Raw genomic sequence first — 54,005 nt, forward strand, 5'->3', positions numbered from 1 at the left:
GCTGCAGCGGCAGCTTGCCGCCGATGAACCCCATCTGCTTGGCGAGGTCCGGGCGCGCGCCGGTGGCATAGAACTGCAGTTCGTTGCGCACGGCGCCGCCGAGCAACTGGTGCACCGGCTCCTGGCGCAGCTTGCCCATCAGGTCCCAGAGCGCGAGGTCGACCGCGGAGAGCGTGTTCAGCACGATGCCCTTGCGGCCGTAGTAGAGGGTCGACTGGTACATCTGGTCCCAGATCTTCTCGACGTCGGTGACGCGGGCGCCTTCGATGAAGCGCGCCAGGTGCTTCTCCACGATGAAGGCCCCCGGCTCGCCGCCGGTCGTGACCGCGAAGCCCACGGTGCCGTCGCTCGCCTCGACTTCCACCACCAGCGTGCCGAGCACGTTGATGCCGAAGCTGCGGCGGCTCTGGCGGTATTCGGGGTACTTGCTCATCGGCGTCGAGATGTGATCGTCGATCCAGTGCCCGTCGGACTGGTCGTGGTAGTCGGCCCCGCCTCCACGCAAGGTGTAGGCGCGAACCTGTTTGATGGTCTGGGAAGTCATGGGCAGCACCTTTCTTCCGGGGTCAATGCGCCCAGCGCAGAACCATCGCGTCGAGGTTGCGGGCGATTTCGATCAGCCCGGCTTCGGTCGCGGGATGCAGCGCGGGGATCGGATGCCGCGCCATGTCGCAGCGGATGATTCCGCCGGCCTTCATCAATGCCTTGCTGGCCAGCAGGCCGCATTGCCGGTTCTCGTAGTTGATGAGGGGCAGCCATCGCTCGTAGCCGCGCATCGCCTGTTCGCGGTTCCCCGCGAGGTAGTCGCGAATGATCGGTTGCAGGCCGTCGGGATAGCCGGCGCCCAGGATGCCGCCAGTCGCACCGGCTTCCAGGTCGGCGAACAGCGTGATGGCCTCCTCGCCGTCCCACGGTCCCTCGATGGCATCGCCGCCCAGGCGGATCAGCTCGCGCAGCTTGCCGGCCGACTGCGCCACCTCGATCTTGAAATAGCAGACCGCCGGCACGTCGTGCGCCAGCTGCGCCAGAAAGGCAGCGGACAGCGGCGTGCCGCTCATCGGGGCGTCCTGCAACATGATCGGTATGTCGAGGCCGTCGGCCACGCGCCGGTAGAACTCCCCCACCCCGGACTCGCTGGCCCGGATGGTGGCCCCGTGGTACGGCGGCATGATCATGACCATGGCCGCTCCGGCCTGCGCGGCGCGTTTGCTGCGCTCGGCGCAGATCTGGGAACTGAAGTGGCTGGTGGTCGCGATGACCGGCACGCGTCCGGCCACATGCTCGAAGATCGTGGCGGTGAGAATTTCCCTCTCGCGGTCCGACAGGGCGAATTGCTCCGAATAATTGGCCAATATGCACAGCCCGTCGGCGCCCGCTTCGATGATGAAATCGATGCAGCGCTTCTGGCCGTCGAGATCGAGTTCGCCCCGCTCGTCGAAAATCGTCGGGGCGACCGAAAATGCGCCGGTATACCGCGCCTTGCGCTGTCCGGAGCGCATCATTGCAGCCACCCGAGGGACGCCGCCGCCTTGACCGCCTCGGGAATGATCAATTTCTCGTGTGGCTCGAAGATCGGTCTTGGCAGATCGCTCGGCTTGTAAAAACCCGAAGGTGTGCTGCTCGTCAATTTGCCGCTGCGGTAGCGCGTGATATAGAGCAGCGACAGGTAATGCCCCCGCTTGGATTCGCTGAATTCAAGGATCTTGATGAATTGGGGCCCGTCGGCTACCACGCCTGATCCCAATTCGTCCTTGCACAGCCGTTCCCAGGCGTTGTCGATGGATTCATTGAAATTGTGCATGACACCGGGGTTGTGCCATTGCCCTGCGAAGGGCTCGTCGGGCTGCCTCTCTTTGCTCGGCCGCTGGGTCAGCCAGACATTGCCGTCTTCATCGAAGATCACCAGTTCGGTGGATATTTTCTTGTAGGTCTTTACAAATTCCTCGTAAAGCCGCTGCGGCAATACCCTCGCTCCTACGTCGGAGCGAATTCTTTGCAAGATGGAAATTTCTTCATCTATCAGTGCTTCATTCCAAGACATTTTCATTCATCCTGTGACGTAGGGTTAAAGAAGGTCTCCTCTGTGGCACCCCGTTTGCGAATGGCGGTAATCGAATTATTCTTCGTAATGAAATAGGTTTAAAGGGCCTGTTTTGCTTGAAATAACCGCAACATTATTTAGCAACATATATGCCATGTGCTGCACCGCAGCAGAGCAAATGAATGACGCCTGAGTGACGTAAATCAATTGCCACATCGGGCTGAAAAGTTATGTCACCTCGATCTTTCTCATTTCATTCTCTGGATCGAATAGGGGGCAGGTGGCTCTACTTTTTCGGCGGCCGGGACAACCCGGTTTCATCCAGGCGAGGCGCTGTTCGGGGTACCGCGCGTGCAGGCTTCGCGTGCGCCGGGTGCGCTCTTTTCCTGCACCAAAACACGACCTGAAGCTGTATTGCGGGGCTTGCACTGCACCGGGAAAAGCAGGCACCCGGGTGTGCGGCAGTGCTCATTCGCCGCATGCCGGCAGCATTGGCTCCGACGCGGCATTCGCGTCGCGCCGCTTGGGTCGGCCGGGAATGGGCTTGGCCAGCAGGGCTTGCGGCCCGTCGCGCCGGTAGTCCGCGACCCAGCGAAACACCGTCCGGCGATTCAGGCCGTAGACCAGCGCGACCTGGGCCACGCTGCACCCTTCGTTCACGGCTGCAACCGCCCGTTGCCGCAGGGTCTGCAGCAGTCGGTGGTCCAGGCTGCGGGCGTCAAACTTGGCATTCATGATCGACAGCCTTGCGCAAGGCGGTGGATCGGAGCGCGCCCCAGATACCCAGGCTCTGCAGCACGAGCAGTGCGGCGAACGGGAGCGAGACCGACAGGTTGGTGCCGACCGGAAGATGGCCGACCAGCGCGGAGCTGGCACCGGCGCAGATCATCATTCCGCAGCCCAGCAGGCTCGCGGTGGCACCGGCCCGGTCGGGGTACAGCGTCATGGTCAGTGCCACGACGTTGGAGAACAGCAGGCCCTGGCCGAAGTTCGTCAGCATCACACCGGCCAGCAGGCTCGGCAGTACCAGCGAGCCGGGTGTGCAGAGCATCGCGAAGATGCCCAGCACGCAGGCGGCGAGGCCGGCCAGCATCAGGGTGCGGCCGCTCACGGTGCGGATGAGCGTGCGGTTGAGCAGCGTGCCGGCGAGGTAGCAGATGCCCGCGAGCAGTGCGGTGGTGCCGAAGTAGGAGGGGCTTTGCTTCAGCCGATCCTGGATGACGAAGGGGCCGATGATGTTCCAGATCAGGAAGACCGACAGGCTGCATCCGAGCGCCAGCGTCGCCGACAGGAACCGCGGGTTGCCCAGGATCAGCACATAGCCGCCGAGCGACTGGCGCAGGGTCTTGCGCCGGCTGGGTGCGAGCGACTCCTGCAGCCTGAAGCTGAGCGCCAGCAGCAGCGCGCTGTAGCCCGCATACAGCGCGAAGTTCCAGCGCCAGCCCGCGTACTGCTCGATCAGGCCGCCGATGAAAGGCGCCAGCACCGGGCCCAGGCCCCAGGCAAGGCTGAGGTAGACCACCGCCACATAGAAGCGCTCGCCATGGATGTTGTCCACCAGCAGCGCACGCGCCACCACCTGGCAGGCGCCGATGGCAAAGCCCTGCATCGCCCGGCCGATGAGCAGCTGCGTGATGTCGCCGGCCAGCATCGCGACAAGGCTCCCCGCAATGAAGAGCCCCAGGCCCGGCAGGATGGCCGGCAGCCTGCCGCGCCCGTCGGCGATCAGGCCGAAGAAAAGCTGGCCCAGCGCGTAGGCGATCAGCGTGATCGAGATGCTTCCCTGCATCACGATCGCACTGACCCCGAACTCGCGCCCGATGGAGGGCATGCTGGGTGCGTAGAGGTCGATCGCGATGCCGCTGACGCTGTTCAGCAGCGGCGCGATGACGATGACGAAGTTCTCGTAGGACCTCGCCTGCTGTTGCTGCGTGGATGCCGGGTTCATGGCCGTTCCTCCTCGGTAAAGAGTGCGGGGCCCGGGGCCGGGTCGCGACCGCCGGGCTGATGTCTGGCATGCCTGGCGCGCGCGCTTTTCACGGCGACGGCCTGCCCAGATAGAGTTCCCGCACCTGCGGGTCGTGCATGAGCGAGCGGGCCGCACCGGAGAGCGCGACGGTGCCCATCGACAGGATGTAGGCGCGGTCCGAGATGCGCAGGGCCTCCATGGCGTTCTGCTCGACCATCAGGATCGTGACGGCCTCCTTGCGGCGGATCTCCGCGATGGCCTCGAAGACCTCCTGCAGCATCTTGGGCGAGAGCCCGGCCGAAGGTTCGTCGAGCAGCAGGATGTGGGGCCGCGGCATGAGCGCGCGCGCCAGCGCCAGGATCTGCCGCTCGCCGCCCGACAGCGAAGCTGCACGCGCGCCGAACTTGCGCCCGAGCATCGGGTACAGCGCGCAAAGCTCGCGCATGCGCTGCTCGCACTGCGTGTTGCCCAGGTAGTGGCCGCCGACCAGCATGTTCTCGCGCACCGTCAGCGCGCTGAAGACGTTCTCTGTCTGCGGCACGAAGCCGAGGCCGCAGCGGCGGATCTTGTCGTGCGCCGGCATCCTCGAAACGTCCTGGCCCTCGAGCAGCACCGCGCCGCTGCGCGGCGGCACGAAGCCGGCAATGCTCTTGAGCAGCGTGGACTTGCCGCAGCCGTTCGGCCCGAGCAGCGTCACGATCTCCGCCCTTGCGGCGTGCAGCGTGATGCCCTTGAGGATGTCCACCTCGGCCGTGTAGCCGGCGACGACTTGCTTGACCTCGATCATGGGAGCGCCTCCTCGAGTTCGGGCTCCTCGGCGCGCCCGAGGTACGCGCGCACCACTTCCTCGTTGCGCACGAGTTCGTCGGGACGGCAGTCGGCGACGATGCGCCCCCGGTCCAGCACGACGCAGCGCGTGCAGACCTCGCGGATGAACTGCATGTCGTGCTCGACGATCAGCATCGTCATGCCCTGGGCATTGAGGGCCTGCAAGGCGAGCACGATGTCGCGCCGCAGGTTGGGGTGCACGCCCGCCGTCGGTTCGTCGAGGATCAGCAGCCGGGGCTGCGCCATCAGCGCGCACACGATGCCAAGCAGCTTCTTCTGCCCGCCGGACAGCGCGGCCGCCGGCAGGTCGCGCACGGGGGCCAGCAGCAGCTGGTCGAGCAACTCCCCGGCTTTCTTCAGCGCGGCCTGCTCGGTGCGGCGCGCCGCTGCGCTGCGCGTCAGCGTGGCCCAGATGCCGTGGTGCGCGGTGGCGGCCGCAACGGCCACTTCGAGCACCGACATCTTGCGCGGCATCGACGGTAGCTGAAAGGTGCGCCCGATGCCCGCCGCGACCACGCGGTGAACCGGCAGCCCGTCGATGCGATTGCCGGCCAGGCGGATCGCACCCCGGTCGATCGTCTCGAAGCCGTTGATGGTGTTGAGCAGCGTGCTCTTGCCCGACCCGTTGGGTCCGAGCAGGCCGACGATTTCGCCGGATGCGACGTTGAAGCTCACGTCCTGCAGCACGTGATTGCCGCTGAAGGCCTTGGCGACGGCCTTCACGTCGAGCAAAGCGGAATTGGATGCAGTGCTCATGGCATCTTCCGGATCTTTTCCGGCACCAGCCCCTCGCTGCGCCACATCAGGCAGGCCAGCAGGATGAGCCCGATGAGGCCCAGGCGCAGCGCGCCGGCCTGGTCCGAGCCGAAGCCCAGCACCTGCCTGGCGAAGGGCGCCAGCACGTTCGCCGCCTGGACCAACAGCACGCCGATGAGCACTCCGGCTGTGCTGCCGACGCCGCCGATCATCAGCATGGTCCACAGCAGGAAGGTCTCCGCGGGGAGCATGTAGTCGGGGCTCACGAAGCTCATGTAGTGGGCATAGAGCGAGCCTCCGAGCGCCGTGATGGCGGCGCCGGCCATGAGGGTGCGCGACTTGAGCGAGCGCAGGTCGTAGCCCATGCAGGCCGCGAGTTGCGGCTCCTCCCGCATGAGCCGCAAGGCACGGCCGAACCGGCCATTGCCCAGCCGACGGCACAAGAGGGCGCACACCGTGACAACGATCGCGACCAGTCCGAGGAAAGCCAGTCCGCTCCATGGCCTGCCCAGGCCGTCGAAGAGCGAGGGAATGGCGCTGATGCCGTTGGCGCCGCCCGTGAGCCAGTCCTCGTTGGTCGCCGCGGTGCGCAGGATCTCGGCGATCGCCAGCGTGGCGATGCCCCAGTAGTCGCTGGCCAGCTTGTTGCCGATGCGCGCGATGCACCAGCCCAGCGCCATGGCCGCGAGCACGCCGAGGGCGGCCCCTGCCAGCGGCGGCCATCCGAGCGAGAAGGCGATGCCCGTTGCGTAAGCGCCCAGTCCGGCGAAGGCGATCTGGCCGAAGTTCATGAGGCCCGCATAGCCCGCCTGCAGATTCAGGCCCAGCGCCATGAGCGCGTAGATGCCCGCGACGGTCAGCGAGAAGACGAGAAAGTCAAACACGGCGCACCTCGCGGTCGAACAGCCCGTAGGGCTTGAACAGCAGCGCCAGCAGCAGGATGAGGAAGGAGGCTGCGTTGATGTAGGTCACAGGCAGAAACTTCATGTCCACGCCGAAGAGAAAGCCGAAGTTGAGATTGGTGACGGCGGTCTCGGTCACCGCGATGAGCAGCGCGCCTGCAATGGCGCCCATCGGGTTGCCCAGGCCGCCCAGGATGGCCGCGGCGAAGACCGGCAGCAGCAGATCGTTGCCCAGGTTGATGTGAGCCCCCGTCGACAGCGACAGCATGCTGCCCCCCAGGCCCGCCACCATGCCGCTCGTGAAGCTCACGAGAAAGGTGATGCGCTCCGCGTTCAGCCCCGATGCATTGGCCAGTGCGGCGTTGTTGGTGAGCGCGCGCATGGCGCGGCCCAGCCGGGTGTAGAACAGCAGCAGCGTCACCAGCACCAGCAGCACCACCGTCGTGCAGACGAAGTAGAACTGCGTGTACGAGATGTGGGCGCCGGCGATGGTCAGCGGTGCCGTATGGCCGAGCTTGAACATGCGCGGAAACGAACCCGCCAGGCCCTGCATCAACGCGATGGCGAGCATGGAAACCGCCAGCGAGCCGACCATGGAAATGGACGGTCCCGCCCGCAGCAGCCGGCGGAAGACCAGCAGGTGCAGGCCCAGCGCCAGAATGCCCGTGACCACGCTGGCGATCAGCAGCGAGCCGATCAGCGGCGCGCCCGCGGCATGCAGCGCATAGCTCGCGTAGGCCCCGAACATCGCGTACTGCACGTGGGCGATGTTCGGGAACTTGACCAGCCCGTAGAGCATGCTCAATCCGAGCGTGACCAGTGCGAGGTCCGCTGTGCGCAGGAGGGCGTCGATCAGGAACTGGAACATGTCAGCAGCCTTGTGCGGTGTGCGGCTTGATCAGCGCTGCGCGATCTTTCCGTTTTCGTACTTGAGCCGGTCGTAGGGCGGGTTGAGCCGCTGCCGGTTGGCATCGAAGCTGATGACGCCGGTGACGCCGGCGTACGACTGCCCGATCTCCTTGAGGGCTGCCTGGATGGCGGCCGCATCGACCGACTTGGCCTTCTCCATCGCGGCCGCGGTCATCAGCACGGCGTCGTAGCCATAGCCTGTGTAGGCGGTCTTGAAGCCTTCCTTGTATTTCGCCGCGAAGGCTTCGGCATAGGCCTTGCCCGCCGGGCCCTGCACCGAGCCGAGCTCCATGCCGAGTTGCCCGTTCGCGATCTCGGGCGGCGTGTCCGACACGCACATGCTCAGGAGAATGGCATACCAGGGCGTCTTGCGCAGGCCCAGGTCGTGCGCTTCGCGGTTGATCACCGCGGCTTCCTGGCCGTAGGCGGTGTAGACGAAGGCGTCCGGGCTGCTGCGCGACATCTGTTCGAGCTCGCGGCGATAGGTGGACTGCCCCGCGGCATAGAGAACCTCGGTGACGACCTTGCCGCCCAGCTTCTCGAAGGCCTCCTTGTAGCCCTGCAGCACGCCCTGGCCGTAGGCATTGTTGGGCGCGATCACGGCAACCTTTCGGTAGCCCAGCGCATAGGTGTCGGAGGCCGAGAAGCTGTTGGCGTAGTTCTCCAGCCCGAGCAGCCCGAACGAGGTGGGACCGAGGTCCTTCAGCTTGATGCTGCTGCTGTTGATGTTGAGGTGCGTGACGCCTTCCTTGACCAGGTACTGCCCCACGGGCAGCGTGATGCTCGAGGAGTATTCGCCCATCACCACGGGCACCTTGTCCACACCGACCAGCTTGCGCGCCGCGTTGAGCGCCGTCGTCGCGTTGCCGCCCGAGTCCTCGACGAGCACGTTGAACTTCTTGCCGAGCACGCCGCCCTTGGCATTCACCTGGTCGACGCCCAGCATGATGCCGCGGCGCACGTCCTCGCCGATGGTGGCGCTCGCACCCGTGAGGGAGAGCACCGCGCCGACGTTGACCGTGCCCTGGGCCAGGGCTGCGGAAGAGCCGGCCCCGAGCAGCAGCGCGGCGAGAAGACTGGACGAAAACTGTTTGATCACGGCGTACTCCAGGTTTTGAAAAGAATCGGAAAAGGGCGCGATGGCGCGGGCCACCTACACGTGCCCTGCATACAGCCGCACCACGCTGCGCTGGATGAACTGGACGATGTCTTCCATGCGGTGCGCCACGTGGCCGCTGATGACGTCGCGGCACAGCGGCGCGTCGCGCAGCAGCAGGGCATCGAGCAGCGCCAGGTGTTCTTCTTCCATGGCCTTGCTCTTGCCTTCGAGATCGCTCCAGCGGAAGTAGTGGATGCGGGCGTTGACGGCCTGCAGCGACTTCGCGATCTCCCGGTTGCCGGAGAGCCGGGCAATCGACAGGTGAAACTGCTCGTCCGCTTCCAGCAACTGGTAGGTGGACATCGCGGCCGTGTGCTGCATCACGTCGATCCATGCGTCGCGCGCCTGAACGATGTCGTCATGCGTCGCGCGCTGCAGCGCCAGATTGACCGACGCCAGCTCGATGGCCCCGCGCAGCTCGTAGAGGTCGAAGACCTCCTGCCGTTCGAGTTGCCGTCCGTAGAAGCCGCGGTTGGGCACCAGCGTGAGCATGTTCTCGGCCACCAGGCGGTGCAGTGCCTCGCGCAGGGGCGTGCGGCTCACGTCCAGCTCCTCCGCCAGTTCGCCTTCGTTCACGCGTTCGCCGGGCTTGATCCGGTAGACGATGACCATCTCCTTCAGGCGCTTGTGAACGTCGTTGACGGTCATGCCGGCGCGGCGCAAGGTGCGCGGCAGGGTGCTCAGGACGGCTTCGGATCTGCGATTCATGGCACGTAAGAATGAGAAGTCAGACTTCGAACAGGCGTCCGAAGCGGGGAAGGGAATCGCGCACTCCGGCCAGGCGCAGCGCGTGCCATGCCATGGCGCAGTTGCTCGAGACCACGGGCTTGCCGAGCTCTTCCTCGACCTCGCGTGTCAGGTTGGCCATGCGCAGGCTGGTGCAGGCGACGAACACCGCATCCACGTCAGACTCGGCGCCGGCCGCAAGAATCGCCGCGCGCAGCGATGCGCGGTCGATGCGCGCCACCTCGCTGTCGTTGGCATGGTTGAAGGTCGCGATGCGCGGCACCTCGATGCCACCGGCCTCGATGTGCTGCTTGAACACCTCGTTGATCGAATGCACGTAGGGCGTGATCAGCGCGGTCCTGCGCACGCCCAGCGCATGAAGGCCGGCCATGGCGGCAGTGATCGGCGTGGTGCAGGCCACGCCCGGGCGTGCGTCGCGAATCTGTGCGAACACCTTGTCCTCGCCGATCACGATCGAGCCCGAGGTGCAGCCGAAGGCGACCACGTCGAGCTCCACGTCGGGCACGATGAGCCGCGTGGCCGGCGTGATGTGCGCCTCCATCCGCGCGAGCGAGGCCAGGCCGATGTCGGCCGGGCTCGGCAGGCGTGCCTCGAAGTACGCCACGCCGGGCAGCTGCATGATCTGGCGCCACTCGTGCTCGATGGTCTGGTCGGTCTCCAGCACCACCAGGCCGATGGCGGCTCGCGCCATCACGCCTTCGTCCATTTCGAACGGCAGGATCGTGTAGTTCTCGCCCAGGGTCGCTGTGTGGTTCATCGCAAGGTCATTCCCGTGATGTCGATGGCCGGCGTGCGGCCGTTCATGATGTCGGTCACGATCTGTGCCGTGCCGCAGGCCATGGTCCAGCCCATGTGGCCGTGGCCGGTGTTGAGGTACAGGTTGTCGTGCCGGCTCTTGCCCAGGATGGGCGTGCCCTCGGGGGTCATCGGACGCAGGCCGGCCCAGAAGTCGGGCTTGTCGTAGTCCGCGCCATCGGGGAACAGCTGCCGGGCCGCGCGCAGCATCGGGCCGAAGTCCGCCGGTGCATGCCGCGTGTCGTAGCCGCTGAATTCCGCCGTGGCGGTGAAGCGCAGGCGGTCGCCGAAACGGGCCCAGGCCACGAGGTTGTTCTCGTCGACGCCGGCCAGCGAAGGGGGGCGGTGCCGCGTGTCGGTCGGGAAGGTGACCGAGTAGCCCTTGACCGGGTAGATCGGCAGCCGGTAGCCGAGCGGGCGCGCGGCAATGGGCGAGTAGCTGCCCATGGCCAGCACGTAGTCGTCGGCGGCAATGGCGCCCTGGTTGGTGTGCACGGCGCGGATGCGGCTGGCATCGGCCTCGATGCGCTGGATGTTCGCATCCATCACGAAGGTCACGCCCGCAGCGCGGCAGCGTTCGGTGAGGGCCCGCGTGAACATGCGCGCATCGCCGCTCTCGTCGCTCGGGCAATAGATGGCGCCGGCAATGTGTGGGCGCGCGTCTGCGAGCGCGGGTTCCTGCGCCACCACGCCGTCGCCGTCCAGCAGCTCCAGCCGCATGCCGCCGTCGGCCAGGATCTGCATGTTCGCCTTGCCGCGTGCGAACGAGGCTTCGTCGCGGTACAGGTACAGCGCGCCGCGGCTGATGCGTTCGTACGCCAGGTCCTGCGCGGTCGTCAGCTGCTGCAGCAGACTCTGCGAGTAGCGGCACAGCACCAGCTTGCGGCTGGTGTTGAGGCGCGAGCGCTCGGCCGTGCAGTTCTGCATGAACTTCCACAGCCACGTCCACATGCGCGGATCGGGGTTGAGCTTCAGGCGCAGCGCCTGGCTGTCGTCGCGCAGCGAGCGCCAGAGAATGCCCGGCGCCCGTGGCGACGCCCACGTGTAGGAGTGCCCCGGTGCCACCATGCCCGCATTCGCATAGCTGGTTTCCGCGGCAGGCAGCGGTTGGCGGTCGATCACCGTCACCTGCCGCCCCTGCGCGGCAAGATACCAGGCGGTAGCAACACCCGCCACGCCGGCGCCGAGGACCACGGTATGCATTGCGGGTGCTCCGTCAGACGGCTGCGATGACGCCGATCTCGACCGTGTAGGGCGGGAAGGCCAGTGCCGATTCGACGCAGGCACGCGCAGGGGCGTGGCCTTCCGGAACCCATGCATCCCACACCGTGTTCATCTCGGCGAAGGTCTTGTGGTCGGCAAGCCAGATCGTGGCCTGCACGATGCGCGTCTTGTCGCTGCCTGCTTCTTTCAGCAAGGCATCGATCTTGGCGACGATCTGTGCGGTCTGGCCTGCGACGTCGGCGGTGGTGTCGCCCGCCACCTGGCCTGCGAGAAAGACGAAGCCATTGGCGATCACGGCCTGGCTCATGCGTGCGTTGGTCTGGAGTCTCTGTATGGGCATTGCGAGTCTGTCCTTGGATGGGATGTGCAAAGTGAATTCACTTGCTTATTCACTTGCACACAAAAACCATGCCAAATTTGCCGCGCCGGAAGTAGTGCCACCGCCTGTGGGAATCGCGTGCAGGAGGAAGCCAGCCATGCGAAACGACTCGCTGAATGGCATTACTTTTTGCGAGAGGTGACGGATCGCGATCGGGGGGCGCGCATGCACCGTCGGTCGTGCACTCGCATCCTGCGGAATGCACCAGGGGAGCACCTTTTGAGTGCTCCTGTCAGGTCAATCGCGCTGCGTCGAGCAGCATCGCGACGAGGCTTTCTTGTCTTGCGCGAGGTGCCGAGATTTTTTTCGAGGAAGTAGAGCCATGCATCGATGCGCGTCACCTGAATGCGCATTCGCTCGCTGCGACTTCGGTGTTGACACTACTTTTCAACGCGTCGATTCACGCCGTCGCACAGGCCGGTTTTGGCATGCTTTTTGTAGGTGTGCACACATCTGAATCAACAAGTGAGTTCAACCTGCCATGATTCTGATTACCGGCGGCGCCGGCTTCATTGGCGCCAATTTCGTACTCGACTGGATCGCCAACGGCGACGAGCCGGTCGTGAACCTCGACAAGCTGACCTACGCAGGCAACCTCGAGACACTCGCGTCGCTCAAGAACAACCCGAGGCACATCTTCGTGCAGGGCGACATCGGCGACAGCGCTTTGGTCGACCGCCTGCTGGCCGAGCACAAGCCGCGTGCAGTCGTGAACTTTGCCGCCGAATCGCACGTGGACCGCTCCATCCACGGCCCCGAAGACTTCGTGCAGACCAACGTGCTGGGCACCTTCCGCCTGCTCGAATCCGTGCGCGGCCACTGGAGCGCGCTGCCGGCCGAGCAGAAGACCGCCTTCCGCTTCCTGCACGTGTCCACCGACGAGGTCTACGGCTCGCTCTCCAAGACCGACCCCGCCTTCACCGAAGAGAACAAGTACGAACCCAACAGCCCCTACTCGGCCAGCAAGGCCGCCAGCGACCACCTCGTGCGCGCCTGGCACCACACCTACGGCCTGCCGGTGCTGACCACCAACTGCTCCAACAACTACGGCCCCTTCCACTTTCCCGAGAAGCTCATCCCGCTGATGATCGTCAACGCGCTGGCCGGCAAGAGCCTGCCCGTGTACGGCGACGGCATGCAGGTGCGCGACTGGCTCTACGTGAAGGACCACTGCAGCGCCATCCGCCGCGTGCTCGAAGCCGGCAAGCTCGGTGAGACCTACAACGTGGGCGGCTGGAACGAGAAGCCCAACATCGAGATCGTCAACACCGTGTGTGCGCTGCTCGACGAGCTGCGCCCCAGGGCTGACGGCAAGCCCTACAAGGAACAGATCACCTACGTCACCGACCGCCCCGGCCACGACCGCCGCTACGCCATCGACGCGCGCAAGCTCGAGGCCGAGCTCGGCTGGAAGCCCGCCGAGACCTTCGACACCGGCATCCGCAAGACCGTCGAGTGGTATCTGGCCAATGGCGAGTGGGTGCGCAATGTGCAAAGCGGCGCCTACCGCGAGTGGGTCGAGAAGCAATACGACGCAGCACCTGCGAAGGCCGCGGCATGAAGTTGCTGCTGCTGGGCAAGGGCGGACAGGTCGGCTGGGAGCTGCAGCGCAGCCTGGCGCCCCTGGGTGAACTGGTCGCGCTCGACTTCGACAGCACCGATTTCAACGCCGACTTCAGCCGCCCCGAGCAACTGGCCGAGACAGTATTGAAGGTTCGCCCCGACGTGATCGTCAATGCGGCGGCGCATACGGCCGTCGACAAGGCCGAGAGCGAGCCCGAGTTTGCGCGCAAGCTCAACGCCACCTCGCCGGGAATCGTGGCCGAGGCGGCCCAGCAGATCGGTGCGCTGATGGTGCATTACTCCACCGACTACGTCTTCGACGGCAGCGGCACCAGGCCCTGGAAGGAAGCCGATGCGACCGGCCCGCTCAGCGTGTACGGGCGCACCAAGCTCGAAGGCGAGCAACTGGTGGCGCAGAACTGCGCCAAGCACCTGATCTTCCGCACCAGCTGGGTGTACGCCGCGCGCGGCGGCAACTTCGCCAAGACGATGCTACGGCTGGCGAAGGAGCGCGACAAGCTGACCGTCATCGACGACCAGTTTGGCGCGCCCACGGGTGCGGAGCTGCTGGCCGACGTGACGGCGCATGCCATCCGGGCGACGCTGCAGGACCCTGGGAAGGCGGGGCTGTATCACGCGATTGCCGGCGGTGAAACGACATGGCATGGCTACGCGCGCTTCGTGCTCGAGCAAGCCAAGGCGGCGGGTGTTGAACTCAAAGCCGGGCCGGAGGCCGTCGAGGCCGTGCCGACCAGCGCCTTCCCGACCCCGGCCAAGCGCCCGCACAACTCGCGCCTGGACACCACCAAGCTGCAGGCCACGTTCGGCCTGCGCCTGCCGCCCTGGCAGGAAGGCGTCGCGCGCATGCTGCGCGAGACGCTCTGAAGAGTGAATTCACACGAGAAGAAACGCATGACCACAACGCAACGCAAAGGCATCATCCTCGCTGGGGGCTCGGGCACCCGCCTGCACCCCGCCACGCTGGCACTCAGCAAGCAGCTGCTGCCGGTGTACGACAAGCCGATGATCTATTACCCGCTGAGCACCTTGATGCTGGGCGGCATGCGCGACATCCTGATCATCAGCACGCCGCAGGACACGCCGCGGTTCCAGCAACTGCTGGGCGATGGGAGCCAGTGGGGCATCAACCTGCAGTACGCGGTGCAGCCCAGTCCTGACGGGCTGGCGCAGGCGTTCATCATTGGCGACAAGTTCGTGGGCAACGATCCCAGCGCGCTCGTGCTGGGGGACAACATCTTCTACGGGCACGACTTTGTGCATCTGCTCGCGGATGCCGATGCAAAGCAGTCGGGTGCCACCGTGTTTGCGTACCACGTGCAGGACCCTGAGCGCTATGGCGTGGTGGCCTTCGACGCCAAGGGTAAGGCCAGCAGCATCGAGGAAAAGCCGCTCAAGCCCAAGAGCAATTACGCAGTGACGGGGCTGTACTTCTACGACAGCCAGGTTGTCGACATCGCCAAGGCTGTGAAGCCAAGCGCGCGTGGGGAGCTGGAGATCACCGCGGTGAATCAGGCCTACCTGGAAGCCGGCAAGCTGAACGTGCAGATCATGCAGCGTGGCTATGCATGGCTGGACACGGGAACCCACGAAAGTCTGCTCGAAGCTGGCCAGTTCATCGCCACGCTGGAGCATCGCCAGGGATTGAAGATCGCGTGCCCGGAAGAAATTGCATGGCGCAACGGATACATCGACAGCGAAGTGCTCGCCAGGCTGGCTGCGCCGCTTCAGAAGAACGGTTATGGCAAGTACCTGAGTCATCTGCTGGCCGAAGAGGTTCGCTCATGAAGGCCATCCCGACAGCCATTCCCGACGTACTGGTGATCGAGCCCAAAGTGTTCGGCGACGCGCGAGGCTTCTTCTTCGAGAGCTTCAACCAGAAGGCCTTCGACGAGGCCGTTGGCCGGCATATCGATTTCGTTCAGGACAACCACTCGCGCTCGGTCAAGGGCGTGCTGCGCGGGCTGCACTACCAGGTCCGGCAGCCGCAGGGCAAGCTGGTGCGGGTCGCGCAAGGCGCGGTGTTTGATGTGGCGGTCGATATCCGAAAGTCGTCGTCGACGTTCGGCCAATGGGTAGGCGTCGAACTGACGGCGGACAACCACAAGCAGCTGTGGGTGCCCGCGGGATTCGCACACGCTTTTCTGGTGCTGAGCGAAACGGCAGAGTTTCTCTACAAGACCACCGATTACTACGCGCCGGCACACGAGCGCTGCATCGCATGGAACGACCCAGGCCTGGCGATCGCGTGGCCGGATACCGGCGTCAGCCCGCAGCTCTCGCTCAAGGATCTGGCTGGCACGAGACTGGAAAACGCAGAAATCCCTTAGAACGCCTCCGTCATCCCATACGCCCGCATCTGCGCCTCGAACCGCGCCACGTCGTGGCTCAGCACCACGAGGTCGTGCGTCACGCCCTGCCAGTCCTTCACGTGCTTGCTCAGCAGCGCCTCAGGGCGGAAGCCCAGGGCCTGAAAGACGGCGATGGCGCTGCGCTGGTCGACGGTCATGCGGGCGACGAGTTTTTCCGCTCCGCGCTCGATGGCCAGCGAGCAGGCCTCGCGCGCGAGCCGCTGGCCCAGGCCGCTGCCGCGCTGCTCGGGCGCGGCCAGCACGCGCAGTTCGGCGACGTGGCTGGACCACGAGTGCGGATCGCGGATCACCGCCGCGCAACCGAGCACCGCGGCGTCGCGCACGGCGAGCACGCTGTCGATGTCGCCGCGCTCGATGGCACGGACCCAGGCGTTCATCACCTTGGGCTGGGTGATGTCGCGCGGCAAAAAGAGCAGGTCGTGCGCGGGCAGGGCCTGTGCGAAGGCCAGCACGGCGGGCGCGTCGTCCGCGGTCATCAGGCGCAGGACGATGTTGCCTTCGCTGCTCGTCACGGTGCGCGGATAGGTCCGCGAAAAGGAATCGGAAACGGCGGTGATGGTCATGTCGATCGCACTCCAAGCCATTCGTCGAGTTTGGGCCACAGCCTGCGCACTGCGTTGGGGCCGGCGGCCAGGCTGACGTGGCCGCCCTTGAGCACCACTTCTTCCTTGTCGGGCGAGCCGATGCCGGCGATCAGCGGCTGCCCCGCTTCATAGGGAACGATGTGGTCGTGCTGCGCGAGCGCGTGCAGCACCGGTACCTTGATGTTCTTCAGCAGCACCTTGCGCCCGCCGAGCACCAGTTCGCCCTTGTGCAGCTTGTTGCCCCACATGAGCTCCTTCACGGTCTGGCGGAAATACTCACCGGCCAGCGGCAGCATGTCGGTGCCCCAGCGGTCGAACATGCGGTACGACTTGACGAACTCGTCGTTGTCCATGTTGTCCCACAGCTGCACCACGCCCGCGCTGCGGCCCGCCGGGCGCAGCATGTCGAAGGAGGCGAAGAGCATCTCGGGCGGCACGTTGCCCACGGTGTCGACCAGCCGGTCGACGTCGAAGTAGCGCTTGTCCGACCAGGCGTGGAACATCTTCATGTGGCTGAAGTCGATCGGCGTGGTGAAGAGCGCGAGGTTCTTCATGGGCCCGCCGGGGTGTAGCGCCGCGTAGAGCGTGGAGAGCACACCGCCCATGCAGTAGCCGATGAGCGTGACGTCTTCCTCGCCCGAGCGCTCCTGCACGCGCCGCAGCGAGTCGGGGATGAAGTCGAGCACGTAGTCTTCGATGCGCAGGCGCTTCTCGTCGGAGCGCGGCGCGTTCCAGTCCATCATGTAGACGTCATAGCCCTGCAGCAGCAGGTGCTCGACCATGCTCTGGCCCGGCGCCAGGTCGAGGATGTAGCCGCGGTTGGTGGTTGCCATGACGATCAGCACCGGCACGCGGTAGATCTCGTCGACCATCGGGCGGTAGTGGTACAGGCTCAGCGTGCCGCGCCGGTGGATTTCGTCCTTCGGCGTCTGGCCGACGGTGGGCGTGGCCGAGGTGAGGAAGTCCAGGCCCTTGATGTTGCGCTGGATCGCGCGCTCGATCTCTGCGCCGATGTCGGGCAGGGCGAAGGCATCGAGGGCGGTGGTCATGTGGGGCGCTTTCCTGCTGGCTTGCGCGTGCGGGCCGGCTTCGCTGTTGCGGCCGGCGGCGGGTTCGGCGGCTGGCGCGTGCGGCGCGGCTTCGGCGCAGCGGCTTGCGCGGTTGGCGCGGGGCCGGCTCCGCCCTCCACCGCACGGGCGATGCGCGCGAGATGGTCGTCGATGCGCTGCAGTTGCTCGCCCAGCACCTGGAGGTCGGCGCGCGTGGGCAGGTTCAGCAGCGTCAGGTAGCGCGCCATCAGATCGCCCAGCGCCTTCTGCGCGGTGAGCGAGGCGTTCATGCCGCCGTGCATGCCCTGGCGGAACGGGTCCGAAGCCATGGCCTCGTTGGCGAATTCGTTGGTGCTCTTTTCCCACTGGGCGGTGAGCTCGCGCCACATCGCCATCGGATCGAGCGGGGAGAACTGGTTCATGGCAGGTGCTCCCTTGTCTGTCGTTGTTGTCGTCTCAGGTGTTCGGGTGCCGCGCCGTGTGCGCCGTGTGCGCCGTGTGCGCGGAAATGGCGTCGACGATCTGCGGCCACATCGGAATGGGCAGCGCGTGGCCCATGCGCGGAATGCGCAGCAGCTGCGCGCCCGGGATGGAATCGGCCACGTCCACCCCGCAGGCCACCGGCACCAGCGGATCGGCGTCGCCGTGGATCACCAGCGTGGGCACGCGCACGTCGCGCAGCGCGGGCTTGCGGTTGCCCGAGGCCAGGATGGCCGCGAGCTGCCGTGCCACGCCGGCCGGGTTGAGGCCGCGCAGGAACACGAGCTGGGCCTTTTCGGCGTCGTGCGCCTCGTCGATCGGAAAGTCAGACGGGCCGCGCAGCACGCGCCACACCCTGGCGTAGTGCGGCAGGTAGGCCTCGAAGGTCGTCGGCGAAGGCGTGAACAGCACGGCCATCGCCTCTGGCGTGGGCGGCGGCAGGCCCGGAGCGCCGGTGGTCGACATGATGCTGGTGAAGGACAGCATGCGGTGCGGATGGTGAATGCACAGCTCCTGCCCGATGGCACCGCCCATCGAGGCGCCCACGATGTGGGCACGCGCGATGCCGAGCGCGTCGAGCAGCCCGACGCAGTCGGCGGCCATGTCGCGCAGGTTGTAGGGCGTTCGCAGCGGCTGGCCCGCCATTGCCTGCGCCATCAGCGCCTGGATGTCGGGCACGCCAAGGTGCGAGAGGTGCGTCGAATGGCCGATGTCGCGGTTGTCGAAGCGGATCACGCGGTGCCCGCCGGCTTCGGCGAGCCGGGCGCAGAACGCGTCGTCCCACGCCACCATCTGCGCGCCGAGGCCCATGACCAGCAGCAGCGGCGGTGCGTTGGCGTCGCCGAAGCTGTCCCAGGCGAGCTCGACGCCGTTGGCGCGCGTGCGCTGCTCGACGCGGGGCGGGACTGCGGTCATGGCTGCGGCCCGGCTTACTTGCGCTGCAGCAGCTTCGTCACTTCGTCCACGTTGGCCTGAATGCGCTGGCGCACCACGTCGAAGGCGTCGGCCTGCGACTTGGCGGCGAGGTTGGCCAGCTCCTTGATGTCGTCGATGGCGCGCTGGAACGACTGGCGGCCGAGTTCGTCGAGCTTGGCCAGGTTTTCCTTCGGGTCCTTGCCCGGCATTGCCTTGGCGGCGGTCTGCCATTCGGTAATGGCGCTCTTGATCATCTCGGTCTGCCGCTGCACGACGGTCTGCAGGCCCTGGTAGGACTTCTCGTTGGCCTGCATCAGCGCCGCCAGGTCCTTGCGGCCGCTCTCCAGCAGCTTGCCGGCGCCGCCGGTCAGGTTGAGGTTCTGCAGCTTGTCGGCCATGCCCTTCAGTGGATTGAGCATGTCCGCGGCGGTCGGCATCGCCGTCTTCGCGCTGGCGGTGCTGCTGCTGGCAGTGGTCTTCTTGGCGGCGGCTTTCTTGGCAGTGGCCATGGTGCGGAATCTCCTGTGACGGTGAACGGTTGGATGGCAGGGACCAGCCTGGCGGCAAAAGTCCCTCGCCACGATACGCCGCACAGATGCACCGGAGGTTGCCGCAGCGACAAAAATGCCTGCGGGATTTCCCTTGGGTGCCGGGCTTCTTCTTACATCGGCGGCGCGAAGCCGTTGCGGCCGGCGGTCACACGCATTGCCGTGGGCGTGCCGTTCTTCTCCTGCGCATTGACCAGCACGTGGGCGCCGGGCACCAGCAGCGCGTCGGTGCCGGGGCGGAAGGTGACCACGGGCACGTCGGGCGGCACGATGACGGTCTTCTCGCCGCCCTTGTAGGTCAGCCGCAGCTGCTGGCCGCCGCGCACCGACTTCGGCGCCGCGGCCAGGTCAGCGACCGTGGCGTTGGTCATGGTGCTCTGGGGCAGCAGGTCCCATGGGCGGTGGCCTTCGCCGGTGCCGCGTGCGGCCTCGGGGAACACCACCACTTCGAGCGCCTTCTGCGTGCCGTCGGCCTGCGGCATGGCGGCGGTGCCGATGAAGCTGCCGCGCTTGATGTCGGACAGCTTGATGCGATAGACCTCGGACACGGCCAGGTCGGCCGGGCGTGCGAGCGAGACGACCTCGCCGCCGCGGTCTTGCACGACGAGGGTGTTGGCATCGACGCGCACGATGGTGCCGCGGATGCGTACGGTGTCGGAGCTTTGCGCCGATGCTGCGACTGGCAGCACGGCGGCGGTCAGGCAAATTGCTGTGGTGGCGAGCAAGGCTCTGGACGGAAAAATTGGCATGGGATGTGGTGGCTGATGGAGGGCCGGTCAATGTACGTCGCGGCGGCGAATCGTGCAGAGCGCCGACTTAGCCCTGAATGAGCAAGCAAAAAGGCCGCACACCGCGCGATGCGGTGTGCGGCCTTTTTTACGAAGAGCCCGGGGGCGTCAGTCGATCAGGCCGATTTCAAGCGCGCCTGCCGTGGCCGGGCTGCGCGAGCCGACCATCGCGAAGAGCTTGCTGCTCTGGCTCGCGAAATGGAGCGCGGTGCCGCCGAACGTTGCCGCGCGCATGTTGAGCGGGCCGATCGCGCCCGCGGAGCCCAGGGTCGCATTGAGCGTGGCCGTTGTGCCGTCGGGGAGCGCCTGCGTTCGTGCATAGCTGGAAGCGTCGATGGCTGTGCTGCCCCAGCTGCCGTTGGCGGCGCCACCGCGTGCGGCGATGGCGGGCCATGTCGCGCGCTCCGGCAGGCCGATGCGGAACTGCGAGATCGTGGGTGTCGAGGAGCTGACGCCGGCCCCGAGGTAGACGTTCTCGCCGCCGATGCGTGCGATCCCGAAGTTGCCGTTGTCAGAGGGATTGGTCACGCTCACGATGTGCCAGGTGTCGACGGTCGGGCCAGCCGACACGGTGTAGGTCCGCAGGGAGGCTGCCGGGCAGTTGTCGATGCGGTAGATCAAGTTGTCGTTGCACAGGTAGAGCGCGGCGCCGCCGCTGGCAATCTGGATCTGCGTGATCGACGAATCGCCGGTGGTGGCCGTCAGGTTGATGCCCAGCCGGTTGTAGGTGCCGGCCAGGTCGGCCTGCGTCTTCACCAGCGCACGCGATGCCACGAACGGCCGCACGCCGTAGCTCACCGGCGTGACCTGCGCGACAGCGAACGGGAACGACCCGACCACCGTGTCCGTCGCGAGGCGGAAGCGCGCCGTGTTCACCGGGCTCGTGATGCGGCTGCTGTCGAAGATGAAGCTGCCGGCTTCTGCCGTGTCTTCGGCGAAGCTGCCCGAGGCGACGGTGCCGGCCTCGTCGGTCATCTCGTAGCGCTTGCTGTCCAGGTTCAGCGCCAGCGTCTGCCGCGTGCCGTTGGTGGCGTAGACCTTGTAGCGGCCGTTGCGTGCATCGGGCGCCGTGCCGGTGTCGATCAGGTTGAGCTGGATGTAGCCCTGCGTGCCGGGATTGCGGGTGCCGACCAGCACCGAAAGCGCGCCGCCCTGCATCGCGAAGTACTTGCTCGCGCCGCTCAGGTTGACGCCACGGATGCCCTGGGGTTGGTTCGGGTAGGCGGTGCTGTCCACGGGCATCGTCAGAACGCCATAGGTGTCGTCCGTGCCGGTGGCGGTGCGCACCGAGTTCGCGGTGTCGATCAGGTTCGTGCCCCAGCTGCCCGTGGTCGACGAGCCGATGCCGCGGGTGGTGGGCCAGCTCGATGATTCGGGCAGGGCGATGCGCATGAACTGCTGGGCCGGAGTCACGCTGACGCCGCCGTTCAGATAGACGTTCTGGCCGCCGATGCGCGCGACGCGGAAGTTGCCGATGTCGCTGCTGTTGGCCACGTTGGTGGCGACCCAGGCGTCATCGGTGCCGGCCGTGACCGAATAGGTGCGCTTCGACGCGGTGGGACAGAGGTCGATTTTGTAGATGATCGCGTCGTTGCAGATCTCCAGCACGGTGCCGCTGGCCGACAGGCGCATCGAGAGCATCGACGAGTCCTGCGAGCCGCCGGGGCTGCGCGTGACGCTGAAGCGGTTGTAGGTGCCGTCCAGCAGCGCCGCGGTGGTCACGAAGTCGCGCGCGGCCACGAAGGGCTGCGCGGCATACGTGGCGGGGCTCGAGTACGCGGTCTGGAACGGGAAGGCGCCGACGATGGCGTCGGTCGTCACCCGGAAGCGCGCGGTGTTGGCCGCGGTGGTGATGCGGCTGCTGGCGAACACGTAGGTGCCCGGCTCGGTGAAGTCTTCGGCGAAGCTGCCGGATTCGGCCAGGCCGAGGTTGTCCGTCATCGTGTAGCTGCCGGCGTCGAAATCGACCGCCAGTTGCTGTTGCGTGCCATTCGCCGCGTAGACGCGATAGCTGCCGTTGCGCGCGTCCACGCCCAGTGTCTTGCCGGCCGCGACCTCTGGCTTGCCGCTGCCGCCCGACGACAGCGAAAGGCCGCCGGAGCCGCCTCCTCCTCCTCCTCCGCAAGCCGCCAGCAAGGCGACCATGCACCAACTCGCGAGATTCCTCGTTATCCTCATTTTTGTGCCCTTTTGTTTTCAGATAGGCTCGACAACAGGCCGGTTGGCTGCTGAACCAAACCCGGGGAAATCGTAACCAGAGGTCAATGTCACGCCGAGGGTGACAAATGCCAGCCAAGCCCCGAGCGTTGGCGCAGGCTCTTGCCCCGTCTACAATCTGCCGTTCCGAGGAGCGTTGCAGCGCCGTCAGGCGTGAGGCTCGGACCACACATCGCAACCACGCTCACCCGCTGTTCTTGCGGTGAGTCCGTTCCCCGTACGCAGCGGCATCTTTCAAACCAGTTTTGTTGGAGTTCCCATGAGCGCTGTTCTCAAGCCCACCCCCGTTTCGACCGCCGACCAGGCGATTGCCGACCTGTCCCTCGCCGCCTGGGGCCGCAAGGAAATCAAGATCGCGGAAACCGAAATGCCCGGCCTGATGGCCATCCGCGAAGAGTTCTCGAAGGCGCAGCCGCTGAAGGGCGCGCGCATCACGGGCTCGCTGCACATGACCATTCAAACGGCCGTGCTGATCGAGACGCTGCAAGCCCTCGGCGCGACCGTGCGCTGGGCCTCGTGCAACATCTTCTCGACGCAGGACCACGCCGCGGCTGCCATCGCCGCCGCCGGCACGCCGGTGTTCGCCATCAAGGGCGAATCGCTGAAGGATTACTGGGACTACACCCACGCCATCTTCGACTTCGGTCCCAAGGACTCGAAGGGCGAAGGCCCGAACATGATCCTGGACGACGGCGGCGACGCCACGCTGCTGATGCACCTGGGCCAGCGCGCTGAAAAAGACCTGGGCGTGCTCGCCAACCCGGGCAGCGAGGAAGAGCGCATTCTCTTCGCCGCCATCAAGGCCAAGCTGGCCGTCGACTCGACCTGGTACACCCGCAAGTCGGCCGAGATCATCGGCGTGACCGAGGAAACGACCACCGGCGTGCACCGCCTGAACGAGATGAGCGCCAAGGGCACGCTGCTGTTCCGCGCCATCAACGTGAACGACTCGGTCACCAAGAGCAAGTTCGACAACCTGTACGGCTGCCGCGAATCGCTGGTTGACGGCATCAAGCGCGCCACCGACGTGATGATCGCCGGCAAGGTGGCTTGCGTGGCCGGCTACGGCGACGTGGGCAAGGGCTCGGCACAGGCACTGCGCGCGCTGTCGGCGCAGGTGTGGGTCACCGAGATCGACCCGATCAACGCCCTGCAGGCCGCGATGGAAGGCTACAAGGTCGTGACGATGGAATATGCCGCCGACAAGGCCGACATCTTCGTGACGACCACCGGCAACAAGGACGTCATCACGCACGACACGATGGCCAAGATGAAGGACCAGGCCATCGTCTGCAATATCGGCCACTTCGACAACGAGATCGACGTCGCGTCGATCGAGAAGTACGAGTGGGAAGAGATCAAGCCGCAGGTCGACCACATCAAGTTTCCCGACGGCAAGAAGATCATCCTGCTGGCCAAGGGCCGCCTCGTGAACCTGGGCTGCGGTACGGGCCACCCGAGCTTCGTGATGTCGTCGTCGTTCGCGAACCAGACCATCGCCCAGATCGAGCTGTTCACCAAGCCCGACGCCTACCAGGCCGGCAAGGTCTACGTGCTGCCCAAGCACCTGGACGAGAAGGTCGCGCGCCTGCACCTGAAGAAGGTCGGCGCCATGCTCACCGAGCTGACCGACGCGCAGGCCGCCTACATCGGCGTGAGCAAGAACGGCCCGTACAAGCCGGACACGTACCGCTACTGATCGACAACGGATGCGCGCTGATCAACTGTTGGTGGAGCGCGGCCTGGCCGCGTCGCGTTCGCAAGCGGTGCGGCTCATTGCCGGCGGCTTGCGCTGGCGCGACGCGGGCACGAGCGACGCGTGGCGCTCGGTCGTCAAGAACAAGGACGACGTGCCCGAATCGGCCGAGCTCGAGCTGGTCGACGCGGCCGAGGCGCGCTATGTGTCGCGCGGCGGGCTCAAGCTCGAAGGCGCGCTGGCCGAGAGCGGCATCGATCCCTCCGGCAAGCTGTGCCTCGACGTGGGCCAGTCGACCGGCGGGTTTACCGATTGCCTGCTGCAGCGCGGTGCCGCGAAGGTGGTTGGCGTCGATGTCGGCCATGGGCAGCTGCATGCGCGCTTGCGCGAAGACGAACGCGTGGTCGCCATCGAAGGCGTCAATGCGCGTGCGTTGTCGCCCGACGACCTGGAGGAAGAAGGCGAGTCGCGTTTCGACCTGATCGTTGGCGACCTGTCGTTCATTTCGCTCACGCTGGTGCTGCCGGCGGTGGTCGAATTCCTGGCCGATGACGGGCGCCTGCTGATGCTGGTCAAGCCGCAGTTCGAACTGCAGCCGGGCCAGGTCGGCAAGGGCGGCATCGTGCGCGACGAGTCGATGTATGCGGTGGTCGAGAAGCGCCTGCACGACGCCTGCGAGGCGCTGGGCCTGCGCGTGCTGCAGTGGTTCGACAGCCCCATCGCCGGAGGCGACGGCAACCGCGAGTTTTTCATTCACGCCGTTCGTGCCGCCCAGGACGCGAACGACGGTTCCTAAGGAGACGCAGGTGCGCCTTCCGCTGAGTTTCGAATTCTTCCCGACCAAGACGCCCGAAGGCGCGGTCAAGCTGCGCGCCGTGCGCCAGCAGCTGTATGTGCGCAAGCCGCAGTTCTGCTCGGTCACGTACGGCGCGGGCGGCTCCACGCACCAGGGCACTTTTGGTGCGGTGCAGGAGATCCTGTCCGAAGGCGTGGACGCCGCGAGCCACTTCTCGTGCATTGGCGCCACGCGCGCCACTGTGCGCGAGCAGCTCGCCGAGCTGAAGGCCATGGGCGTCAAGCGCCTGGTGGCCCTGCGCGGCGACCTGCCGAGCGGCTACGGCATCGGCGGCGAGTTCCTGTATGCGAGCGACCTCGTCGCCTTTATCCGCGAGGAGACCGGCCGCGACTTTCACATCGAGGTGGCCTGCTACCCCGAAATCCATCCGCAGGCCCGTTCGCCCGAGGCTGATCTGCAGGCCTTTGCCGCGAAGGTGAAGGCGGGCGCCGATTCGGCGATCACGCAGTACTTCTTCAGCCCAGAGGCCTACTTCCGCTTCGTCGACGACGTGCGCAAGCTGGGGCTCGACACGCCGGTCGTGCCGGGCATCATGCCGATCACGAGTTCGACGCAGCTCATGCGCTTCTCGGACGCCTGCGGCGCCGAGATTCCGCGCTGGATCCGCCTGCGGCTGCAGTCCTTTGGCGACGACACGGCATCGATCAAGTCCTTCGGGCTCGACGTGGTGACCGACCTGTGCGCGCGTCTGCGCGACGGTGGCGCCTCGGCGCTGCACTTCTACACGATGAACCAGTCGGCGGCCACGCTGGCTGTACTGGAGCGCCTCGATTGAGAGGGCGCGCGGGGCTTCGTGCAGTCCTGGTCGCTGCGACCTGCGTTCTCGCGGGTTGCGCCATGCCGCCGGCCACGGACGCCGAAAGCGGAACGGGGAAGCTGCTGCCCTTGCCCCGTGCCATCGCAGTGCCGCCTGGCGCGGCGCCGCGTTCGAGCGTGCCGTCGGTGCGCTATGACCTGGCGGTGTCCGGAATGGGCGAACAGACGCCGGACGACGGAGTCCCCGGCGACGACGGGCCGCGCGAAATCTTCGAGCGTGGCGGCGCCTCGTGGTACGGCATCCAGTTTCATCAGCGCAAGACCGCCAGCGGCGAGCGCTTCGACATGACCGCCCTGACGGCGGCTCACAAGACTCTGCCTTTCAACACGCGCGTGTGCGTGCGCAGCCTCGTCAACGGCAGCGAGGTGCTGGTGCGGATCAACGACCGCGGGCCCTATGCGGCAGGCCGCGTGATCGACCTGAGCCGCGCGGCGGCCGACCGCATCGGCCTGACGGGCCTGGGTATCAAGCAGGTGGCGCTGTCGATCGTCGACCGTGAAGGGATGCGTTGCGGTGGCTTGCCGGTGGAGGCCGGCGATGCGTCGGCGCCAGTGGCGGCGGCGGCTGCGGCCGTACAGCAGCGAGCCAAGTCGCCGGTGCCCGCGCGGCGCAAGGTGGTCGTGCCGCCCCGTCGCCGTAAATAAGAAACGAAAAGGCGGGGGCTCAGCCGCCCGAATCGAGCGAGAAGGCGGCGTGCCGGTCTTGCGCCAGGCGCTCCACCAGCTGCGGCAACGCGTCCGCCAGCAGCGGCTTCAGCGTGTACGGCGGATTGATCAGGAACATGCCGCTGGCCGGCAGCCCCGGCCGGTGCGTTTCGCCCGATGCGTCGGTCGTGATCTTGCTGGACTTGACCGTCAGCGTGGCATGCAGCCACGACTTGCCGGCCTTGGTCGCCATCGTCTTGAGCCGGCGCGGCAGGTCGTGCGCCTCGGGGCGCGGAATGATCGGATACCAGATCGCGTAGGTGCCGGTGGCAAAGCGCTTGAGCGCCTCGGCCGCGAAATCGAGCACGCGGCCGTAGTCGGTCTTCATCTCGTAGCTGGGGTCCATCAGCACCAGCGCGCGGCGCGACGGCGGCGGCAGGAACTTGGTGGCGCTGCCGAAGCCGTCTTCGCGCAGCACGGCGATCTGGCGGCCGGCCTCGAGTTGGGCGATGTTGGCGTCCAGCGTGCGGGCGTCGGTCGGGTGCAGCTCGAACAGCTTGAGCTTGTCGTGATCGCGCAGCAGGTGCTGCACGATGAACGGCGAGCCAGGGTAGACGCGGGCGCCGCCCTTGGGGTTGAAGTCGTGGATCACACTGAGGTAGCGGGCGATCGCTTCGGCCAGCGGGGCTTCGGCTTCTGGCGCTACCTTTTTGCTAGCGGACTTCGCTGCGGGGGCGGGCGTGGTGGGCTCTTTCTTGTCCGAAAGAAGGCGCAGAACGCCGTCGGCCGCTTCGCCGCTCGTGCCGGCATAGTCGCCGTCGAGCCGGTACAGGCCGGCGCCAGCGTGGGTGTCGACGACCGTCAGGGCTGCCTCTTTTTCAAGCAGATGGTCGAGCGTGGCAATCAGCACCGTGTGCTTGAGCACGTCGGCGTGGTTGCCGGCATGGAAGGCGTGGCGGTAACTGAACATAGGGGGAGGATGGTAACGGTGTTGGGCCGCACATATGCGAATTTGCCAGCACAGGGCCATTCTTTATATAATCGCGGGCTTCGCAGCGTTTTTGTGGCCCCGCGGCGAAGACTACCTTCCCACCTAAGAGATTCCCGTCAGAGGAACGCCGACCGTGGAAAAGGGCCCGCCAAACCCTCTTTTCAAGAGAAAAACTCATGACCAAAACGTTCAGCGCCAAGCCCGCTGACGTGACGCACGAGTGGTTTGTGATTGACGCGACCGACAAGGTCCTCGGACGAGTAGCCAGCGAAGTTGCTCTCCGTTTGCGCGGCAAACACAAGGCCATTTACACGCCTCACGTCGATACCGGTGACTTCATCGTCATCATCAACGCCGCGCAACTGCGCGTCACCGGCGCCAAGTCGATCGACAAGGTGTACTACCGTCACTCGGGCTACCCGGGCGGTATCACGGCGACGAACTTCCGCGACATGCAATCCAAGCACCCGGGCCGCGCCCTGGAAAAGGCTGTCAAGGGCATGCTGCCCAAGGGCCCGCTCGGTTACGCGATGATCAAAAAACTCAAGGTGTACGGTGGTGCTGAGCACCCGCATACCGCCCAACAGCCCAAAGTGCTGGAACTGTAAGGAGCCTTGAGAATGATTGGTGAATGGAACAATGGCACCGGCCGTCGCAAATCGAGCGTCGCCCGCGTGTTTCTGAAAAAAGGCACCGGCAAGATCACGGTCAACGGCAAGGACATCCAAGAGTTCTTCGGCCGCGAAACCTCGATCATGATCGCCAAGCAGCCCCTCGCGCTGACCAACAACCTCGAAGCTTTCGACGTGATGGTGAACGTGAACGGTGGCGGCGAATCGGGTCAAGCCGGCGCAACGCGCCACGGCATCACCCGTGCGCTGATCGACTACGACGCGTCGCTCAAGCCCGTCCTGAGCCAAGCCGGCTTCGTGACGCGCGATGCGCGTGAAGTCGAACGTAAGAAGGTCGGTCTGCACTCCGCCCGTCGTCGCAAGCAGTTCAGCAAGCGCTGATCCTGTTCACTGCGAACAAAAAGCCGCCTTCGGGCGGCTTTTTCATTGGAAGCCCTCTTGGCGCAAGGGCCTCCAACCCCACTTGCATTGGGGTGCACGCCACACCCAGCCTGCCGAGAATGCGGCATTGCAGTAGCATTCGTTCTATTGGCCGCATGTCCGGCCCCCTAGGAGTTATCACCCCATGAGCGCCGTTGCCGAAAACATCCAGACCCAGATGCCCGAGCCGATCGTCTTCACAGACAGCGCGGCCGCCAAGGTGGCCGACCTGATCGCCGAGGAAGGCAATCCCGACCTGAAGCTGCGCGTGTTCGTGCAGGGTGGCGGCTGCTCCGGCTTCCAGTACGGTTTCACCTTCGATGAAATCACCAACGAAGACGACACCACCATGACCAAGAACGGTGTGTCGCTGTTGATCGATGCCATGAGCTACCAGTACCTGGTCGGCGCCGAGATCGACTACAAGGAAGACCTGCAAGGCGCCCAGTTCGTGATCAAGAACCCGAACGCCACCAGCACCTGCGGCTGCGGATCGAGCTTCTCGGCCTGATGCCTGAATGCTGCTGACCCAGCTTCCCCAATAAGCCGCCTCCGGGCGGCTTTTTCGTTCCTGTTTCTCTTTCCCTGCCTATGACCTCCGAGGCTGAAGCCGCCGCCGTCAATCCCGTCCGCAAGAGCCTGTTGTGGCTCGTCGCTGTCGGCTTCTTCATGCAGACGCTCGACGCCACCATCATCAATACCGCGTTGCCGGCGATGGCCGCGAGCCTCGGCGAGAGCCCACTGCGCATGCAGTCGGTGGTGGTGGCGTACGCGCTCACCATGGCGATGCTGATTCCCGCCTCGGGCTGGATTGCCGACCGTTTCGGCACGCGGCGCATCTTCTTCTCGGCGATCGTGCTGTTCGCCGCCGGATCGGTGCTGTGCGCGCTCTCGCATGGGCTGGGCCAGTTGGTGGCCGCCCGCGTGGTCCAGGGCCTGGGCGGCGCGTTGCTGCTGCCCGTGGGGCGCCTGGCGCTGCTGCGCACGGTGCCGCGCGGGGAATTCCTGCAGGCGATGAGCTTTGTCGCCATTCCGGGCCTCATAGGGCCCTTGCTGGGCCCCACGCTGGGCGGCTGGCTGGTGCAGTACGCCTCGTGGCACTGGATTTTCCTGATCAACGTGCCCGTGGGGCTGCTGGGCTGCATCGCCACGCTCAAGTACATGCCCGACCTGCGCGGCGTGGTGCAGAAGCGCTTCGACAGCGTGGGCTACGCGATGCTGGCCTTCGGCATGGTGGCGATTTCGCTCTCGCTCGATGGCGTGGGCCTGCGCCAGGGCGGCGTAATGGTCGTGCTGATCTTCGGCTTTGCGAGCATCGTCGCCTATTGGCTTCGCGCCTCGCGCACGCCCGAACCTCTGTTCGCGCCCTCGCTGTTTCATGTGCCGACACTCAGCATCGGCCTGATCGGCAACCTGTTCTCGCGGCTGGGCAGCAGCTGCATGCCCTTCCTGGTGCCGCTGCTGCTTCAGGTGTCGATGGGCTATTCGCCGGTGCGCGCCGGGCTGATGATGCTGCCGATCGCGCTGGCCGGCATGGCCATGAAGCGCTTCGCCACGCCGCTGATCACGCGCCATGGCTACCGCAAGGTGCTGGTGGTCAACACTATCCTCGTGGGCTGCACCATGGCCAGCTTCGGGCTGACGGCGCCGGGCCAGCCGATGGCGCTGCATGTGCTGCAGCTGCTGGCTTTCGGCGCGGTCAATTCGCTGCAGTTCACCGCAATGAACACGATCACGCTGAAGGACCTGGACGGCAGCATGGCCAGCAGCGGCAACAGCTTGCTGTCGATGGTGCAGATGCTGGCAATGAGTCTCGGCGTGGCGGCCGCCGGCGCCGTGCTGGCGGGTTACAACGGCATCTTCGGCACCGAGACGCCTGCGCACACGCTGGATGCCTTTCAGGCCACCTTTGCGAGTATGGGGCTGATCACGGTGGCTTCAGCGATGATCTTCTGGTATCTGCCTTCGGAAGTGCGGGCGCCGCACCCCGCGCAGCCGGAGGTTTCCGGCCAGGGCTGAGGGCGAATCAAGCGGGATAGATCGCGCCGAGCACCCGTGCCCCGCGCGCGCCAGTCACGCTGGCCAGATTGCCCGCTTCACGCCTGACGGTGGCGCGGGCAAGCCACGCAAACGCCGCCGCCTCGACCTGCTGAGGCGGCAGGCCGTGATCGGTCGAGGCCGCCACATGGATGCCAGGCAGCAGCACGCGCAGGCGGTCGAGCAGATGGTCGTTTAGCGCGCCACCGCCGCAGACGATCAGCAGCTTGCTATCTTTTCCATAGCTCTTCACGTCTGCCGCACATACGTGCGCGGTCAATTCGGCCAGTGTCGCCTGCACATCGGCAGGCGCCATCGTCGTGGTGCCGAGTTGCGCGGCGAGCCAGGTCGGGTTGAACAGGTCGCGCCCGGTGCTTTTCGGTGGCGTCTTGGCGAAATACGGGTCGGCCAGCAACTGCGAGAGCAGGGCGGGCAGCACCTGTCCGCTGGCCGCCCATTGGCCGCCACGGTCGAAGGGCTGGCCCTGGTTGGTCTGGCACCAGTGATCCATCAGTGCATTGCCAGGGCCGCAGTCGAAACCGAGCACGGTGGCGCCGCCCGCCGTATTCGTCGCCGGCAGCAGGCTCAGGTTGGAAATGCCGCCGATGTTCAGCACAGCGACCGTCTCGTCGGCCCGGGCGAACAGCGCGCGGTGAAAGGCCGGCACCAGCGGTGCGCCCTGGCCGCCGGCCGCGAGGTCGCGGCTGCGGAAGTCGCCGACCACGTCGATGCCGGTCAGCTCGGTCAGCAGCGAGGGGTTGTTGATTTGCAGGGTGTAGCCGACCTCGTCGAACTCGAGCGGCCGGTGGCGCACGGTCTGTCCGTGCGCGCCGATGGCGGTGATGGCCTTGGCGTCGATGCCGCTGTCCGCCAGCAACTGGGCGACGACACCGGCATACGCACGAGCCAGCCCGTTGCCGGCCAGTGCCGCGCGATGCAGTTCGTTGTCGCCGGGAGTGTTCAGCGCGAGCAGTTCGGCGCGCAAGGCCACGGGAAACTGCGCAGTGGCGTAGGCCTGCACCGCGATGCGGCCGCCGGAAAAGTCGGCAAGCACACCGTCGACGCCATCGAGCGAGGTGCCCGACATCAGGCCGATGAAAAGTTCGGCGGCCATCTTTGGATCAGGGCTGGAGAGGCCGCGCCGCGCGACGGAATCAGTCGGCGCTGGCCTGGATGACCGAGAAAGCAGCCGCCAGCTCGGTGCGTGCGCCGACGGCGACACGCTCGAAGGCGGGACGCATGGCGGCGGTGATTGGCGCGCCGCCTTCCTGTGCGATGGACGCCGGGTCTTGATAGACGCCGCCCACGCGGAATTCGAAGTGCAGGTGCGGGCCGGTGGCCCAGCCGGTGGAGCCCACCGCGCCGACCGTCTGGCCCTGGCTCACGGCCTGGCCGGCCTTGACGTCGATGCGGCTCAAGTGCGCGTACGCCGTCTGCTGGTTGTTGCGGTGATTGATGATGACGATGTTGCCGTAGCCGTTCTGCGTGCCGGCGAAATCGACCGTGCCGTCGCCGACCGAACGCACCGAGGTGCCCGTGGGCGCCGCGTAGTCGATGCCGTTGTGCTGGCGCCAGCTGTTCAGGATCGGGTGCATGCGCATCGCAAAGCCGCTGGACACGCGCGAGAACTCGACCGGCGTCGCCAGGTAGGCTTTGCGCAGGCTGTCGCCGTTCGGGCGGTAGTAGCTGCCCTTCTGGCCCGCGCCCGGGGGCTGGAACCAGACAGCCTGGTGGATCTTGCCGTTGTTCTCGAACTCGGCCGACAGCACACGGCCGCTGCGCAGTGCCTGTCCGTCGGCTTCGAAGGTTTCGTACACCACGGCGAAGCGGTCGCCCTTGCGCAGGGCGCGCACGTCGACGTCGCCCGCGAAGATGTCGGCCAGCTGGCTCGCCACCGCGTCGGGAATGCGTGAGTCGTCGGTGGCGGCGAACAGCGAAGTGCGGATGGTGCCGCTTGCCAGGCGCGTGCCCGGCGTGAGCATGTCGCGTTCGGTCACGCCGGCAAAGCCGGTGGGCGTGCGTTCGATGACGAAGCGCTTGAAGCCGCCGTCGCCGTCGGGAATCCAGCGGGCGCTGAGCTTCTTGAGCTGGTTTTCCTGCGTGGCTTCGGCCGTCACGGTGCGGCCGGCGCGCGAGAACAGCGCGTTGCGGGCCTCCACGCTGCTGCGCACGAAAGCGGTGGCGGCCGGGTCGGAAATGCCCAGGCGCTTCATCAGGGCCTCGGCCGTGTCGCTCGAGCGGGTGACGTCGGTGCGGAACAGGGTGAAGCTGAAGTTTTCGAGCGATTCGCTCTGGTCGGCGAACGAGACGGGCGCCGTGGCTTCGAGGATCTGGTGAACCGGGAGGTCGGATGCGTCAGGACCGAGCGATGCCACCGCGAGGGTGCCGGCGCTCAGCAGCGCGGCAGCAATGACCGCGGTGATCTGCTTGGGGTAGGTCCGGAATGTATAGGCCACGCGAGAAGCAAGTAGCTCCTCGGCGGCAAGAATGCCGTTGATCAAACTGTGAATTCCAGCTCAGGTTCTGCAAATCCGTGCTGCAAGGCCCAGTAACGTTCAGGGCGGCAGCAGACGGTGCGGAAAAAAGCGCCGCTTAGAATTCGGCGCTTGAAAAGTCGGGCTGAGTATAGCTTCGGCACCCCAAAAGTCAGCTAAAAAAGCCCGTAAAGGCCGAATCTGTTACATCCATGAGCCTCTCAAATAGTGTAGGACGCGCGCTCGAAATTTCCCTCCGAGGCGCCGAAGAACTGCTGCCTCAGGACGAGTGGGTGCGCAAGCTGCAGCGTTCCGAAGCCACCGGAACCCCCCTGCGCATCAAATTCGGCCTGGACCCGACTGCCCCTGATATCCACCTCGGGCACACAGTGGTATTCAACAAGATGCGCCAGCTGCAAGATCTGGGCCACACGGTGATCCCGCTGATCGGCGACTTCACCACCACCATCGGCGACCCGTCCGGGCGCAACAGCACCCGGCCGCCGCTGACCCGCGAGCAGATCGAGGCCAATGCGGCGACCTACTTCGACCAGCTGCGCCTGGTGCTGAACGTCGATATCGCCGAAGTCCGCTACAACTCCGAGTGGAGCGACCCCCTGGGTGCCCGTGGCATGATCCAGCTCGCCGCCAAGTACACGGTGGCCCGGATGATGGAGCGAGACGACTTCAACAAGCGCTTCAAGGGCGGCCAGTCGATCTCGGTGCATGAATTCCTCTACCCGCTGATGCAGGGCTACGACTCGGTCGCGCTCAAGAGCGACCTCGAACTGGGCGGCACCGACCAGAAGTTCAACCTGCTCGTCGGTCGTCATCTCCAGCAGGAATACGGCCAGGAACCGCAGTGCATACTCACTATGCCGCTGCTGGAGGGGCTCGACGGCGTCGAAAAGATGTCGAAGAGCAAGAACAATTACATCGGCATCAGCGAAGACGCCAACACCATGTTCGCCAAGGTGCTGTCGATTTCCGATGACCTGATGTGGCGCTGGTACACGCTGCTGAGCTTCCTGTCGCTGGAGCAGATCGCGGCGCTGAAGGCCGAGATCGAGGGTGGCCGCAACCCGAAGGACGCCAAGGTCGCGCTGGCCAAGGAAATCACCACGCGCTTCCACAGTGCGGCGGCGGCGGATGCGGCCGAACAGGATTTCATCAACCGCAGCAAGGGTGGCGTGCCGGACGAGATTCCGGAGGTGTCGCTGTCGGGGGCTCCGCTGGGCATCGCCCAGTTGCTCAAGCAGGCGAACCTGGCGTCTTCGGCCGGGGAGGGCAACCGCCTGATCGACGGCGGTGGCGTGCGTATCGATTCAGCCGTGGTCAGCGACAAGGCGCTGAAGCTGCCCGCAGGCAGCTACGTGGTGCAGGTCGGCAAGCGCAAATTCGCCCGCGTGACCCTGACCTGAGCTGAGGGTTTTTCAGCGAACCTCGATGGTGACGCGCCGGTTCCGCGGCTCGTCCACCTCGTCAGCAGTCGGAACGGCCAGGTCGCGCTCGCCGCGGCCCACGGCCTCGATGCGGTTGGCCGGGAACTGGCGTTCCACGAAGAGCTGGACCACTTCCTGCGCCCGGCGACGCGACAACTGGTCGTTCTGCTCGCCGCTGCCCTTGGTGTCGGTGTGGCCCGTGACCACGATGTCGCCGCCGCTGCGTGCCAGGGCGGCAGCCAGCGCCTCGGTCATGATCTGCTGTGAAGCCGGCGTCAACGTGGTGCCGCCGAGCTCGAAATACACCGTGTAGCGCTGCGGCGGAGGCGGGCGCATGTCGAACAGCGGCTTGTTGTCCGCCTGCACCTTGGCCGGATCGGCCTGGTCGACCACCGGGGCGCCCTTTGCGCCCACCGCGGCCGTGGCGCGCTGGTAAGGCGTGGAAAGCACTTCCTCGCCGTCCTTGGCTCGCACCACCACTGCCGATGGCTTGCCGTCCGCCTGCGGCAGCAGCACCACCCGCGTGCCGGGCGTCGAGCATGCGGCCAGCAGCAGGGCGGCCAGCGCGGCCGGAAAGAGGAATGCGAGGCGGGACTGTTGGGGCTTGGGGGTCTTCATCATCATGGCTGGCCGTCGGCTTGCACGATGAAGTCGGTGCCGCGAATGCCGATGGTGGCCGTCTGCGTCTCGACCCGCACTGCGTCGGGGTTGGTCTTGCCGATCAGGCCGGTGATCATGCGCATGGAGCCTCGCAGCAGCGAGACCAGCATGCCGCCTTCGTGCGTCGTGCCGTCGAAGTGGAATTCCTTCAGGTCGAGCCGCGACGAGGGGCCGACCACCAGCGTCGTGTCGTCGCGGAGCACCACCGAGGCCGAAGAATCGGGGCCGGTCACGATGCGGTCCACCGCGCCCAGCGCATCACCGGGGCTGGCGGCGCGGGTGGCGCCGGCGCCGTTGAGCAGTTGCACGTTGCCGCGCACGAACTTCACGAAGCCCGCCTGGGGATCCGCCTTGGCGGCTGGCGCGGCGGTAGCAGGCGCCGGTGCGGACGCGGCTGCGGCAGGTGGCGCCGCCACGGGAGCGGCCGACGGCGTCTGGGCTTGTGCCAGTGCGGCCGAGGCCACAATGGCGAGGCCGCCCAAGGCGATCACGAGGTTTTTCATCATCTGGGCTCTCTGCGAAGGACTGTTTCGCGTTGGTCGCGAATTATTAAGGCGAAGGCGTTACATGTAGACACGGGGCCGATAATTCAGACGGTTCTTGCGGCCTTTTACCGCTTTTTGCGTTGCCTTCTTGCCCAATTCCCTATGGTTCTTGCATGACGTTTACCCCAAAGACGCTGCTGCGCGTGTCCGTTGCCGTGGCTTTGATCACGATCGTGCTCAAGGGGCTGGCCGGCTACATGACGAATTCGATGGGCCTGATCTCGGACGCCATGGAGTCCTTCGTGAACCTGGCGAGCGCCATGTTCGCGCTGGCCATGGTGACCATCGCCGAGCGGCCCGCCGACGACGACCACCCCTACGGCCACCACAAGGCCGAGTACTTTTCCTCGGGCTTCGAAGGCATCCTGATCGTTGGCGCGGCCATTGCGATCCTCTGGGTGTCCATCCAGCGCCTGCTGTCGCCGCAGCCGCTGGAGCAACTGGGCTGGGGCCTGGCGCTGTCGGTGCTCAGCTCGGGCTTCAACGCGGGGCTGGCTTTTCTGCTCTTCCGCGCGGCACGCACGCACCGGTCGATCGCGCTGGAGGCCGACGGCCGCCACCTGATGACCGACGTCTGGACCTCCGCCGCCGTGGTGATCGGCATCGTCGGCGTGCAGCTCAGCGGCTGGCTCTGGCTCGACCCGCTGCTGGCCATCGGCGTAGCGCTGAACATCGTGCGGGAGGGCGTCAAGCTGGTGTGGCGTTCGTCGCAGGGCCTGATGGACGAAGCCCTCGACCCTGAAACCCTCGCAACCGTGCGCGGCACGCTCGACGCCTTTGCCGCCCGCATGCCCGAAGGCACGCGGCTGCGCTTCGACGACATGGTGACCCGCAGCGCCGGCCAGCGCCGCTTTGCCGACCTGCACATGCACGTGCCCGGCGACTGGACCCTGCAGCACGCCGCCAGCATGCGCGACCAACTGGAGCAGGCCCTGATGGACGCCGTGCCCGGCCTGCGCGTCACCATCCAGCTCCTGCCCCTGACCATGGAAGCCCGCGCCACCCAGGCCGGCGAACATCACCCCCTATGAAAGCTGTTCTCCAACGCGTGGCGAATGCACGCGTCGACATTGCCGGCAGCACCGTCGGCGCCATCGACGCGGGCCTGCTCGTGCTGCTGTGCGCGGAGCGTGGCGACATCGACGCGCTCGCCGACCGCATGCTCGCCAAGATCCTCAAGCTGCGCATCTTCTCGGACGAGGCCGGCAAGATGAACCGCAGCGTGCAGGACATCGGCGGCGGCCTGCTGGTGGTGAGCCAGTTCACGCTGGCGGCCGACGCGAGCGGCGGCAACCGCCCCAGCTTCACCCAGGCCGCGCCGCCCGACGAAGGGCGTCGGCTCTACGAATACTTCGTGGCGCAGGCGCGCGCCGCGCACCCGGTGGTGGCCACCGGCGAGTTCGGCGCCGACATGCAGGTGCACCTGTTGAACGACGGGCCCGTCACCATCCCGCTGCAGATGACGGCGTAGCGGCGGCGGCCGCTTATCTATTTGCCGTACGGGCTGCGAATGCCCAGGCCCGCAAGAATCTCGATTTCGTACGCTTCCATCTCGTCGGCGTCGGCCTCGCTGGTCTCGTGATCCCAGCCTTGGGCATGCAGCGTGCCGTGCACCAGCAGGTGCGCGTAGTGATCGGCCAGCGTCTTGCGGTTTTCCTTTGCCTCGCGCGCCACCACCGGCGCGCACAGCACCAGGTCGGCCATCACGAGCGGGCTTTGCGCGTAGTCGAAGGTCAGCACGTTGGTCGCGTAGTCCTTGCCGCGAAACTCGCGGTTCAGGCGCTGGCCTTCATCGGCGTCGACGATGCGCACGGTGATCTCGCCGTCGATGTCGAGCGCATGGCGGATCCAGCGCGTCACGCTGTGGCGCGGTAGCGCGGCGCGATGGCGCTCCACGCCCTTGAAGCGCCCGAACTGCAGCGAGAGCGAAAGTGCCGGAAGTGCGGATGCGGCCATCTCAGTGAGCTCCCGCACGCTTGCGTTGCCCGTCATAGGCATCGACGATCTTCGCCACCAGCGGGTGGCGCACCACGTCCACGCTCGTGAAGTGCGTCATGGCGATGCCGTTCACGCGCTTGAGCACGCGCTCCGCGTCGATCAGCCCGCTCAACTGCTGCTTGGGCAGGTCGATCTGGCTCACGTCGCCCGTCACCACCGCGCGCGCGCCGAAGCCGATGCGCGTGAGGAACATCTTCATCTGCTCGGGCGTGGTGTTCTGCGCCTCGTCGAGGATCACGAAAGCGTTGTTCAGCGTGCGCCCGCGCATGAAGGCCAGCGGCGCGATTTCGAGCGCGTTGCGCTCGAAGGCCTTCTGCACCTTTTCGTAGCCCATCAGGTCGTAGAGCGCGTCGTACAGCGGGCGCAGGTACGGGTCGACCTTCTGCGTCAGGTCGCCCGGCAGAAAGCCCAGCCGCTCGCCTGCTTCCACCGCGGGCCGCGTCAGCACGATGCGCTGCACGGCGGCGCGCTCCAGCGCATCGACCGCGCAGGCCACAGCGAGATAGGTCTTGCCGGTGCCGGCCGGGCCGATGCCGAAGGTGATGTCGTGCTTGGCGATGTTGTCGAGGTACACCGCCTGCGTGGGCGTGCGTGCGCGCAGGTCGGTGCGACGGGTGACGAGCATCGCTATGTCGTCGTCGCCATCGAGCATGCCGCCGTCGCCGGCCAGCGTGAGCTGCACCACGGCAGCGTCGATGGGCCGCTGGGCAATTTCGTACAGCGCTTGCAGCACGTCCATTGCGCGCTGCGCGGAGGCCTTGGGGCCGTCGACCTTGAACTGTTCATGGCGGTGCGCGATCTTCACGCCCAGCGCTTCTTCGATGCGGCGCAGGTGGGCGTCCAGAGGTCCGCACAGGTGGCCGAGGCGCGAATTGTTCAGTGGGGTAAAGGTGTGTCGCAGAATCACGCCGGACATTTCAAGGAAAAAGGGCACCCATGATAGGCAAACTGACCGGCACGCTGGCCGAACGCAATCCGCCGCAGGTGGTTGTGGATTGCAACGGAGTCGGCTATGAGGTCGACGTGCCGATGAGCACGTTCTACAACCTGCCGAACCTCGGCGCGAAAGTCTCCCTGCTCACGCACTTCGTCGTGCGCGAGGACGCGCAGATTCTCTACGGCTTCGGCACGGCGGAGGAAAGGGCGGCTTTCCGCCAGCTCATCAAGATCACCGGCGTGGGGCCGCGCACCGCGCTGGGCCTGCTCTCGGGCATGAGCGTGGGCGAGCTTTCGCAGGCGATCACGACGCAGGAGCTCGGACGGCTCGTGAAGATTCCGGGCATCGGCAAGAAGACCGCCGAGCGGCTGCTGCTGGAGCTCAAGGGCAAGCTGGGTGCTGACATCGGCCTGCCGGCGCATGCGGCTTCCGATGCGCAGGCTGACATTCTTCAGGCGCTGGTCGCGCTGGGGTACAGCGACAAGGAGGCTGCGCTTGCGCTCAAGGCGCTGCCGAAGGATGCGACGGTGAGCGAGGGGATCAAGATGGCGTTGAAGTCGTTGGCTAAGTGAGCGCTGTTCTCCGGGGCGCGCTCACGCCGCCCGGTGTCATTCGCACGCACCCCGGAACGAAACTCTCGCCGCTCAGGGGTAGATCTTTTCGCCCTTCGCCAGCATCTCGACGAACTTCTCGATGCGGCGTGCCCGGGTTTCAGGCTTCTTCGCCCCCTGCGTACGGAACAGCACCGCAAAGCGGTTGCGCGCATCCAGCGTCGCGAAGAACTTCGCAGCTTTCTTGTTTGCATCCAGCGCGGCCTGCAGATCGGGCGGCACCGTCGCCACGCTCGCGGCTTCGTAGGCCGCGTCCCAGCGCCCGTCGGCCTTCGCGCGCTCGATCTCGGCCAGTCCGGCCGGCTGCATGCGGCCTTCGTCGATGAGCTTGAGCACCTTGGTGCGGTTGATCTGCGACCAGATGCCGCGCTTGGTGCGCGGCGTGAAGCGCTGCAGGAAATACTGCGCGTCATCGCTCTTGCGCTGGCCGTCGATCCAGCCGTAGCACAGCGCTTCCTCGAGTGCGGCGGGGTGGTCGATGGAGGTGATGCCGCTGTCCTTCTTCGCGATGCGAAGCCATACGCCGGCGGCGGTCGTGTGGTGGCGCTTGAGCCAGCGCGTCCACGATGCGGCGTTGGTGCACTCGACTGGCGTGTCGTGCGGAATGCGCTCCGCCGTCTTCGTGGTCATGGCACCCACCAGTAGCGCAGCGCGTGGAAGTAGATGGGTGCTGCAAAGATCACCGAGTCGAGCCGATCGAGCATGCCGCCGTGGCCCTCGATCATCGAGCCCCAGTCTTTCACGCCGCGATCGCGCTTGATGGCCGACATCACGAGGCCGCCGAAGAAGCCCATAAGGCAGATCGTGAGCGCCATCAGTGCGGCCTGCCACGGGTTGAACGGCGTGGCCCAGTACAGCGCCGCGCCCAGCGCGGTGGCGCTCGCCACGCCGCCGATCAAGCCTTCCCAGGTCTTGGAGGGCGACAGCTCGGGCGCCACCTTGCGCTTGCCGAAGAGCTTGCCCCACACGTACTGCAGCACGTCGCTGCCCTGCACCACGATCACCAGGAACGCGATCAGCAGCAGGTTGCGGCCTTCGAAGCCAGGAATCTGCAGCGTGAGCAGGGCCGGCACGTGGCTGATGCAGAACACGCACACCATCAGCCCCCACTGGATCTTCGAGGTGCGCTCCAGGAAGCGGCGCGTGTCGCCGCCGACCGCCGCCAGGATGGGCAGTAGCAGGAAGGCATAGACCGGGATGTAGATCGCGTAGAGCCCGTACCAGTCGATCCAGATCAGGAAATACTGTCCTGGCAGCGCGAGGTAGAAAGCCAGCGCGATCGGCGCATGGTCGCCGCGCCGCGTATAGGCCAGGCTGATGAATTCGCGCAGCGCATAGAACGAGATCAGATAGAACAGCACGATCACGCCGCCCTTGCCAAAGGCAAAGGCAATGCCGATCACCGCCACCATCACCCACCACGCATTGACGCGCGAGTTGAGGTTGTCGATCACCGAATGCGGCTGGCCGTGCGCCACGCGCCACTTGAGCAGTGCGCCGATGGCCGAGGCCAGTATCAGCACTCCGGCCACACCGCCGAAAAGCTTGAGCGTGGTCCACGCGAAAGGAGAGAGTTCGATCACGAGGCGCTCCCTCCGTTGCTTTGTCCGTTTTGTTGTTCGATGCGGTCGTATTCGGGGCGCAGGTCGAGCATCGCCGTGCGTGCGCGGGCGATGAAAGTGTTCTTGTCTTCCCCTTCGGCCAGCGAGATCGGCGCGCCGTAGCGCACCGTGCACGCCAGCGGAATCGGCACCAGCGTGCCCTTGGGCAGCACGCGCTTCAGGTTCTCGATCCACACCGGCACCAGCCGCACGTTGGGGCAGGCGCGCGCCAGGTGGAAGAGCCCGCTTTTCAGCGGCAGCAGGATCTCGTCGCCCGTGTTGCGCGTGCCCTCGGGGAACATGATGAGCGAGTCGCCGGCGTCCAGCGCCTCCTTCATCTGCTCGACAGGGTTCTCGCCCTGGCCCGAGCCGTCGCGGCGGATCATCAGCGCATTGAACACGTCGGCGCCGATGAACTGGCGCGTCTTCGAGGCCATCCAGTAGTCCTGCCCGGCCACCGGCCGCGTGAGCGCGCGCAGGTCGGGCGGCAGCGTGGCCCACAACAGCACGAAGTCGCCGTGGCTCGTGTGGTTGGCGAAGTACAGCGTCTGCTCGGCCTTCGGCGTGGTGCCTGACCAGATGGCGCGAACCCCGGTCAGCAGCCCGGCCGCGCCGATGATCAGCTTGCCGGCCACGATGGCGAGCCCGCGCCGCAGCACGGTGCTTTCGGGCTTGTCGTTGTTTTTGTTGTTTTCTTCGGTCAAGAGAGGTCCTGTGTCATCAAGGCAAGGAGGAACAAGGCGCTCTGGCACGCCACCACGATGGCGTGGCGCTGCATGAGCTGTCGGGTGCCCTGCACGCGGTCGTCGAGCGGGCGCGTGGTGGCGTGTTGCGACGGCGGTGGCTCGCGCAGCCCGAGCGTTGAGAGCGCTTTGTCGAGCGCTTCGAGCGAAGCGACGGTGTTGCGCGCGAGCCCGTCGAACAGCGCCTCGTCGAAGCGCAGCCGGAACGCGAAGTAGCGCTCCAGCGCGCCGAGGATCACGACCGCGCCGAAGCCCATGGTGGCAGTGGTCGAGAGCGAGCGCAGCGTCAGCGCGAGCACCAGCGCCGAGATGCAGGTGAGCGCAAAGCCCCAGAGGCCCAGCAGCGCGATGGCGCGCAGCAGGCCGGCCAGTGCGGCGCAGGTGGTTCGGTCGTTGTCATCGGTCATGGGGCGGTACCTCCGGCAAAGGTTTGAACGGCTCCAGTGACACCCGCCAGGCCCCCCGCAGCACGATCTGCGGCCGTGCGCGGCGCACCGTGTCTTCGGCCTGGGCGACGCCGCCGGCCGGGCCGTAGCGGCCCAGCCAGGCGATTACCGCCGCAGCGCTGCGTGAGAAGCCGAGCGCGCAGCAGACCCACACTGTGGCACCGTCCGCGTTCCGGCGCTGGCCTTCGATGACGGCCGCTGCGCGCTGCAGGCGCACGGTTGGCGGCACCGTCAGGTCGAGCAGCGGCACGCAGTGCGCATGCGGCACGCCTGCCGGCATCTGCAGCTCGGCGCACAGACTCACCAGACGGGGCTGTCCGGCGGCCAGCCACTCGGCGTGCGTCGGCCGGCGGCCCAGCCGCAGGCCCGGCACCACTTCGACCGAAGCCGGTAGCTTGCGGGTCCAGAGACAGGCGTTGATGGCGGCGGCGAGCCGGTAGGGCGCCAGCATCCAGCGCGCCGCCCAGCCCATGCGGCCACGGCCGTTCATCTGGAAGCCGCGTGCGCCGAAGCCGATGTAGTTCAACGCCACCAGCGCGAGCGACGCGGCCGGCCATGCCAGCCACAGCACGACGCCGCCGCCGTACAGCGCAGCCGCAAGGAACAGCGCCGCGCCCACTGCATAGAGCCCCGCCAGCTTCCAGCGCTGCGGGTCGCGGGTGATGCGCCACGCGCGCGGCATCGACACCACGCGCTCCAGCGGCCACAGCCACACGCAGAACAGGCCGAGCAGCGCGCCGGTCGGAATGTCGATGAAGTGGTGCTGCCACGTCGTGAGCACCGACGCGCAGATGGCGAAGGCCCACACATGCAGCACCAGCCGCGCCCAGAGGGGCCGGATGAACTGCCGGTACCAGTCCCACAGGATCACGGCCAGCGCGATGTGCAGCGAAGGCGCCTGGTTGAACGGCTGGTCGAACCCGCGCAGCGCGTTGAACAGGAAAGCCGGCGCCCCGTCGACCGGCGGTTGCCCGAAGCTGAAGTGCAGTGGCCAGAGGATGAAGCAGCTGCAGGCGATGAGCGTGGCCGTCACCAGCCGCAGCGCGTGCCGGTCGAGCGTGTGCCTGCTGCGCGCCAGGAACAGCGACAGCGCATAGAAGACGTTGATCGTCCAGTACGGAAAGATCGTCCACGGCCAGAACGGCACCTGCCGCTCCCACTCGAAAGCCATCGACGGCACGTTCGCCCGCGTGGTCGCCCACCAGTTGGCGAAGCCATAGGTCGCGTAGAACAGCGGCCCCAGAAACACCAGCCATGCGGCGGCGCGCTTCCAGGGCCGTTGCGCCAGCCAGGCGGTCATTGCGTGACGCGCACTGCCAGCGACACCGTGAAGATGCCCCACTCGTCGACCCGCTGGTCGATCTTGCGGAAGCCCGCTTCTTCCACCAGCTGGTCCATCTCGTACTGCGTGCGGCGCCGCATCACCCAGGCCTCGCCCTGGCGGTGGCTGGTGAGGGCGCGCGCGATCATCTCGAGCTGCGGATGCCAGGGCTGCCCGGTGTAGACGAGGTAGCCGCGGTCTTCCACCGCGTCGCCCACGCCCGCGAGCGAGCGGCGCACCATTTCGTTGTCGGGGAACAGCTCGTACAGGCCCGACACCACGGCCAGCGTGGGCCGCGGCAATACGCTCGCGAGGCTCATGCGGTCGAAGGCATCGGCCTGCACGAATTGGGCGACGTCTTCCAGGCCCTTCTCGGCGATGAGCGCCCGGCCGTCGCGCACATTGATGTCGCTGTAGTCGCGCAGCAAGATGGAACTGGCCTTCACGGGGCTGGCCAGCACCGCGTCGAGCACGTAGCGGCCATGGCCGGCGGCGATGTCCATCACGCGCACCTCGCGGTGCATGTCGGCCAGGCGCTCCATTGCAATGCGCAGCAGCTCTTCGACGTGGATCTTGCGTTGGCGTATGCCGCGCCAGCCGATGGAGTCCAGGTAGGTCTTGTCGATGGAGCGGCCGATGGCCGAGCTGCCCTGCGGATGGTTGCGGTACACGTAGTCGAGCGTGCTGCCCGAATCGAAGCCGGTGGCGTGGCCGAGCTTGATGCCCTCGGACATCGTGCCACCCAGCTTCAGGCTCGCGCGGGTCATGGCCCAGTAGGCGCCGCGCGGCGACAGGGGCGACAGCGGCTCGGCCAGTGCGCGCGACTCGTCGGCCGTGTCGCCGCTCAGGTGCGCCTCGCGGCGGTCCACAGGCACGGCGGGCTCGTCGAAGCGCTGCAGGATGAATTCGCGGATCGAGGCCACGGCCGGCGCCCGGTCTTTCTCGCCCAGGGTGTCGTGGAAGAAGCCCGGCAGCTCCGTCTTGGTCTTGACCGCGCTGCCCAGCCGCTCGAAGAACTGGTGCTGCGGCTTGTGGTGCACCACCCAGTCGGCGCCCGAAATGAGCAGCTGCACCGGCAGCGTGATCGCATTGGCGTCGGCCACCACGCGGTCGGCGGCCTCGTACAGGCCCAGCAGGATGTTGACCGCGATGGGCCGCGAGATCAGCGGATCGCTCTCGTAGCTGGCGATGCGCTGCGGGTCGTGCGTGAGGAACTTCGCCTTCACGTAGCTGTTGACGAAGAACAGGCCGCGCAGCTTGTGCATCAGCCCTAGCCCGGCGCGCGCGAACGGCACGTAGAGCTTGACCTTGAAGGCCGGCGAGGCGAGCGTGAGGCCGCGTACCTTGGGCGCGTAGTCGTGCGCCCAGGTGGCGATCAGCACCGCGCCCACGCTCTGCGCGACCACGTGGATGTCCTGCTCGGGCACGCCGTGCGCCGTGCCGATGTGCTGTACGAAGGTCTGCACGTCGCGCACCGAAGTGCCGAAGCTCGGGCTGTAGCCGCGCTGCCCGGGCGAGCGGCCATGGCCGCGGGCGTCCCAGGCGAAGAAGTCGAAGTCGGGCAGGTTCAGCTCGTCGACCAGGTGCGCCATGCGCGCACCGTGTTCATGGCCGCGATGGAACAGCACGATGGCGCCGCGCCGCGTGGCGCCGGTGGCCGGCCAGTGGCGGTAGAAAAGAGATTCGCCGTCGTGCGTCTGGAAATGAAGCTCGTTCGGAGCGCGTGGAGTGGTGTCGTTCATTGAATCCCTGTGAAATCTTGTAGGAGCTTGTTCAGTGGCGGCCTGCGGCGTCGGCCTCGGCCAGGGCGCGGCGGATGCGGTTGACGGTGGTCCAGGCCACCAGCACAGCAAGCAGCGGCATCAGCCAGGCTGTCCAGCCCGGCAGCGGCAAGCCCAGCGCCACGTAGAGGCCGAGCGCGCCGAACACGAAGGCCCGGTCGCTCTTGCCCAGCGGGCCGTCGTAGCGGCGCGAGGCGCCCACCGTGGGGCCAAGCGCGCCGGCGAATTCGCTCAGCCCGGCCAGCACGATCACCGTGCCGACCCAGAAGCCGCTGAAAGGCAGCACCAGTGCAAAGGGCAGGTACAGCGCCGCGTCGGAGACCACGTCGGTCAGTTCGTTGAGAAAGGCGCCCAGCCTGCTCTGCTGGTTGTGTTCGCGCGCCAGCATGCCGTCGATGGCGTTGAAGGCCATGCGCAGGAACATCCACAGCGGAATGAGCCCGAAGGCCGCCAGCGAGGGCGCCGCGAAGAAGAGCCAGAGCCCGAGCGCGACCGAAACGACGCATGCCGCCATCGTGACCTGGTTGGCTGTGACGCCCATCGCATGCAGGCGGACCACCAGCGGCCGCAGCAGGGCCTGGAAACGCGGCTTCAGTTCGTAGATCGACACGTGCTGGCTTCCCCTCGTTTGTTATGTGCCGAAGCATTCTGCCAGTCTGGCCCAAGGACTAAACTTGCCGACGCAGACCCTTACCCAATGACCATCCAGACAGACGACTTCGCGCCCGCCCCCCAACGCGTGGTGTCCGCAGCCCCCGCATCGCCCAACGAAGAGGCGATCGAACGGGCCCTGCGCCCCAAGCTGCTCGACGAATACGTCGGCCAGGCTAAGGTGCGCGAGCAGCTCGAAATCTTCATCGGCGCCGCGCGCAAGCGCAAAGAGGCGCTCGACCACGTGCTGCTGTTCGGCCCGCCGGGCCTGGGCAAGACCACGCTGTCGCACATCATCGCGGCCGAGCTGGGCGTCAACCTGCGCCAGACCTCCGGCCCCGTGCTCGAGAAGCCCAAGGACCTGGCGGCGCTGCTGACCAACCTGGAGCCGAACGATGTGCTTTTCATCGACGAGATCCACCGCTTGAGCCCGGTCGTCGAGGAAATCCTGTACCCCGCGCTGGAGGACTACCAGATCGACATCATGATCGGCGAGGGCCCCGCGGCGCGCAGCATCAAGCTCGACCTGCAGCCCTTCACCCTGGTGGGCGCCACCACCCGCGCCGGCATGCTGACCAACCCGCTGCGCGACCGCTTCGGCATCGTTGCGCGGCTGGAGTTCTACACGCCCGAAGAGCTGGCGCTGATCGTGACCCGCAGCGCCCGCCTGCTCAAGGTGGAGACCGACGAAACCGGCGGCTTCGAGATCGCCCGCCGTTCGCGCGGTACGCCCCGCATTGCCAACCGCCTGCTGCGCCGCGTGCGCGACTACGCCGAGGTCAAGGGCAATGGCCGTATCACCGAAGAAATTGCGCACAAGGCGCTGGCCATGCTCGACGTCGACCCGCAGGGCTTCGACCTGATGGACCGCAAGCTGCTTGAGGCCGTCATCCACCGTTTCGACGGCGGCCCGGTGGGCCTCGACAACGTGGCGGCCAGCATCGGCGAGGAGCGCGACACCATCGAGGACGTGATCGAGCCCTACCTCATCCAGCAGGGCTACCTGCAGCGCACGCCGCGCGGGCGCATCGCCACGTTGGCGGCGTACCGCCACCTGGGCGTGACGCCGCCTTCGAGCCGTTCCGACGGACAAGACCTCTTCGGAGCCTGAAGACACATGCACACCCATGACCTGAGCGCCTGGCAGCACGACCACCATTTCGGCGCCGACACCGCCTCCGCCGAGCGCAGCACGCGCCTCGTGATGTGGATCACCGCCGCGATGATGGTCGTCGAGATCGGCGCCGGCTGGTGGTTCAACTCGATGGCGCTGCTGGCCGACGGCTGGCACATGAGCTCGCATGCGCTGGCCATCGGCCTGAGCGCCTTTGCCTATGCGGCCGCGCGGCGCTACGCACGCGATCCGCGTTTTGCCTTCGGCACCTGGAAGATCGAAGTGCTCGGCGGTTTTGCGAGTGCGCTGGTGCTGTTGGGCATTGCGGCGCTGATGGTGGTGGGCTCGCTGGAGCGGCTGTGGTCGCCCTCCGCGATTCACTACCCCGAAGCCATCTCGGTTGCGGTGCTGGGGCTGGTGGTCAACCTGGTCTGTGCGCGGTTGCTGGGCGGGGCGCATCACCATCATCACGGGCATGACCACGGTCACGCCCATGAGCACGACGACCAGGGCCACGACTTGAACCTGCGTTCCGCCTACATGCACGTCGTCGCCGACGCCGCCACTTCGGTGCTGGCCATCGCGGCGCTGCTGGGCGGCTGGTTCTATGGCTGGGCCTGGCTCGATCCGGCGATGGGCATCGTCGGCGCGGTGCTGGTGGCGGTCTGGGCCAAGGGGCTGCTGAAGGAAACCGGCAAGGTGCTGCTCGACCGCGAGATGGACCACCCGGTGACGCAAGAGATCCGTGAAGGCGTCGAGACGACGCTGGCCGATTCGGAAACGCGCGTGGCCGATCTGCACGTGTGGCGGGTGGGGCGCGATGCGTACGCCTGTGCGCTCACGGTGGTGACGCATTCCATGACGCTGACGGCGGACGAGGTGCGGGCGTGCTTCTCGATGCACGAGGAGATTCGCCACTCCACGGTGGAAATCCAGCGCTGCGTCGACTAGCTCCTTGTTCTTCCCGCAGGCCGCGTGTGCCGCACGATCAGAATCTGCGCCGCGTAGTAGGTCGCCAGCACCCACAGCGACGCCAGCGGCAGCGGTGACACGAAACGGTTTGTCGCCAGCAGCGAATCGCTCAGCATGAAGAAGCACGCGCCCACCGCCACCCACGGCGCGGACGGGTCCGCGCTGCGCAGTACGGCGGCTCGCCCGATGGCTTGCGCCGCCATGCAGGCGATCACGATCACATAGACGCCGACCGGCACCCGCAGAGCGACGGGCAGCCCGCCTTGCCAGAGAAACGCGTACATCCCCGCGCCGATCAGCAGCGTCGCCGCGAGCACGCCGCGGCGCGGGAACAGGCCGACACCGATGCGAAACAGTGCGATGTAGGCCAGGTGCGCCAGCAGGAAGCACACGAGCCCGGGCACGAACAGCTTGGCCGGCCCCATCAGCAGCACGTCGCCCGCCAGCGAGGCCACCAGCCCCGTCAGCAGCAGTCCGTCGAAGGTCGTTACGGCACCCGCCGCCACCGCCCGCCGCGCGGCGAAGAAGATCGCGATCGACAGGGCCAGCGGCTTGAAGACGAGGTGCAGCCAGCCAATGCCCAGTGCCGCGCTGGCCGTGGCCAGGGCCGCTGCCTCGATCAGCAACACTTCGGTCATCGACAGCCGCCCCTGCAGCACGCCGCCGATGGCCCACAGGCTCACCGTCAGCGCGGCCAGCCAGACGGCGGCCTGCGGCAGCGGCATGGTGTCGGAGAACCACAGGAAGAATATGGCGCCCGCCAGCATCAGCATGAACTGCGCGCCCGCGAACCACTGCACGGCCCGGCTCACCACCGGCTCGTAGCGCGTCACCTTGGAAATGTCGAAGGCTGGTTTCGGAAATCGCGCCGCCACGTCCGCCGGCCGCCAGCCCGGCGGCTTGAACCACACGCGCAGCTTGTCGGCCCAGCTGCGCGCATGCCATGAATCCTTCGCCAGCGCCCAGTACACCTCGGCGTTGGCCCACAGCGGGTCCCAGCTGCGCAACTCGCCGCGCGTGCCGTACACGCAGCGTTCGTCTTCCTCGCGGAAGCTGCCGAACATCCGGTCCCACACGATCAGGATGCCACCGTAGTTGCGGTCGAGGTACTTGTCGTTCACCGCGTGGTGCACGCGGTGGTTCGACGGCGAGCAGAACCAGCGGTCGAACCAGCCCAGCTTGCCCACCTGCTCGGTGTGCACCCAGAACTGGTAGAGCAGGTCGACCAGCGCCACCACGCCGAACACCAGCGGCGGCACGCCCGCCACCGCCATCGGCAGGTAGAACACCCAGCCCAGCAGTGCGCCGCTCGAGGTCTGCCGCAGCGCGGTCGACAGGTTGTAGTGCTGGCTCTGGTGATGCACCACGTGCGCCGCCCACAGGATGGCCGACTCGTGGCCCATGCGGTGCAGCCAGTAGTAGCAGAAGTCGTAGAACACCAGCGCCAGCAGCCAGCCGTACCACGTCGTCCAGAAGTCGCGCGCCGCCTCTTGCGGAAACAGCGCCACCGCCGAATACACGGCCGCATAGATGCCGATGCGCAGCAGCCCCGTGAGCACCGCGCTGATCTGGCTCAGCATGCCCAGGCCGATGCTGTTCACTGCGTCGGCGAGGCGATAGGTGTCTTGCCCCGTGCCGCGTCGGGCGCGCACGCGGCCGACCGCGAATTCGATTGCGATCAGCAGGAAGAAAACGGGAGTTGCGAGAACGATGATCTGGCCGGGGCGCATCGCGCGATTGTGGCGTTGCCGTCGGACCACAAGTCACCGGGATGTCACGGAGGCGCCATCGTATGGTCACGTGGCGGTGGGAGCCTACCCGTCCATGCAACGCGACGACGCCTTCCTTCGTGCATGGCACGACACCGCGACCCGGGCCCTCGACCCCGAGGACGACGATCGCGTACGTCCACCCCTGCAATTCCGCACCCTCTGGATCTCCGATCTGCACCTGGGCACGCCCGGTTGCCAGGCTCGTGCGCTGCTCGATTTCCTGAAGCACACCGAGTGCGAGACCCTGTTCCTGGTCGGCGACATCATCGACGGCTGGCAGCTCAAGCGCCACTGGTACTGGCCGCAGGCGCACAACGACGTGATCCAGAAGCTGCTGCGCAAGGCGCGCAAGGGCACGCGCGTGATCTTCATCCCGGGCAACCACGACGAGTTCGCCCGCAAGTACCTGCATCACAACTTCGGCGGCATCGACGTGGCCGAAGAGTGGATCCACGAGACGGCCGACGGCCGCAAGCTCTGGATCATCCACGGCGACCTGTTCGACGGCGTGATCCAGTGCGCCAAGTGGCTCGCCTACGTGGGCGATTCGCTCTACGAGTTCACGCTCAAGCTCAACCGCCACCTCAACTCGCTGCGTGCGCGCATGGGGCTGCCGTACTGGTCGCTGTCCAAGTACCTCAAGGGCAAGGTCAAGCGCGCGGTGAGCTACGTGGGCGACTTCGAAGTGGCCGTGGCCCGCGAAGCCCGCAAGCGCGGCGCGCAGGGCGTGGTCTGCGGCCACATTCACCATGCAGAGATGCGCGACATCGACGGCATCCTCTACTGCAACGACGGCGACTGGGTCGAGAGCCTGACGGCGCTGGCCGAGCATGCCGACGGCACGCTGGAAATCATCGACTGGGCGCAGCACATGCCCGTGCCGACGAAGGCGACGCCGCAGCGCGAAGCCATCGCGGCCTGAGCCGGTCGGGCAGGCCGGTCAGCCCTTGCGGCTGGAGTCGTTCGACGTATGGCCGAGTTGCTCGCGCCAGACGTCGTAGTGCCGAAGCATGCTCTTGCCCACGTCGTCCATCCATAGCCACCAAGCCAGCGCGAGCTTCTCGGGGCCGTCGGGCTCCAGCGGAGAGGTCTGGAAAAGGGTGGCGGGCGGTTCCGGCAGTTCGTAGTCGCACAGCCGTTCAACGCTGCTGTGCGAGAAGCCGGGAATGACAGTGCTCACTGCTGTGCTCCTTCGAGGGCGGCGCGTTCTTGGGCGCCCGGAACAACTCCCGCACGCATTGGAGCAGGAACCGGGACGCCGACACATCGGATTATCCCGAATGGAAACAAAAGACTACGCCAGACGGTGGCTTTCGAGGCGCCATGTCGCGCGCGGCTCTACGTTCGTCCGATCCGACGATGCCGCTGAACCTCCTGGGGCGTCACACTCGGCCGGTGTATTCCGACAGCAGGAGACGACAGACACCATGGCCTGGGCACTCACGGCGGCGGAGACCGCATTCCGCGACGAGGTTCGAGACTTCCTGGCGCGTGAGCTGACGCCCGAGCTGCGTGCCGCGGGCCGGCGCTGCTCCGGCATCTTCACCGACTACGAATATGGCAACCGCTGGCACCGCGTGCTGGCAAAGCGCGGCTGGAGCGTGCCGCACTGGCCGGTCGAGCACGGCGGCACCGGCTGGACGCCGATGCAGCACTACCTCTTCGCGGCCGAGCTTGCCGCCGCCGATGCGCCACCGCGCGCACCCATGGGGCCGGGCATGGTCGCGCCGGTGATCATCGCCTTCGGCACCGAAGCGCAGAAGCGCGCGTGGCTGCCCGGCATCCGCTCGGGCGAGGACTACTGGTGCCAGGGCTACTCGGAGCCGCAGTCGGGCTCCGACCTGGCCTCGCTGCAATGCAAGGCGGTGCGCGACGGTGACCACTACGTCATCAACGGCACCAAGATCTGGACCACCCACGCGCAGTACGCCAACCGCATGTTCTGCCTCGTACGCACCACCTCCGGCGGCAAGCCGCAGCAGGGCATCAGCTTCCTGTGCTTCGACATTCCCGCGCCGGGCATCACCATCCGGCCGATCATCAGCATCTCGGGCGATCACGAGTTGAACCAAGTGTTCTTCGACGACGTGCGCGTGCCGGCCGACGGGCTCATCGGCGAGGAAAACCAGGGCTGGACCATCGCCAAGTACCTGCTGCAGCACGAGCGCGGCGGCGCATGGGCGCCGATGCTGCGCGCGCGTCTGCGCCGGCTGACTGCCGCGGCGGATGCGGCCTTTTCAGCTTCTGGCGGCGACGCACACGAAGCCGACGACATGGCCCTGCGCCTGGCCGAAGCCGAGTGCGCCATCGACGCCCTCGAAGCTACCGAGCTTCAATCGCTGCGCGCGCAGGCCCGCGGCGAGCAGCCGGGCATCCGCCCATCGATGGGCAAGGTGCTGGGCTCAGAGTTGCGCCAGCGGCTGACCGAACTCGGCGTCGAAATCGCCGCGCACTACGCCGCCGCCGACCTGCCGCTGGACGATGGCTTGCAGGGCGAGCTGCCTATTCCCGAAGACGCCGTGTTCTCGATGTCGGCCTACCTCAACGACCGCGCGGCTTCCATCTACGCGGGCTCCAATGAGGTGCAGCGCAACATCGTCGCGGCTCACTTGCTGGCGAACTGAGGTCCTTCCATGAGCACCAGCACCCTCACCGAACAGGACGAAACCCTCGCGATGCTGCGCGACAGCCTCGCGCGCTACCTCGACGACAACCACGGCTTCGAGCAGCGGCTGTACGCGCTGCGCAAGGCCGACGATGCGCCACCGCCGTTCTGGCAGGGCCTGGCCAGCGAGCTCGACCTGCTGGGCGCGGCGCTGCCCGAGTCGCAGGGCGGTCTGGGCGGTGGCATGGCCGCGCACCTTGCGATGATGGAAACGCTGGGCGGCGCGCTCGCTGCCGAGCCGTACCTGTCGACGATGGTGATCGGCGCGGGCCTGCTGCAGCGCCACCCCGGCGCGCGGGCCGAAGCGCTGCTCAAGCGCATCGTCGCGGGACAGGCCGTGCTCGCCTTCGCGCACGGAGAGCCGCAGAGCCGGCACGACCGCGCCGACGTACAGACCGAGCTCAGCCGCGACGGCAACGACTTCCGCTTGAACGGCCGCAAGGCCGTGGTGCACGCCGCGCCATGGGCCAGCCACCTCATCGTGAGCGCGTGCAGCGGCGCCGGCCTCTCGCTGCTCGTCGTGCCCAGAGACACAGCCGGGGTGCGCCTGCGCGTCTACCCGACGCGCGACGGCGGCCGCGCCGCCGACATCGCCTTCGACGACGTGCGCCTGCCCGCTGAAGCGCTGCTCGGCGCAGAGGGCAGCGCGCTGTCGCAGATCGAACGGGCGCTCGACGAAGCCACGCTCGCCGTCTGCGCCGAGTCCATCGGTGTCATGCGCCGCCTGATGCGCGACACGCTCGACTACGTGCGCCAGCGCAAGCAGTTCGGCGTGGCGATCTCCAGCTTCCAGGTGCTGCAGCACCGCCTGGCCGACATGCACATGGCGCTGGAGCAGGCGGCGGCGCTCACTGCCAGCGTCGGCGAGCACATCGACACAGCCGACGACAAAGAGCGCGCCCGTGCCGTGTCTTCCGCCAAGGTCGCAGCCGCCAAGGCCTGCAAAGCCGTGGGGCAGGGAGCGGTGCAGCTGCACGGCGGCATGGGCATGACGGAGGAGCTGGCGGTCGGCCACTACGTGCGCCGCGCCACGCTCATCGAAGGCCAGTTCGGCCCGCCCGCGTGGCATCTGCGCCGCGTCGCGAAGCTGCGCACCGCCGCAACGTAGATATAGCGAACGGCCCGCATTCGTCGCTTTGGACGATGCAGCCCCGCCGCCCCCGCGCCAAGATGCCTCCACACACAGGAGACAGACCATGGCAGGTCCATTGCAAGGCCTTCGGGTGATCGAGATGGCGGGCATCGGCCCCGGGCCCTTCTGCGCGATGCTGTTCGCCGACATGGGCGCGGAGGTGGTCCGCATCGAGCGCCCCGGCACGCGCACCGCGCCGCACGACATCCTCGCGCGCGGGCGCAGCACGCTGCAGGTCGACCTGCGCGCGGAAGGCGCGGCGCAATCCGTGCTCGATGCCATCGGGAAAGCCGACGTGCTCATCGAGGGCTTTCGCCCCGGCGTGATGGAGCGCCTGGGCCTCGGCCCCGCCGAATGCCATGCGCGCAACCCGCGGCTGGTCTACGGTCGCATGACCGGCTGGGGCCAACACGGCCCGCTCGCGCACGCGGCCGGCCATGACATCAACTACATCGCCATCAGCGGCGCGCTGCACGCCATCGGCCGCGCGGGCGAGCCGCCGGTGCCGCCGCTGAACTACGTGGGCGACTTCGGTGGCGGCGCGATGCTGCTGGCCTTCGGCATCCTCGCCGCACTGCACGAGGCGAAGAACTCCGGTCAGGGCCAGGTGGTCGATGCCGCCATGACCGACGGCGCTGCGCTGCTGTCGGCCATGATGTACGGCTTCAAGTCGGCCGGCCAATGGAGCAACCAGCGCGGCGAGAACATGCTCGACGGCGGCGCGCACTTCTACGACACCTACGCCTGCGCGGACGGCAAGTACGTGGCCGTCGGCGCCATCGAGCCGCAGTTCTATGCGCTCAT

General features: G+C 66.7%; 59 protein-coding genes and 1 riboswitch (2 of these 60 running past the window's edge). Of the genes, 22 read left to right on the forward strand and 37 right to left on the reverse strand.

Annotated features, from left to right (window positions below; all coding sequences use genetic code 11):
• The 14 genes from rhmD to NWF24_RS02305 all read right to left on the reverse strand — a co-directional run.
• Positions 1-544: the start of an L-rhamnonate dehydratase gene (gene rhmD / locus NWF24_RS02240; protein WP_258352801.1), read on the reverse strand. It extends 641 nt beyond the left edge of the window; 544 of the gene's 1,185 nt are visible here — the first part of the coding sequence; it begins with the start codon at positions 542-544; its stop codon lies off the left edge, out of view.
• Positions 545-566: 22 nt separating this feature from the next.
• The gene (locus NWF24_RS02245) at positions 567-1,502 is read right to left on the reverse strand and encodes a dihydrodipicolinate synthase family protein (protein ID WP_258352802.1); all 936 of its coding nucleotides are present in this window, start codon (positions 1,500-1,502) and stop codon (positions 567-569) included.
• Positions 1,499-2,041 (reverse strand): NUDIX hydrolase, encoded by a 543-nt coding sequence (locus NWF24_RS02250; protein WP_258352803.1) that lies wholly within the window; start codon positions 2,039-2,041, stop codon positions 1,499-1,501. Before NWF24_RS02250 ends, NWF24_RS02245 begins: the two co-directional genes overlap by 4 nt.
• Positions 2,042-2,509: 468 nt before the next feature.
• Positions 2,510-2,776: a helix-turn-helix domain-containing protein gene (locus NWF24_RS02255; RefSeq protein WP_258352804.1), complete on the reverse strand. Its 267-nt coding sequence runs from the start codon at positions 2,774-2,776 to the stop codon at positions 2,510-2,512.
• Entirely contained in the window at positions 2,760-3,989 is a 1,230-nt protein-coding gene (locus NWF24_RS02260; RefSeq protein WP_258352805.1) for a multidrug effflux MFS transporter, read from the reverse strand. Before NWF24_RS02260 ends, NWF24_RS02255 begins: the two co-directional genes overlap by 17 nt.
• Positions 3,990-4,077: 88 nt before the next feature.
• Positions 4,078-4,797: an ABC transporter ATP-binding protein gene (locus NWF24_RS02265; protein WP_258352806.1), complete on the reverse strand. Its 720-nt coding sequence runs from the start codon at positions 4,795-4,797 to the stop codon at positions 4,078-4,080.
• On the reverse strand, positions 4,794-5,594 hold the full coding sequence (locus tag NWF24_RS02270; RefSeq protein WP_258352807.1) for an ABC transporter ATP-binding protein: 801 nt from the start codon (positions 5,592-5,594) through the stop codon (positions 4,794-4,796). Before NWF24_RS02270 ends, NWF24_RS02265 begins: the two co-directional genes overlap by 4 nt.
• Complete coding sequence (locus tag NWF24_RS02275; protein ID WP_258352808.1) at positions 5,591-6,478, reverse strand: branched-chain amino acid ABC transporter permease; 888 nt, start codon at positions 6,476-6,478, stop codon at positions 5,591-5,593. Before NWF24_RS02275 ends, NWF24_RS02270 begins: the two co-directional genes overlap by 4 nt.
• Complete coding sequence (locus NWF24_RS02280; RefSeq protein ID WP_258352809.1) at positions 6,471-7,364, reverse strand: branched-chain amino acid ABC transporter permease; 894 nt, start codon at positions 7,362-7,364, stop codon at positions 6,471-6,473. The genes NWF24_RS02275 and NWF24_RS02280 overlap by 8 nt, the downstream gene beginning before the upstream one ends.
• A 30-nt stretch (positions 7,365-7,394) precedes the next feature.
• Positions 7,395-8,501: an ABC transporter substrate-binding protein gene (locus NWF24_RS02285; protein ID WP_258355225.1), complete on the reverse strand. Its 1,107-nt coding sequence runs from the start codon at positions 8,499-8,501 to the stop codon at positions 7,395-7,397.
• A 57-nt stretch (positions 8,502-8,558) separates the two neighbouring features.
• Positions 8,559-9,272 carry a GntR family transcriptional regulator gene (locus tag NWF24_RS02290; protein WP_258352810.1) on the reverse strand — a complete coding sequence of 238 codons (714 nt, stop codon included), beginning with the start codon at positions 9,270-9,272 and terminating at the stop codon, positions 8,559-8,561.
• 19 nt (positions 9,273-9,291) lie between these two features.
• Complete coding sequence (locus NWF24_RS02295) at positions 9,292-10,068, reverse strand: maleate cis-trans isomerase family protein (RefSeq protein ID WP_258352811.1); 777 nt, start codon at positions 10,066-10,068, stop codon at positions 9,292-9,294.
• Positions 10,065-11,309: a D-amino acid dehydrogenase gene (locus NWF24_RS02300; protein WP_258352812.1), complete on the reverse strand. Its 1,245-nt coding sequence runs from the start codon at positions 11,307-11,309 to the stop codon at positions 10,065-10,067. The genes NWF24_RS02295 and NWF24_RS02300 overlap by 4 nt, the downstream gene beginning before the upstream one ends.
• Before the next feature lie 13 nt (positions 11,310-11,322).
• Complete coding sequence (locus NWF24_RS02305) at positions 11,323-11,670, reverse strand: RidA family protein (RefSeq protein ID WP_258352813.1); 348 nt, start codon at positions 11,668-11,670, stop codon at positions 11,323-11,325.
• A gap of 520 nt (positions 11,671-12,190) precedes the next feature.
• On the opposite strand from NWF24_RS02305, the gene rfbB reads away from it, so the two are divergent.
• Genes rfbB through rfbC form a run of 4 tightly spaced genes read left to right on the forward strand, consistent with a single transcriptional unit; the run spans position 12,191 to position 15,620 of the window.
• Positions 12,191-13,270, forward strand: coding sequence for a dTDP-glucose 4,6-dehydratase (gene rfbB / locus NWF24_RS02310; RefSeq protein ID WP_258352814.1), 1,080 nt, complete (start codon positions 12,191-12,193; stop codon positions 13,268-13,270).
• Positions 13,267-14,157, forward strand: a complete 891-nt coding sequence (rfbD, locus tag NWF24_RS02315) for a dTDP-4-dehydrorhamnose reductase (protein WP_258352815.1) — start codon at positions 13,267-13,269, stop codon at positions 14,155-14,157. Before rfbB ends, rfbD begins: the two co-directional genes overlap by 4 nt.
• A gap of 27 nt (positions 14,158-14,184) precedes the next feature.
• Positions 14,185-15,078: a glucose-1-phosphate thymidylyltransferase RfbA gene (gene rfbA, locus NWF24_RS02320; protein WP_258352816.1), complete on the forward strand. Its 894-nt coding sequence runs from the start codon at positions 14,185-14,187 to the stop codon at positions 15,076-15,078.
• On the forward strand, positions 15,075-15,620 hold the full coding sequence (gene rfbC, locus NWF24_RS02325; RefSeq protein WP_258352817.1) for a dTDP-4-dehydrorhamnose 3,5-epimerase: 546 nt from the start codon (positions 15,075-15,077) through the stop codon (positions 15,618-15,620). Before rfbA ends, rfbC begins: the two co-directional genes overlap by 4 nt.
• Here rfbC and NWF24_RS02330 read toward each other — a convergent pair.
• The 7 genes from NWF24_RS02330 to NWF24_RS02360 form a co-directional block, all read right to left on the reverse strand.
• Positions 15,617-16,225, reverse strand: coding sequence for a GNAT family N-acetyltransferase (locus tag NWF24_RS02330; RefSeq protein WP_258352818.1), 609 nt, complete (start codon positions 16,223-16,225; stop codon positions 15,617-15,619). The two genes, rfbC and NWF24_RS02330, sit on opposite strands and share 4 nt — an antisense overlap.
• Positions 16,222-17,295, reverse strand: coding sequence for an alpha/beta fold hydrolase (locus NWF24_RS02335; protein WP_258352819.1), 1,074 nt, complete (start codon positions 17,293-17,295; stop codon positions 16,222-16,224). The genes NWF24_RS02330 and NWF24_RS02335 overlap by 4 nt, the downstream gene beginning before the upstream one ends.
• On the reverse strand, positions 17,292-17,717 hold the full coding sequence (locus NWF24_RS02340) for a hypothetical protein (protein WP_258352820.1): 426 nt from the start codon (positions 17,715-17,717) through the stop codon (positions 17,292-17,294). The genes NWF24_RS02335 and NWF24_RS02340 overlap by 4 nt, the downstream gene beginning before the upstream one ends.
• A 34-nt stretch (positions 17,718-17,751) precedes the next feature.
• Positions 17,752-18,690: an alpha/beta fold hydrolase gene (locus tag NWF24_RS02345; protein ID WP_258352821.1), complete on the reverse strand. Its 939-nt coding sequence runs from the start codon at positions 18,688-18,690 to the stop codon at positions 17,752-17,754.
• 14 nt (positions 18,691-18,704) lie between these two features.
• On the reverse strand, positions 18,705-19,199 hold the full coding sequence (phaP, locus tag NWF24_RS02350) for a TIGR01841 family phasin (RefSeq protein ID WP_258352822.1): 495 nt from the start codon (positions 19,197-19,199) through the stop codon (positions 18,705-18,707).
• A gap of 152 nt (positions 19,200-19,351) precedes the next feature.
• Complete coding sequence (locus NWF24_RS02355; RefSeq protein ID WP_258352823.1) at positions 19,352-19,963, reverse strand: hypothetical protein; 612 nt, start codon at positions 19,961-19,963, stop codon at positions 19,352-19,354.
• A 171-nt stretch (positions 19,964-20,134) separates the two neighbouring features.
• On the reverse strand, positions 20,135-22,171 hold the full coding sequence (locus NWF24_RS02360) for a hypothetical protein (protein ID WP_258352824.1): 2,037 nt from the start codon (positions 22,169-22,171) through the stop codon (positions 20,135-20,137).
• Between the two features lie 194 nt (positions 22,172-22,365).
• A riboswitch (S-adenosyl-L-homocysteine riboswitch) is annotated at positions 22,366-22,436 on the forward strand.
• Between the two features lie 66 nt (positions 22,437-22,502).
• On the opposite strand from NWF24_RS02360, the gene ahcY reads away from it, so the two are divergent.
• The 4 genes from ahcY (at position 22,503) to NWF24_RS02380 (ending at position 26,256) form a co-directional block, all read left to right on the forward strand.
• Positions 22,503-23,942, forward strand: coding sequence for an adenosylhomocysteinase (gene ahcY, locus NWF24_RS02365; protein WP_093078405.1), 1,440 nt, complete (start codon positions 22,503-22,505; stop codon positions 23,940-23,942).
• A gap of 10 nt (positions 23,943-23,952) precedes the next feature.
• Positions 23,953-24,735: a TlyA family RNA methyltransferase gene (locus NWF24_RS02370; protein WP_258352825.1), complete on the forward strand. Its 783-nt coding sequence runs from the start codon at positions 23,953-23,955 to the stop codon at positions 24,733-24,735.
• A 10-nt stretch (positions 24,736-24,745) separates the two neighbouring features.
• Positions 24,746-25,570 (forward strand): methylenetetrahydrofolate reductase [NAD(P)H], encoded by an 825-nt coding sequence (gene metF / locus NWF24_RS02375; protein ID WP_258352826.1) that lies wholly within the window; start codon positions 24,746-24,748, stop codon positions 25,568-25,570.
• A gap of 62 nt (positions 25,571-25,632) precedes the next feature.
• Positions 25,633-26,256 (forward strand): septal ring lytic transglycosylase RlpA family protein, encoded by a 624-nt coding sequence (locus NWF24_RS02380; protein ID WP_258352827.1) that lies wholly within the window; start codon positions 25,633-25,635, stop codon positions 26,254-26,256.
• 19 nt (positions 26,257-26,275) lie between these two features.
• Here the strand turns inward: NWF24_RS02380 and NWF24_RS02385 are convergent, their stop codons facing one another.
• Entirely contained in the window at positions 26,276-27,226 is a 951-nt protein-coding gene (locus NWF24_RS02385) for a 23S rRNA (adenine(2030)-N(6))-methyltransferase RlmJ (protein ID WP_258352828.1), read from the reverse strand.
• Positions 27,227-27,423: 197 nt separating this feature from the next.
• On the opposite strand from NWF24_RS02385, the gene rplM reads away from it, so the two are divergent.
• The 4 genes from rplM (at position 27,424) to mdtD (ending at position 30,318) form a co-directional block, all read left to right on the forward strand.
• Entirely contained in the window at positions 27,424-27,855 is a 432-nt protein-coding gene (rplM, locus tag NWF24_RS02390) for a 50S ribosomal protein L13 (RefSeq protein WP_028259766.1), read from the forward strand.
• A 12-nt stretch (positions 27,856-27,867) separates the two neighbouring features.
• Positions 27,868-28,260 carry a 30S ribosomal protein S9 gene (gene rpsI, locus NWF24_RS02395; protein WP_093056698.1) on the forward strand — a complete coding sequence of 131 codons (393 nt, stop codon included), beginning with the start codon at positions 27,868-27,870 and terminating at the stop codon, positions 28,258-28,260.
• Positions 28,261-28,444: 184 nt separating this feature from the next.
• Positions 28,445-28,810, forward strand: coding sequence for an iron-sulfur cluster insertion protein ErpA (gene erpA, locus NWF24_RS02400; protein ID WP_007827949.1), 366 nt, complete (start codon positions 28,445-28,447; stop codon positions 28,808-28,810).
• Between the two features lie 80 nt (positions 28,811-28,890).
• Positions 28,891-30,318 carry a multidrug transporter subunit MdtD gene (gene mdtD, locus NWF24_RS02405; RefSeq protein ID WP_258352829.1) on the forward strand — a complete coding sequence of 476 codons (1,428 nt, stop codon included), beginning with the start codon at positions 28,891-28,893 and terminating at the stop codon, positions 30,316-30,318.
• Positions 30,319-30,325: 7 nt separating this feature from the next.
• Here the strand turns inward: mdtD and NWF24_RS02410 are convergent, their stop codons facing one another.
• Both NWF24_RS02410 and NWF24_RS02415 read right to left on the reverse strand, forming a co-directional pair.
• Complete coding sequence (locus NWF24_RS02410) at positions 30,326-31,450, reverse strand: anhydro-N-acetylmuramic acid kinase (protein WP_258352830.1); 1,125 nt, start codon at positions 31,448-31,450, stop codon at positions 30,326-30,328.
• Between the two features lie 40 nt (positions 31,451-31,490).
• The gene (locus NWF24_RS02415; protein ID WP_258352831.1) at positions 31,491-32,837 is read right to left on the reverse strand and encodes a M23 family metallopeptidase; all 1,347 of its coding nucleotides are present in this window, start codon (positions 32,835-32,837) and stop codon (positions 31,491-31,493) included.
• A 185-nt stretch (positions 32,838-33,022) separates the two neighbouring features.
• On the opposite strand from NWF24_RS02415, the gene tyrS reads away from it, so the two are divergent.
• Positions 33,023-34,231, forward strand: a complete 1,209-nt coding sequence (gene tyrS / locus NWF24_RS02420; RefSeq protein ID WP_258352832.1) for a tyrosine--tRNA ligase — start codon at positions 33,023-33,025, stop codon at positions 34,229-34,231.
• Between the two features lie 12 nt (positions 34,232-34,243).
• Here the strand turns inward: tyrS and NWF24_RS02425 are convergent, their stop codons facing one another.
• Together NWF24_RS02425 and NWF24_RS02430 are read right to left on the reverse strand one after the other, a co-directional pair.
• Complete coding sequence (locus NWF24_RS02425; RefSeq protein WP_258352833.1) at positions 34,244-34,876, reverse strand: OmpA family protein; 633 nt, start codon at positions 34,874-34,876, stop codon at positions 34,244-34,246.
• On the reverse strand, positions 34,873-35,418 hold the full coding sequence (locus NWF24_RS02430) for a FecR family protein (protein WP_093078414.1): 546 nt from the start codon (positions 35,416-35,418) through the stop codon (positions 34,873-34,875). Before NWF24_RS02430 ends, NWF24_RS02425 begins: the two co-directional genes overlap by 4 nt.
• Positions 35,419-35,570: 152 nt before the next feature.
• Between NWF24_RS02430 and NWF24_RS02435 the strand changes: the two genes are divergently transcribed.
• Entirely contained in the window at positions 35,571-36,488 is a 918-nt protein-coding gene (locus NWF24_RS02435; protein WP_258352834.1) for a cation diffusion facilitator family transporter, read from the forward strand.
• Entirely contained in the window at positions 36,485-36,928 is a 444-nt protein-coding gene (gene dtd, locus NWF24_RS02440; RefSeq protein ID WP_258352835.1) for a D-aminoacyl-tRNA deacylase, read from the forward strand. Before NWF24_RS02435 ends, dtd begins: the two co-directional genes overlap by 4 nt.
• A gap of 17 nt (positions 36,929-36,945) precedes the next feature.
• Here the strand turns inward: dtd and ybeY are convergent, their stop codons facing one another.
• Both ybeY and NWF24_RS02450 read right to left on the reverse strand, forming a co-directional pair.
• Positions 36,946-37,413: an rRNA maturation RNase YbeY gene (ybeY, locus tag NWF24_RS02445; protein ID WP_093056690.1), complete on the reverse strand. Its 468-nt coding sequence runs from the start codon at positions 37,411-37,413 to the stop codon at positions 36,946-36,948.
• Position 37,414: 1 nt separating this feature from the next.
• The gene (locus NWF24_RS02450) at positions 37,415-38,371 is read right to left on the reverse strand and encodes a PhoH family protein (protein ID WP_258352836.1); all 957 of its coding nucleotides are present in this window, start codon (positions 38,369-38,371) and stop codon (positions 37,415-37,417) included.
• A gap of 20 nt (positions 38,372-38,391) precedes the next feature.
• Between NWF24_RS02450 and ruvA the strand changes: the two genes are divergently transcribed.
• Positions 38,392-38,964, forward strand: coding sequence for a Holliday junction branch migration protein RuvA (ruvA, locus tag NWF24_RS02455; RefSeq protein WP_258352837.1), 573 nt, complete (start codon positions 38,392-38,394; stop codon positions 38,962-38,964).
• Between the two features lie 72 nt (positions 38,965-39,036).
• On the opposite strand, the gene NWF24_RS02460 is transcribed toward ruvA, so the two are convergent.
• Genes NWF24_RS02460 through NWF24_RS02490 form a run of 7 tightly spaced genes read right to left on the reverse strand, consistent with a single transcriptional unit; the run spans position 39,037 to position 45,505 of the window.
• Positions 39,037-39,633 carry a YdeI/OmpD-associated family protein gene (locus NWF24_RS02460; protein ID WP_258352838.1) on the reverse strand — a complete coding sequence of 199 codons (597 nt, stop codon included), beginning with the start codon at positions 39,631-39,633 and terminating at the stop codon, positions 39,037-39,039.
• Positions 39,630-40,586, reverse strand: a complete 957-nt coding sequence (locus NWF24_RS02465) for a phosphatidate cytidylyltransferase (protein ID WP_093056687.1) — start codon at positions 40,584-40,586, stop codon at positions 39,630-39,632. The genes NWF24_RS02460 and NWF24_RS02465 overlap by 4 nt, the downstream gene beginning before the upstream one ends.
• Positions 40,583-41,308, reverse strand: a complete 726-nt coding sequence (locus NWF24_RS02470; protein WP_375338434.1) for a lysophospholipid acyltransferase family protein — start codon at positions 41,306-41,308, stop codon at positions 40,583-40,585. Before NWF24_RS02470 ends, NWF24_RS02465 begins: the two co-directional genes overlap by 4 nt.
• A complete protein-coding gene (locus NWF24_RS02475; RefSeq protein ID WP_258352839.1) occupies positions 41,305-41,754 on the reverse strand; it encodes a hypothetical protein in 450 nt (149 codons plus the stop codon). Before NWF24_RS02475 ends, NWF24_RS02470 begins: the two co-directional genes overlap by 4 nt.
• Positions 41,744-43,093 (reverse strand): phosphatase PAP2/dual specificity phosphatase family protein, encoded by a 1,350-nt coding sequence (locus tag NWF24_RS02480; protein ID WP_258352840.1) that lies wholly within the window; start codon positions 43,091-43,093, stop codon positions 41,744-41,746. Before NWF24_RS02480 ends, NWF24_RS02475 begins: the two co-directional genes overlap by 11 nt.
• Positions 43,090-44,856 carry a bifunctional alpha/beta hydrolase/class I SAM-dependent methyltransferase gene (locus tag NWF24_RS02485; RefSeq protein ID WP_258352841.1) on the reverse strand — a complete coding sequence of 589 codons (1,767 nt, stop codon included), beginning with the start codon at positions 44,854-44,856 and terminating at the stop codon, positions 43,090-43,092. Before NWF24_RS02485 ends, NWF24_RS02480 begins: the two co-directional genes overlap by 4 nt.
• Before the next feature lie 31 nt (positions 44,857-44,887).
• Entirely contained in the window at positions 44,888-45,505 is a 618-nt protein-coding gene (locus tag NWF24_RS02490; RefSeq protein ID WP_258352842.1) for a CDP-alcohol phosphatidyltransferase family protein, read from the reverse strand.
• Positions 45,506-45,592: 87 nt separating this feature from the next.
• Here NWF24_RS02490 and ruvB point away from each other — a divergent pair, with 87 nt between their 5' ends.
• Both ruvB and dmeF read left to right on the forward strand, forming a co-directional pair.
• The gene (gene ruvB / locus NWF24_RS02495) at positions 45,593-46,657 is read left to right on the forward strand and encodes a Holliday junction branch migration DNA helicase RuvB (RefSeq protein WP_093056682.1); all 1,065 of its coding nucleotides are present in this window, start codon (positions 45,593-45,595) and stop codon (positions 46,655-46,657) included.
• Between the two features lie 6 nt (positions 46,658-46,663).
• The gene (dmeF, locus tag NWF24_RS02500; RefSeq protein ID WP_258352843.1) at positions 46,664-47,611 is read left to right on the forward strand and encodes a CDF family Co(II)/Ni(II) efflux transporter DmeF; all 948 of its coding nucleotides are present in this window, start codon (positions 46,664-46,666) and stop codon (positions 47,609-47,611) included.
• On the opposite strand, the gene NWF24_RS02505 is transcribed toward dmeF, so the two are convergent.
• Entirely contained in the window at positions 47,608-49,362 is a 1,755-nt protein-coding gene (locus NWF24_RS02505) for a lysoplasmalogenase family protein (RefSeq protein ID WP_258352844.1), read from the reverse strand. The two genes, dmeF and NWF24_RS02505, sit on opposite strands and share 4 nt — an antisense overlap.
• A gap of 94 nt (positions 49,363-49,456) precedes the next feature.
• Here NWF24_RS02505 and NWF24_RS02510 point away from each other — a divergent pair, with 94 nt between their 5' ends.
• Entirely contained in the window at positions 49,457-50,326 is an 870-nt protein-coding gene (locus NWF24_RS02510) for a UDP-2,3-diacylglucosamine diphosphatase (protein ID WP_258352845.1), read from the forward strand.
• Between the two features lie 18 nt (positions 50,327-50,344).
• Here NWF24_RS02510 and NWF24_RS02515 read toward each other — a convergent pair whose 3' ends face one another.
• Positions 50,345-50,584 (reverse strand): hypothetical protein, encoded by a 240-nt coding sequence (locus NWF24_RS02515; RefSeq protein WP_258352846.1) that lies wholly within the window; start codon positions 50,582-50,584, stop codon positions 50,345-50,347.
• 247 nt (positions 50,585-50,831) lie between these two features.
• Here NWF24_RS02515 and NWF24_RS02520 point away from each other — a divergent pair, with 247 nt between their 5' ends.
• The 3 genes from NWF24_RS02520 to NWF24_RS02530 form a co-directional block, all read left to right on the forward strand.
• Positions 50,832-52,028, forward strand: coding sequence for an acyl-CoA dehydrogenase family protein (locus tag NWF24_RS02520; protein WP_258352847.1), 1,197 nt, complete (start codon positions 50,832-50,834; stop codon positions 52,026-52,028).
• 9 nt (positions 52,029-52,037) lie between these two features.
• Positions 52,038-53,177, forward strand: a complete 1,140-nt coding sequence (locus NWF24_RS02525; protein WP_258352848.1) for an acyl-CoA dehydrogenase family protein — start codon at positions 52,038-52,040, stop codon at positions 53,175-53,177.
• Between the two features lie 88 nt (positions 53,178-53,265).
• Positions 53,266-54,005: the 5' portion of a CaiB/BaiF CoA transferase family protein gene (locus NWF24_RS02530; RefSeq protein WP_258352849.1), read on the forward strand. Its footprint extends 373 nt past the window's final position; 740 of the gene's 1,113 nt are visible here — the first part of the coding sequence; its start codon is at positions 53,266-53,268; the stop codon falls past the right edge of the window.

This window comes from Variovorax paradoxus (genome assembly GCF_024734665.1).
In the GTDB taxonomy this organism is placed as follows: Bacteria; Pseudomonadota; Gammaproteobacteria; order Burkholderiales; family Burkholderiaceae_C; genus Variovorax.

Bases quoted from the DNA above. Each gene is read 5' to 3' on its own strand.
- NWF24_RS02245 (WP_258352802.1), bottom strand. From the start codon at position 1,502: ATGATGCGCTCCGGACAGCGCAAGGCGCGGTATACCGGCGCATTTTCG.
- NWF24_RS02250 (WP_258352803.1), bottom strand. From the start codon at position 2,041: ATGTCTTGGAATGAAGCACTGATAGATGAAGAAATTTCCATCTTGCAA.
- NWF24_RS02255 (WP_258352804.1), bottom strand. From the start codon at position 2,776: ATGAATGCCAAGTTTGACGCCCGCAGCCTGGACCACCGACTGCTGCAG.
- NWF24_RS02260 (WP_258352805.1), bottom strand. From the start codon at position 3,989: ATGAACCCGGCATCCACGCAGCAACAGCAGGCGAGGTCCTACGAGAAC.
- NWF24_RS02265 (WP_258352806.1), bottom strand. From the start codon at position 4,797: ATGATCGAGGTCAAGCAAGTCGTCGCCGGCTACACGGCCGAGGTGGAC.
- NWF24_RS02270 (WP_258352807.1), bottom strand. From the start codon at position 5,594: ATGAGCACTGCATCCAATTCCGCTTTGCTCGACGTGAAGGCCGTCGCC.
- NWF24_RS02280 (WP_258352809.1), bottom strand. From the start codon at position 7,364: ATGTTCCAGTTCCTGATCGACGCCCTCCTGCGCACAGCGGACCTCGCA.
- NWF24_RS02290 (WP_258352810.1), bottom strand. From the start codon at position 9,272: ATGAATCGCAGATCCGAAGCCGTCCTGAGCACCCTGCCGCGCACCTTG.
- NWF24_RS02295 (WP_258352811.1), bottom strand. From the start codon at position 10,068: ATGAACCACACAGCGACCCTGGGCGAGAACTACACGATCCTGCCGTTC.
- NWF24_RS02300 (WP_258352812.1), bottom strand. From the start codon at position 11,309: ATGCATACCGTGGTCCTCGGCGCCGGCGTGGCGGGTGTTGCTACCGCC.
- NWF24_RS02305 (WP_258352813.1), bottom strand. From the start codon at position 11,670: ATGCCCATACAGAGACTCCAGACCAACGCACGCATGAGCCAGGCCGTG.
- rfbB (WP_258352814.1), top strand. From the start codon at position 12,191: ATGATTCTGATTACCGGCGGCGCCGGCTTCATTGGCGCCAATTTCGTA.
- rfbD (WP_258352815.1), top strand. From the start codon at position 13,267: ATGAAGTTGCTGCTGCTGGGCAAGGGCGGACAGGTCGGCTGGGAGCTG.
- rfbA (WP_258352816.1), top strand. From the start codon at position 14,185: ATGACCACAACGCAACGCAAAGGCATCATCCTCGCTGGGGGCTCGGGC.
- rfbC (WP_258352817.1), top strand. From the start codon at position 15,075: ATGAAGGCCATCCCGACAGCCATTCCCGACGTACTGGTGATCGAGCCC.
- NWF24_RS02330 (WP_258352818.1), bottom strand. From the start codon at position 16,225: ATGACCATCACCGCCGTTTCCGATTCCTTTTCGCGGACCTATCCGCGC.
- NWF24_RS02335 (WP_258352819.1), bottom strand. From the start codon at position 17,295: ATGACCACCGCCCTCGATGCCTTCGCCCTGCCCGACATCGGCGCAGAG.
- NWF24_RS02340 (WP_258352820.1), bottom strand. From the start codon at position 17,717: ATGAACCAGTTCTCCCCGCTCGATCCGATGGCGATGTGGCGCGAGCTC.
- NWF24_RS02345 (WP_258352821.1), bottom strand. From the start codon at position 18,690: ATGACCGCAGTCCCGCCCCGCGTCGAGCAGCGCACGCGCGCCAACGGC.
- phaP (WP_258352822.1), bottom strand. From the start codon at position 19,199: ATGGCCACTGCCAAGAAAGCCGCCGCCAAGAAGACCACTGCCAGCAGC.
- NWF24_RS02360 (WP_258352824.1), bottom strand. From the start codon at position 22,171: ATGGTCGCCTTGCTGGCGGCTTGCGGAGGAGGAGGAGGAGGCGGCTCC.
- ahcY (WP_093078405.1), top strand. From the start codon at position 22,503: ATGAGCGCTGTTCTCAAGCCCACCCCCGTTTCGACCGCCGACCAGGCG.
- NWF24_RS02370 (WP_258352825.1), top strand. From the start codon at position 23,953: ATGCGCGCTGATCAACTGTTGGTGGAGCGCGGCCTGGCCGCGTCGCGT.
- NWF24_RS02380 (WP_258352827.1), top strand. From the start codon at position 25,633: ATGCCGCCGGCCACGGACGCCGAAAGCGGAACGGGGAAGCTGCTGCCC.
- NWF24_RS02385 (WP_258352828.1), bottom strand. From the start codon at position 27,226: ATGTTCAGTTACCGCCACGCCTTCCATGCCGGCAACCACGCCGACGTG.
- rplM (WP_028259766.1), top strand. From the start codon at position 27,424: ATGACCAAAACGTTCAGCGCCAAGCCCGCTGACGTGACGCACGAGTGG.
- rpsI (WP_093056698.1), top strand. From the start codon at position 27,868: ATGATTGGTGAATGGAACAATGGCACCGGCCGTCGCAAATCGAGCGTC.
- erpA (WP_007827949.1), top strand. From the start codon at position 28,445: ATGAGCGCCGTTGCCGAAAACATCCAGACCCAGATGCCCGAGCCGATC.
- mdtD (WP_258352829.1), top strand. From the start codon at position 28,891: ATGACCTCCGAGGCTGAAGCCGCCGCCGTCAATCCCGTCCGCAAGAGC.
- NWF24_RS02410 (WP_258352830.1), bottom strand. From the start codon at position 31,450: ATGGCCGCCGAACTTTTCATCGGCCTGATGTCGGGCACCTCGCTCGAT.
- tyrS (WP_258352832.1), top strand. From the start codon at position 33,023: ATGAGCCTCTCAAATAGTGTAGGACGCGCGCTCGAAATTTCCCTCCGA.
- NWF24_RS02425 (WP_258352833.1), bottom strand. From the start codon at position 34,876: ATGATGATGAAGACCCCCAAGCCCCAACAGTCCCGCCTCGCATTCCTC.
- NWF24_RS02430 (WP_093078414.1), bottom strand. From the start codon at position 35,418: ATGATGAAAAACCTCGTGATCGCCTTGGGCGGCCTCGCCATTGTGGCC.
- NWF24_RS02435 (WP_258352834.1), top strand. From the start codon at position 35,571: ATGACGTTTACCCCAAAGACGCTGCTGCGCGTGTCCGTTGCCGTGGCT.
- dtd (WP_258352835.1), top strand. From the start codon at position 36,485: ATGAAAGCTGTTCTCCAACGCGTGGCGAATGCACGCGTCGACATTGCC.
- ybeY (WP_093056690.1), bottom strand. From the start codon at position 37,413: ATGGCCGCATCCGCACTTCCGGCACTTTCGCTCTCGCTGCAGTTCGGG.
- NWF24_RS02450 (WP_258352836.1), bottom strand. From the start codon at position 38,371: ATGTCCGGCGTGATTCTGCGACACACCTTTACCCCACTGAACAATTCG.
- ruvA (WP_258352837.1), top strand. From the start codon at position 38,392: ATGATAGGCAAACTGACCGGCACGCTGGCCGAACGCAATCCGCCGCAG.
- NWF24_RS02460 (WP_258352838.1), bottom strand. From the start codon at position 39,633: ATGACCACGAAGACGGCGGAGCGCATTCCGCACGACACGCCAGTCGAG.
- NWF24_RS02475 (WP_258352839.1), bottom strand. From the start codon at position 41,754: ATGACCGATGACAACGACCGAACCACCTGCGCCGCACTGGCCGGCCTG.
- NWF24_RS02480 (WP_258352840.1), bottom strand. From the start codon at position 43,093: ATGACCGCCTGGCTGGCGCAACGGCCCTGGAAGCGCGCCGCCGCATGG.
- NWF24_RS02485 (WP_258352841.1), bottom strand. From the start codon at position 44,856: ATGAACGACACCACTCCACGCGCTCCGAACGAGCTTCATTTCCAGACG.
- ruvB (WP_093056682.1), top strand. From the start codon at position 45,593: ATGACCATCCAGACAGACGACTTCGCGCCCGCCCCCCAACGCGTGGTG.
- dmeF (WP_258352843.1), top strand. From the start codon at position 46,664: ATGCACACCCATGACCTGAGCGCCTGGCAGCACGACCACCATTTCGGC.
- NWF24_RS02505 (WP_258352844.1), bottom strand. From the start codon at position 49,362: ATGCGCCCCGGCCAGATCATCGTTCTCGCAACTCCCGTTTTCTTCCTG.
- NWF24_RS02510 (WP_258352845.1), top strand. From the start codon at position 49,457: ATGCAACGCGACGACGCCTTCCTTCGTGCATGGCACGACACCGCGACC.
- NWF24_RS02520 (WP_258352847.1), top strand. From the start codon at position 50,832: ATGGCCTGGGCACTCACGGCGGCGGAGACCGCATTCCGCGACGAGGTT.
- NWF24_RS02525 (WP_258352848.1), top strand. From the start codon at position 52,038: ATGAGCACCAGCACCCTCACCGAACAGGACGAAACCCTCGCGATGCTG.